Raw genomic sequence first — 57,482 nt, forward strand, 5'->3', positions numbered from 1 at the left:
GATGACTGAACCTGTCAATGAGCACGGCGACGAGGATTGCGAGCCCCGTCACGGATCCCTGCCAGAAACTGTTGATGCCGATGAGATTGACCCCGTTCTGAATGATCGTGATCATCAGGGCGCCGAGCACGGCACCGATGGCGGACCCTGATCCGCCAGAGAGGCTAGCCCCGCCGATGACGACGGCGGCGATCGCCTGAAGCATGAGGGACGCTCCCGCCGTCGCCTCCGCATTGAGAATGTAGCTGACGGTCAAGAGGCCGGCGAAGGACGCCATCGTGCCCGAAATTACATAGGCCGCGAAGCGCGTGCGCTTGACCGGAATACCGAGCAGATAGGCGGCCATGGGTGAGCTACCGACCGAATAGAACCAGCGTCCGGCCGTCACCTTGCGCAGCACGAATTCCAGCGCCACGGTGAAAATCAGACAGAACAGGATGAAGTTCGGCAGGCCCGGTATGAATTCACCGCTGTTGAACAGCCAGTAGTCTGGCGAGTTCACGCCGAGCGAGCGGCCGTTGGTCACGATGAAGGCCAGTGATGCCGCAACCGCATAGGTGATCAGGGTGACGACGAAGGGCGCAAGCCCCACCAGCGTGATCAGTGCCCCGTTTATCGATCCGAACACAATCCCGACACCCAGCCCGGCAAGACTTGCGCTGATATCACTGAACCCGTTCGCCATGGCGAGAGCCGTCACCATGCCCGTCAGCGAGAAGATGGAGCCCACAGACAGATCGATGCCGCCGGTGATGATGACGATCAACACGCCAAGCGACATGATGACAAGGGGAGCCGAGGCCTGGAGGATATTGGCAAAATTGCCGGAAGACAGGGCAGCCGGCACGAAGAAGCCGACGCCGACAAGCAGAACGACACAGGCAATGGCGATGGCGAGTTCCGACCGGTAGACGGACAGGAGTGAAGGCGACTTCGGCGGCGGCGCCGTTTTGTCATTCGAGGTCATGGATGTTGCTTTCGTCGTCATGCGGCCATTCCCGTCAGGTCAGCCAGTGCGTCTTCGTTGAACTGATCCTGTGGGAGCAGTCCTTTGGCGCGGCCTTCCGTGTCGAAGGCGAGGATTTCGTCGCAGAGCTCGAGCAGCTCGACATTTTCGGTCGACCACCACACGACGATGGTGCCCTGCCCGGCCATGTTGCGGATGAGCTCGTAGATTTCGCGTTTGGTGCCGATGTCGACGCCCCGGGTCGGCTCTTCGAAGACCACCATCTTCAGAGGCATACCGAGCCAGCGCGCGACGAGCAGCTTCTGCTGGTTGCCCCCGGAGAGCGTCGACGGCAGATCCCAGATCGAGCCTGCCTTGAGCTTCAGCGCCTTGACGAGACCGAGGCACTCGTCACGCTCGGAGCCGCGGACCAGATGGCGACCTTCGCGCACCCGTCGGGATGCCAGCACGTTGTCGACGATCGGCAGTTGGGAAAGCACGCCCTTGAGACGTCGATCACCGGACACGTGGCCGATTCCCAGTTGCACCGCCTGACGCGGCGATGTGGGTCGCTTCGGCCAATCCTTAGCGTCGACCTCCCAATCTGCATTGGCGGCTGTTCCGTTCAGCACTGCAATCAAGCGCGACGGCCCGGCAGGTGCACCGGCAAGACCAAGGATCTGGCCCTTCAGGACGGGGACGGAGGTCTCGGGTCCGCGCAAGACGACACCGCCTCCCGCTTGGTCGAGCACCCGCTTGTCGCGCTCGACGCTGCGCTCTGTCGGTTGCCCCATCTGATGAATGATCTCGTTGTCACTCAAGTGGGTCAACGGCAGAGCATCGATGACGGTCATGCCGTCGCGAATGATCGTGCAGACATCGCAGAGCTGCCGGATCTCCTTCATGCGATGCGACACGAAGACGATGCCAATATTCTTCTCAGTCGCCAGCCGCCGCAGGACAACGAATAGTCGCTCGGTTTCGCCTGCCGTAAGATTGGCGGTCGGCTCGTCCAGAAGTAGGACTTCGGCGCCCGTGGAGAGAGCCCGCGCGATTTCCACGATCTGCCCCTCGTGCATCGAGAGTTCCGACGCCTTGCGATGCAGGGCGTGATGGGCGAGATGGGGGTCGATCAGACAAAGGGCTTCATGCGCCCGGGCAGCTTGCGACCGGTTGCGCACCAGTGTTGCCGCCGATGCGGCGTGGACAAGCGCGATATTCTCGGCGACGGTCAGGTCGGGAAGAAGGGCGAGCTCCTGGTGCACCACCGCGATTTTCGGAATGCCGCCCCTCGGTGATGCCAGCACAACGTCGCCATCGTCCTTGCGCACGGCACCCGTGATGATCCGGATCATCGTGCTCTTGCCAGCACCATTACCACCCAGAAGAGCGTGAATCTCGCCCGGGAGTACGGTAAAGTTGACGCCGCGGAGCACCTTCGTGGCCCCGAAACCCTTCATCAAATTTCGAACCGAGATCAGCGCCGTCTTATTGCTGTCCATCGTCACCCATCCCCACGACACGAGCATCGACGTAGGGGAGCAACGGCAACAGACCGTATTTTTTATCTAGCATCCAGTAGTCCTCCCAAAAGTGAAATCTAGTGAGAGGCTGAACCTTCAGATAGTTATTAAAGTTAAAGGGGTATTAAGCAGAGCTAAATACCTAGGGAGGATGGAATAAAGTAACCTTTAGCCTTAGAGCCAGACACGGCGGCCGGGAACCCGCGTTGAAAAGTAGCGAGGCGGTAGGCGACGGATACCCCGCCGCCTCACCTCAATACATCATCCCCCCGTGACGCTTTTCATGACGGATCGCTGCATCGAGCGAGGTGTCAGGCGATTTGAAAACACAATGATGTTGTTCATGAACCCTGGGAGGACGGATGCTTTTCCTTTCGCCAGCGCCCGCAGACCGGTTTCAGCGGTCGGACGCGCCTTCATCGTCAGAAAACGTAGCACTGGTGACACCGGCGCGCTGGCGGCTGCATCAAATCCAGTTTCTGTGTGGCCGGGGCAAAGACAGGTAACAGTGACGCCGCGAGGGCGCAGCTCGTGGTGAAGTGCTTCTCCGAAGGAAAGAACGTAAGCCTTGGTAGCGGCATAAGCGGCAAACCCAGGAACAGGTTGGAAGGATAGAATGCTTGCAATGAGGAGAATCTGTCCATCTCCGCGGGCTGCCATGTCCTGCCCAAAGATAAAGCTGAGTTCTGTTACCGCCGTGATATTGAGCTGTATCATATCGGTCGTGCGCTCCAAGGTGGTGTCCAGAAAGTCCCCATGCAGCCCATAGCCCGCGTTGTTCACCAGGATATCGATCTGCAGCGACTTGTCGTCCAGACTGTTTTTCAACTGAGCGGCAGCGCCAGGGACTGCGAGATCGATTGGTTCAACAACGACCTCTACTCCGTATTTCTGGCGAAGCTCAGCAGCGAGCTTTTCCATCGGCTCCCTTCGCCGGGCTGCGAGCACCAGATTGATCTTCTGTGCTGCCAGAAGGTCGGCATATTCGAGGCCCATGCCACTGGATGCACCGGTGATCAGCGCGCGCCTTGCGGCGCCGGAATGCGATTTCCCTGCGAATGTCTTTGAGGTTTGAGCGTGAGTAACGTTTTGCATTGAATTATCCTTTAGATCGCTTCGTGACGTGGCGTGTCGGCGAAAGCGAAGCTCCCCGAGCACGCCCCTTGAGTTCGAACTTTCATCGGAGTAGGACCTTGAGGATCCGTTCGGCCAGTATTCCGTATGGGGGCTGGAGCAGTTTCACGATGTTCCACCGCCCCTGCTCATAGATGCCCTTGGCATGGCTCAGTCGCCTGAAGCCCCCGATGCCGTGATAGGCGCCGATGCCGCTTTCGCCGACACCGCCGAATGGCAGGTCATCCTGCGCCACGTGCATAATCGTGCCGTTGATCGTGACGTTGCCCGATGTGGTGCGGTCGAGCACCTCTCGCCGTTCCGCAGAGTCTCCACCGAAGTAATAAAGTGCGAGCGGTCGGGGACGGGCGTTTACATAGTCGATCGCTTCACCGATTTTACGATAGGGAAAAACCGGCAGGATCGGACCGAATATCTCCTGGTGGGCGATCTTCATTTCGTCGGTGACGCCCAGCACAACCGTCGGCGCGAGCGTATGCGGACGGCGGGCGGCGTCGCCCGGCTGGTGGCCGACCTCGATAATCTGCGCGCCATGGGCTCGGGCATCCTCGATCAAGTCGATAAGAGTCCCATACTGCCGGTCGTTGACAATCGAGGTATAGTCCTCGCTGGTCGGACCGCCGGGATAGGCCGCCTTTACCAGCCTGTCGAAACTCGCGACAAACGTATCGACTTCGGACTCATGGACCATCGCATAGTCAGGTGCGATGCAGGTCTGCCCGCCACTGAGGAGCTTCCCCCAAACGATGTCTGACACAAAACGATCCTGAACACCGCCCTTGGCGACGATTGCCGGGGACTTCCCGCCAAGCTCCAGGGTTACGGGTACGAGATTGTCGCTCGCCGCCTTCATCACCGCGCGCCCTACGGCGGTACTGCCGGTGAAAACGAGGTGATCAAAGGCAAGTGAAGAAAAGGCCGGACCGTCGCCCTCGACGAGCGCCACCTGTTCCTCAGTAAAGATTTCTCCGAGCATCGAAGCGATGAGGGCATTGGTGGCAGGCGTCACATTCGACGGCTTGAGCATGACGCGGTTTCCCGCAGCAACCGCGGTAATCAACGGCATCAGAGACAGCTGAACGGGATAGTTCCATGGCGAGATGACACCAACCACTCCAAGCGGCTGATAGTCGATCCGGGCGCGCCCAAACTGCATGTGAAGGGCAACATGACGTCGCTCAGGCTTCATGAAGCGGCGCAGGTTCTTGTGGAGATAGTCAATGCCGCCGACGACCCCGTAGATCTCCATGATGGCTGTCTCCTGTCGGGCCCGGTGACCGAAGTCGGACGAGATCGCCGCCTCGAACATTTGCCGCCGGCTGATCAGGGCACTCTTGAGTTTGGCGAGAGAGGCACGCCGCTCGGCAAGCGATGTTGCACCGTCGCGCAAAAATGCGGTTCGCTGGGCAGCGAGGATGCGGCCCATACGCTCGGCGTCTGTAATTTTTTCTATGGCGTTCATGGCACACCCCGATGTAGACAAAGGAAACATTGAGATCTATATAGGTCGCAATGTTACCACTGTCAACAATGTAGTCACGAGAAACTTAAGGCCATGACGGACGTTCAAAACCGCCCCTATCACCACGGTGATCTCCGCCGCACGATCATTGAAACGGGACTAGACATCCTTCGCGATGAAAAGAACTGGCAGTTTACGCTGCGAGAGGTCGCCCGTCGGGCTGGCGTCAGCCACGCCGCGCCCTACAAACACTTTCCGGACAAAGCTGCTCTGCTCGTCGAACTCGCCATGATTGGATTCGATCGACTACGCGAGGCACTAGCGGGAGCGAAACCCGAAGCCCCCCAATCTCTGTTCGAAGAAATCATGCCAATATCCCTGGCATATGTCGCCTTTGGCACCGATAACCCGGCCCTGTATCGCCTGATGTTCAGCGCGGAGGAGGGACGCTCCGTGGGAATGCATCTCGATCAAAGAGCGCTTGCGGTATTCGACATAGTGTTGGACATGCTCAGTCGCGGTCAGGACGCCGGGACCATTCGCAAGCGGCCAGTCAGGGGGCAGGCGACCGCCGCATGGGCGCTTATTCACGGCATCACCTTGCTGGCGATCGATGGAATTCTGGTGCCGGAAAAGGTCGGATCGGCGCCGCTAGACGCAGCCATCGCCACCTTGGTGGAAGGGCTGGCAATCCCGCAACCGATATAGCTGCGAGTTACAAGGCGCGGCAAGCTATCTGCGGCGGCTCAGCCTGATCTCCAAAATCAGTTTAGCGCCGGTCGGCTTCCCGCTCGCTGGGCTGATCTCTCCCACGCTTTTGGTTGTTGGCAGCCGTAAGTCTTGGTTTGTTTCCAGGCGGGACCTGCTTTCGATGGTGTCGCAGCACAGGCAACCACGCCGCATCATCGGTTCGTTAGTGACACTCAGTGATCAGCGAACGCAGTTGACCGATACGAATTTGCGTCATCCTGATCAGACCTCTAAATAACTCAAACTCAGGTTACTTACCTCAAACGGATCGATGGTGCGGCGAAGAGGAAAAAGGAGTTTCTTCCTTTGCTGCTTCCTGAATTGCCAATCGCCGCGAGAAAAAGAACCCGAATCATGCGGATTCCCGTTAAAGAGCGAAATTTTCCACCGACAGATTTTCGTCTGATCTCCCTGATGTTCTCCTCACTGATGGGGGCGCATTCAGAGCGCGTTGGAACGCTTCTCTTTCCTCGCCGCAGGCCACGTAATTCTGCAGACGCCTGCTCTGCTTCAGAATGTCCGAATCCTTCAGTGGTCGCAGAACGCTAACCATCATCAGATCGCCAACGCTGAAGTCTTCGCCTTCAAGCCATGTCTTCTCGCCAAGGACCAGGGCGAGTTGTTGAAGCCTCTGCTCAAGATACCCGACACTGCCTGAAGCGACGCATGGCTCGATTGTGTTAACGGCGGCAAACATCCACATGATGGACCGGGAGCGGGCTTCTGGCCCCCCTGGAAGCAGGCCGGCAAAACGCTGTGCTATGTGAAGTACAATGGCGCCCGATTCGAAGAGGGTCAAATCCCCCTCTTGATAAACCGGCATCTGACCGAACGGTTGCAGTTGCATATAGTCGGGGCGACGCATTTCAGAGAAGGTAACATACCTCAAACTATACGGCTGACCGACCTCCTCAAGCGCCCATCTGACGCGTGTGTCGCGGTGGTACCCCCTGCCACCATCAGGAGGATGCCTGAATACTGATACTACAGGGTTCATTGCGGTTTCCTTCTCATCATGACTGCGACGAGACCCGAGTGGGGGCTTGCCCCCCAACGCCGTGCCTGCCTCTAGGGATATATCTCCCGCAGGGGTTCCTGCGGGAGATACCTTGTCTATTCGGCGGCCAATGCGTGCTGAAGTCTGGGGACGTCCGCGCCGGTCGTCGAAGATCCTTCCGCTTTTGGCGGCTTGATGCGAAACCATGCTGCATAGAGTGCAGGCAGGAAGAGCAGGATGATAAACGTCCCGACTGCCGTTCCGCCGATCAGCGTGTAGGCCATCGAACCCCAGAAAACCGAATGCGTCAGGGGAATGAAGGCGAGGACTGCGGCAAGCGCCGTGAGGATGACGGGCCTTGTTCTTTGAACCGTTGCTTCGATCACCGCATGATAGTCATCCAGACCTGCCGCCTTGTTCTCCTTGATCTGCTCGGTCAGGATCAGCGTGTTGCGCATGAGGATGCCCGCCAGACCGATGAGACCCAGGATCGCGTTGAAGCCGAAGGGCTGATTGAAGAGGATGAGCGTCGGCACCACGCCTGCGAGACCGAGCGGGGCTGTCAGCATCACCATCGTCATCGTCGATAGGCTGCGTACCTGAAGGATAATGACGATCAGGGTTGCAGCTATCATGAGCGGGAACACCTTTACCAAGGCCGTATTGGCCTTAAGTGACTCCTCGATATTGCCGCCCATCTCGATGCTATAGCTCGCCGGAAGTGACGCAATGAGAGGTTCGAACGCTTTCATAACCTGCTGGGCGACTTCTGGCGGTTGGGTCGCCTCGTTGATGTCGGACCTCACGGTTACCACAGGCGTTCGGTCACGGCGCTTGAGGATCGGCTCTTCGAAGCGCACCTCCGTGTGGCCGATCTGGTCGAGCGGGATTGTCCGACCCTCTCTCGTGACAAGCGAAAAGTCGGCGAGCCTTGCTGGGTCGAGGCGGATTTCACCCGCGCTTCTGGCCACGACAGGAACATTTCGGATGTTCTCACGGACTTGCGTAACCGGCACACCACTCAGCAGGAGCTGTATTTGCTGGGCAGCCTCGGCACTGGACATGCCAATAAGGTTCAGGCGATCCTGGTCAGGAACGAACCTGACAACAGGTGTGCGGTTACCCCAGTCGCGGTTGGCGTTTCTGACGTCAGGTACCGAAGTCATGAGAGCAAGGGCCTGCTCGGAGATTTTGTACAGCTCTTCGGCGTCCGGCCCCTTGATCCGGAATTCCACAGGAAACGGCGTGTAGGGGCCGAAGACGAGTTGCGTCACACGAACGAATGCTTCGGGCGCCAGCCCTTGCGCAACGGCTTCCCGCAGACGCAGTTTCAGCACCTCGCGCTCATGGGCGTCGGGCGTCAGAACAACGATCTTTGCAAAGGCCGGATCGGGCAGCTCAGGCGCCATTGCAAAGAAGAATCGGGGCGCACCTTGACCGATGTAGCTGGTCGCGATCTTCGTTTCGGGCTGCTGCTTCAGCCAGTCTTCAAGCTTCTTGACCGTGGCTGTCGTCGTTTCGATGCTCGTGCCTTCAGGCATGCGGACTTCGACAAGAACCTCAGGGCGGTCAGAGGTCGGGAAGAACTGCTGCTTCAGCGCACCCATTCCGACAACGGAAAGTGCCATAACGACGCCAACGACAGCGCAGGTCAGGAATTTGTGCTTGACGGTGAATTCGATCGCGCCGCGCAGCCGCCTGTAGTTCGGCGTATCGTAAATCGCATGATGGCCGCCTGCCACAGGCTTGATATAGGGGAGCAGCTTAATGCCGAGATAGGGGGTGAAGATCACCGCGACGAACCAGGATACGATCAGAGCAAAACCGACGATCCAGAAGATATTGCCGGCATATTCACCCGCTGCGGAGGCGGCAAAACCGACCGGCATCAGGCCGATAATGGTCACAAGCGTGCCCGATAGCATAGGCGCCGCAGTGTGGCTCCAGGCATAGGCAGCCGCCCCGATTCGGTCCATGCCCTCTTCCATCTTCACAACCATGACTTCGATGGCGATGATCGCGTCATCCACCAGAAGACCGAGCGCCAGGATCAACGCGCCAAGCGTGATGCGGTCGAAGAAGCGTCCACTCTCCAGCATGATAATGAAGACGACGGCAAGCGTCAGCGGCACGGCGAGTGCAACGACAATGCCCACCCGCCAGCCAAGTGCAATAAGGCTGACGAACAGCACGACGCCCAGAGCCATAGCAAATTTCATCATGAACTCGCCAACGGCCGCATCAATATTGACAGCCTGATCACTCACCTTCGTCAGCGTAATGCCAAGTGGCAGCGATTGCGTGATTTGGCTGGAGCGTTGTTCCAGGGCTTTGCCGAGCTCGAGACCGTTCCAGCCTTGCTGCATGACAACACCGAGCATGATGGTCGGTTCGCCATTGTGGCGAATGAGGTAAGTTGACGGCTCCTGATAGCCGCGACGAACCTCTGCAATGTCCGAAAGTTTTAGCGCGCGCCCCGAGGCGACAATAGGCGTATCGGCGATAGACTGTATGCTGTCATACGCGCCGTCGAAACGGATGAAAACTTGGGGACCCTGCGTGTCGATAGAACCTGCCGGCGTTACCGTGTTACGCCGTTGAAGCGCTGCGGCAACATCCTGCGGAGAGATGCCAAGTGTCGCAAGTTTCTCGTATGAAAACTCGGCGAATATCTGCTCTTGCTGCTCACCCAGAATGTTGATTTTCTTTACGCCTGGCACATGAAGCATGTCCTGCCTGATCTTTTCCGCTTCCCGGACGAGATCGCGCATTGGCATGCCCTGCGCCTTGAGAGCGTAAAGGCCGAAGCTGACGTCAGAATATTCGTCGTTCACGAATGGCCCCAGAACACCCTGCGGCAGGTTTCTGGCTTCATCGCCGAGCTTCTTGCGCGCCTGATAAAATTCTTCGGCGACGGCGCTTGGTGGCGTATTGTCCTTGAGCGTAACGGTAAGATAGGCAAAGCCGGGACGCGTCGTTGTCTCGACACGGTCGTACCATGCCAATTCCTGAATGCGTTTCTCCAGCGGCTCGGCAACGAGATCCTGCATCTCGCGTGCGGTTGCGCCCGGCCAGACAGTCGTGACCGTCAATGTCTTGATGGTAAAGGAGGGGTCTTCCGCGCGGCCTAACTTGACGAAGGCATACGCACCGGCGAGCGACAAGAGAACGATGAAGAAGAGCGTGACGGCACGTTCACGAACGGCCAGAGCGGACAGATTGAAGTTCATCAGTTTGCTGCCTTTTCTGTCTCAAGGCTGGTGCGAACCGACGCTCCATCCTTCAGAAGATGCGCGCCGAGGGCAACAACTGCCTCTCCGGGCTTAACGTTCGTAACGACCACATTCTCTTCGCTCAGCCGTTCGACCTTCACATCACGAAACGTCACGGCAGATGTTTGCTGATCAATGATCCACACGCCTGTGCGCGTACCGTCGTCCAGAAGGGCACCGATCGGCAGTTCGGCGTGGTTCTGTGCATCTCTGTTCTCGATTTCTATAGTGACGGTCGCCCCCAGTGGAGCATTGGCCGCAGCCCCTTCAAGCACCCATCGCGTTTCATAGGTGCGGGTCTGTTGATCGGCAGAATCGGAGATTTGGCGTAAGGTGGCATTTTCCGTGTTGCTTCTGCCATAGATGGACGCAGAAGCTTGCGCACCGATTTCAGGACGCATGGTTTCAGGAAGCCAGACGATGGCTTCGCGAGGACCGGATTTCGCGAGCCGCACTACCGGTTGCCCGGCCGTCACAACCTGGCCGGGTTCACCAAGCGTCTCGACAATCGTTCCGTCTGCATCGGCAACGAGAACTGCATATTTCGCTTCGTTTTCTGCTACATTTGCGTCCGCCTGTGCGGCAGCCAACTGTGCCGTCGCCGTATCCAACAGGGCCTTCGATCGTTCATATTGCTGCGTCGAAGCGGCAGAGGTCTTCACCAGCACGGCGAAGCGTTTCTCATCGGCTTTCGCTTGTACAAATGTCGCCTGTGCTGCAATGACAGCGTTCCGCTTGGCGGTCAGAGCAAGGCGAAGATCGGTCTCGTCAAGCCTCATCAATGGCTGTCCAGCGCTTACCTGCTCCCCGACGTCGACAAAACGTTCAACGATCTTGCCGGGGACACGAAAGCCGAGGTTGCTCTGGACCCGGGCACCAACGGTTCCGGTAAAGCTGCTGCTCGAATTGGCAGGCAGTCTGGCCGTCGCAAGGTTGACAAGTGGCGCCAATGTCCGGGGATCGGCACCCTTTGCCTCGGGTGCCTGCGTCGGAAGCAGCAGTGCTGCGGCTCCGCCTGCGGCCAGCGCCAGCACTGCTGCTGCAGTGACAACAAGTTTCCGTTTCATTTCATCGCCCCTTCTTGACGGCCATTCCAAAAATATTAGATTGCAACCTAACTCTTAAAATAATATAGATGTCAAATGAAATCTAAAATGAGGTCCATATGAGAGTGAGCCGCGCACAGGCAGAAGAAAACAGGGAACGGGTGATCACTGTCGCCAGCCGATTATTTCGAGAGCACGGGTTCGATGGGATCGGCCTGAAAGACCTGATGAAGGGTGCAGGCCTCACCCAGGGTGGATTCTACAAGCAGTTCGCATCGAAGGACGATCTTGCTGCACTGGCTTCGCGGCGCGCGCTTGAGAGTGCGACCCGCCGGTGGTCTGCTGCCGCAGCAGATACGTCAGACCCACTAGAGGCAGTCATCAGGTTCTACCTCTCGAAAGATCATAGCGGCGAGAAGGCAGAAGGATGCCCGCTTGTCGCTCTCGGTTCCGACGCTGCCCGTCAAACTGCCGAAGTTCGGCGCCCGTTTGAGGATGGCATCCGAGCACATTTCGAGGTGCTCGAAGAAATGATCGGCGAGAGCGACGGAACGGCGGTCGCCGACAAGGCCATGGCAATATTGTCCATGATGGTCGGTGCAGTAATGTTGTCCAGGATCATCGAGGATAAAGAATTGTCATCCGGTGTTCTTGATTCAGCCGCAAGTGAAGTCCGGCGCATAGCTGGCCGCGATGTCAGCGCCTAACGGACAGCTTCTTGGTACTGGGCGGCGGTAGGTGCATTTAGCCTAGCCTCAGTCGCCCAAGTATCTGAAAAATAGCGAGAACCGCGTGTCCCACGTTAACGACCGGTTATTCGGTAGGACGCCGGAGGCATGCCTATTTCTAGGATTAAACACAGGTAGAAAACAGATGCGCCGTATCGTTGTAACAGGAATGGGAGCCATCAGCCCCCTGGGAGCAAACGTCGATATCTCCTGGTCGCGACTTCTTGCAGGCCAAAGCGGCATTCGACGACTGGATGACGACGTGGTCGGGGATCTGCCGTCGAAAATTGGAGGCTTGGTCCCTTCTCTGGCTGACGACCCCGAAGGAGGATTTGATCCTGACAGGACCCTGCCCTCGAAGGATCAACGGAAGGTCGACCGCTTCATCATCTTTGCACTGGCAGCGGCTGAAGAGGCGTTGGCGCAGGCACATTGGAAGCCGGCATCGAATGAAGATCGGCTAAGAACCGCGACCATTATCGCGTCCGGTATCGGCGGCTTTCCAGCAATCACCGACGCGGTACGCACCGTCGACCACCGCGGTGTCCGCCGCCTTTCACCATTCACAATTCCGTCTTTCCTCGTCAATCTCGCAGCGGGACAAGTCTCGATCCGCCATGGTTTCAAAGGTCCGCTTGGAGCGCCCGTGACGGCATGTGCCGCTGGGGTTCAGGCGATCGGCGATGCCGCAAGACTGATCAGGTCCAATGAAGCCGACATTGCGGTTTGTGGTGGCACTGAGGCCTGTATGAACATTGTCAGCCTTGGCGGTTTCGCGGCGGCAAGGTCACTATCAACGGGCTTTAACGAGACGCCGGCCAAGGCATCACGTCCCTTCGATACGTTGCGCGACGGCTTCGTCATGGGTGAGGGCGCGGGCATACTCGTTATAGAAGCCCTTAGTCATGCTCTCGCTCGCGGTGCGACCCCGATTGCAGAACTCGTCGGGTACGGCACGACAGCCGATGCTCATCACATCACCTCCGGTCCCGAAGACGGAAGCGGCGCGCGCAGGGCAATGGAAATTGCCATCGCGCAAGCGGGCATTGCCCCTTCTGCGATTGGTCATCTGAACGCGCATGCGACCTCTACACCGGTTGGCGATCTCGGAGAAATCAAGGCTATCAAAAGTGTATTTGGCCAAAGAAAGTCGGTGGCTGTCAGCGGAACCAAGTCTGCGACGGGGCACCTGCTCGGCGCGGCCGGCGGGCTGGAAGCCATCTTCACGATTTTGGCGCTCAAAAACCAGATCGCGCCGCCGTCACTGAACCTGAACACGCCGGATCCGGAAGCGGACGGGATCGATTTTGTCGCAAACGAAGCGCGATCCCTGGACGCTGAATATGCCATATCCAACGGTTTCGGTTTTGGCGGCGTCAATGCCAGCGTTCTTTTCCGACGCTGGGCAAAGACAAGCAACCGCGGGATATCCTCCTTGCGCTAACGCTCGTCGCCACATCCAAAACTCCATGAACCCGAGACCAGCTACCGAGCGTCAAAGAACACAACAATTTGGTCGACAATTGCCTCCAAAGGCTTGGCTACATCAACGGTGATGGCGTCTTCCTCCACGCCGGGCGGCTCCAGCGTGGCGAACTGGCTTTCGATCAGGTCCGTCGGCATGAAATGGCCGGTGCGGGCCGCCATGCGGGTGGCGATCAGGTCCTTTGTGCCAGAAAGGTGCACGAAGACGACCAGCGCACCCTTCCTCGCCCGGATACGGTCGCGATAGCTCCGCTTGAGCGACGGACAGCCGACGATCAAGGTGCTTTCCGCCTCGGCCAGCCGCGAGCCGATCTCGCCGAGCCAGGGCCAGCGGTCCTCGTCGGTCAACGGCTCGCCGCGGCTCACCTTCTCGATATTGGCCTACGGGTGCAGGTCGTCGCCATCGAGATAGATAGCACCGAGGCGCGCGGCCAACGCCGCGCCGACCGCCGACTTGCCGCAGCCGGCGACGCCCGTCAGCAGGATGCGCCGAGGTACATCAGAGCGAGGCTGTGATACCACCGTCGACATAGAGCACGTGTCCGTTGACGAAGGAGGAGGCGTTGGAGGCAAGGAAGATGCAGGCGCCCACCAGTTCCTCCACCTTGCCCCAGCGGCCCGCCGGTGTGCGTTTCTCCAGCCAGGCGGAAAAGGCCGGATCGGCAACCAGCGCGGCATTCAGCGGCGTGTCGAAATAGCCTGGCGCAATGGCATTGCATTGCAGCCCGTATTTCGCCCAGTCGGTCGCCATGCCTTTGGTCAGGTTGCCCACGGCGCCCTTTGTGGCGGTATAGGGGGCTATGCCGGGACGGGCGAGAGCGGTCTGCACGCTGGCGATGTTGATGATCTTGCCGGCACCGCGCCCGATCATGTGGCGGGCGACCGCCTGGCCCACATTAAAGACGGTGGAGATATTGGTCTTCAGCAGTCGCTCGAAAGCGTCGGCCGGAAAGTCCTCCAGCGGCGTGCGGTGCTGCATGCCGGCATTGTTGACCAGGATGTCGATCGCACCGACCTCCGCCTCGCAGGCATCGACCGCACGGCGCACGGCCTCGTGATCGGTCGCATCGAAAGCAAGGGTGTGTTTTGCCCCAATCTCCCTTGCGGCTAGGGCCAGCTTGGCCTCGTCGCGGCCGTTGAGGACAACCTCGGCGCCGGCGGCAGCGAGGCCGCGTGCGAGCGCGAGCCCGATGCCCTGGGAGGAGCCGGTGACGAGGGCGCGCTTGCCGGTGAGATCGAAGAGTTGGATGCTCATGGTCTGCTGGTCTCTTTGTTTGCAGTGGCGGCCTGAAGACCGCGTCGGTCTCTTCCTACTATTGCTCTCAGGAAAATGCGATCTGCGTCTTCATGGACTGCCCCTTGTCCGAGGCGATCTCGAATGCCTTGAGGGCATCGGAGAGCGGCAGCATGTGGGTGATCAGCGGCTTCACATCGATCAGGCCGCCTTGCATCAGCGCCACCGCCGTGGCGAATTCCTCATGGAAACGGAAGGAGCCCCGCAGGTCCAGTTCCTTTGCCGTGATCGCCATCATCGGCAGGCTCATATCGCCTCCGAGGCCGAGCTGCACGATCGTGCCGCGCGACCTGAGCGCCTGAATGCCGGCGGCCAGGGCCGCTTGTGCGCCAGAGCATTCGTACAGGACGTCGAATGTACCCTTGTTCTGGCTGAAGGGAACAAGTCCGTCGCGATCTTCCGAAAGATCGATCGTCCGATCCGCGCCGACCGCGCGGGCAAAGCCCAGCGCTCGGTCGGACAGATCGGCCGCAACGATTTCTGATGCACCCGCCCGCCTTGCGGCGAGGATGGATAGCGTGCCGATCGGACCGCAGCCGGTGATCAGCACGCGCTTGCCGAGCATCTCTCCAGCGCGACGGGTGGCATGCAGCGTCACCGACAGCGGTTCGGCCATCGCAGCCTCCCCCGCCGAAAGACCCTCAGCCTTCACGCACTGGCTGGCCTTGGCGACGAGCCGCTCACGAAAGGCGCCCTGGATATGCGGAAAGGGCATGGCCGACCCGTAGAAACGCATGTTGAAGCAATGGTTCGGCAGGCCCTTCAGGCAGTAGTCACAGGCTCCGCAGGGCCGCGAAGGCGATACGGCGACGAGATCGCCAACCGCGAGGCCGGATACGCCTTCGCCAAGCACGGCGACATGGCCAGATACCTCATGCCCCAGGATCATCGGTTCCTTCAGCCGCACCGTGCCGAAGCCGCCATGGTTGTAGTAATGCAGGTCCGATCCGCAGATACCGCCGACGGCGAGGCGGATTTCCACCTCGCCCGGCCCCGGCGCTTCAACGGCGTTATCCTCGATACGCAGGTCCTTGGCGGAATGAATGACGATCGATTTCATGGCTTTCCTCACAGAACCGGCGTCGGCAATGGCCGACCGTCGAAATGGGCCGACAGGTTGTCGAAGACCAGCGCGCCCATGGCCTTGCGGGTTTCCACTGTGCCGGAGGCCATGTGCGGCTGCAGCAGCACGTTGTCGAGCGCCAGGAACCGCGGGTCGAGATTGGGTTCCCCCTCGAAGACATCGAGGGCGGCAGAGCCGAGTGTCCGATTTTCCAGCGCATCGAGCAGCGCCTTTTCGTCGATATTGGAAGAGCGCGAGATGTTGATCAGCATGCCCTCGGGACCGAGCGCCTCGATGACCTTGCTGCCGACGATGTGGCGCGTGTCGGCTGATGCGGCCAAGGTCACGAACAGGAAATCCGAGCGGCCGGCGAGTGCGACGGGATCGGCGACGAAGGTCCAGTCCTTCGCATAGTCCTTCGGGCCTACATCGCTATAGGCGATTTCCATGTCGAAGCCGGCCAGGCGCTTGGCGACCTCGAAGCCGATCCGGCCAAGGCCGAGAATGCCGGCGCGCTTGCAATGCACGCGCGACTGCAGCGGATAAAGGCCTTTCCTCGCCCAGTCACCGCTCCTGACCCAGCCCTCGCCGCCGATCATGCCGCGCGCCTGTGCCAGCATCATTGCGACCCCCAGGTCTGCCACATCCTTGGTTAGGACATCGGGCGTGTTGGTGACGCGAATGCCGCGTTCTCGGGCGGCGGCCAGGTCCACCGCGTCGAAGCCGACGCCATAGACCGAAATGATCTCCAGCTTCGGCAGAGCCTCGATCATCGACCGGTTGGCGCCAAGTTCGCCGCGGGTCGCGATGCCGCGAATCCTGGCACCATGCTCGGCCAGAAACGCCGCCCTATCGGCAGCTAAGAAATAGCGGTGCATGGTGAAGGTGGCGTTCAGGCGCTCCTCGTCCCAGGCGGGATAGGGGCCGACCTGAAGAATTTCGATCCTGCTCACGGTGTTTTCTCCCAATTTGTCTTGTTGCCGGCAGCAGCCGGAAATCAGCCTTCGCACAGTTTGGACAGCGCGGTGAATTCGGCACCTTCGGCCGCGAGCGACCGGCGGATTTCTCGCGCCAGTGCGACGGCCCCCGGCGTATCCGAATGCACCAGGATGGAGCGCGCATGCATGTCGATGACCTGACCGTCGACCGCCTCGACCGTGCCCTCGCGAAGAAGGCGCAGAATGCGCGCCATGACGGCGCTCTCGTCCTTGATGACGGCTCCCGGCAGGGAGCGCGGTGCCAGCTGGCGATCGGCGGTATAGGCCCGGTCGGCGAGAAACAGGCGATGGCATTTCATACCCATGCCCATCGCTTCCTTTTCCAGCGCCGAGCCGGGCAGGACGAGAAAGTGGATATCCGGATCGAAAGAAAAGGTCGCCCTGACCAGAATTTCGGCAATAGCGGGATCGGCCGATGCCTTGTTGCCCAACGCTCCATGGGGATTGAGATGGGTGATGCGGTGTCCGGCGGCCTCGGCGATCGCATGCAACGCTCCGAGCTGGTAGAGGATGTGCATTTCCAGTTCCCTGGCATCCATGACCATGGGACGGCGCCCAAAACCCATGCGGTCGGGATAGCTGACATGGGCGCCCAGGTCGACGCCATGCTCAAGCGCCAGCCGCACTGTGCGGTCCATGATGACGGGATCGCCGGCGTGGTAACCGCAGGCGACATTGGCCGACGTGATGAGCGGCATCAGCGCCGCGTCGTCGGCAATCGTGTAGGGCCCGAAACCCTCGCCGAGGTCCGCATTGATATCGATCCGCATTCCCGCACCTCCCCTGTTGTCAGCCATGCGCTACGAATTCGAAAACAGGCGTGCCGTAACCGACGATATCGCCTTCTTCCCGCAGCCTCCTGCCGAGCGAGCCCGGCTTTTCCGCGACGACAGCGGTGATGGCCTGGCCGGAGACGAGATAAGCGACGGCCTGTCCTGCCCCCATGGTGAGACCTTCGGCCGCGACATCTTCCGGCCGGCCGGGATGGGCGAAGACAAGGCGCCCCATGGACGCGGTCGAGATCGTCTCTGGCTCAGCAACAGCCGGCGCCGGGGCCGCGCTCAAGGGCACGGCGGAGGCGGGGTCGAGCCGCATCGAAATACTCGCCCGGCCATCGGTATAGGACAAATGCGACAAGCCGGCAGCGATCATGCGGGCAAGGAGGTCATCGAGGTCGGCCACCGTCAGGCTCATGCGACACCCCATGCTGTTGCCAGGCGGCGCTGGCGACCTACGTCAGCTGCCAGTTGGGCAAGATATGTCTCCGTCTCGTCATGCGCATCGGCTGCGCATGCCGTGTCGCATTCCACGAAACGCAGCGCATCACCCGGCCGGGCCTGGGCAATCCGCCAAAGGTCCGCATCGATGACCACCCCGATCTTCGGATAACCACCCATGGTGGCGGCATCGGCCAGCTGGATGATCGGCTGTCCGCCGGCTGGCACCTGGATGACGCCGGGCACTACCCCATGCGACCTGAGTTCGCGCGGCCGCGTCAGCGCTAGCTCGGGACCTTCGAGCCGGTAGCCGGCACGGTTGCTCTGCACGGTCACCTTCCAGTCTGCCGACCAGAAGGCGGCACGGGAGGCGTCGTCGTAGTCCGCGTACTCGGCCGCCGGGATGACGCGCACCGCAGTTGTGCTATCGCCTGCCGCCGCAAGCGCCACAGCGGGCGGCACCGTCCCGACCCCTGCATGAGGAAGCCTGACGTCATTACCCACGGCGGCTATGCGATCACCCTTTGCCAGCGCCCGGCCCTCGATGCCCCCGAAGGTCTCGCGCAACTGCGTGCTGCGCGAGTCAAGCACTTCCGGTACGTCGATGCCACCGGCAACACAGAGATAGACGCGGCATCCGGAACGCGGCGCATTGAGCGTGAGCACATCCTCCGCCTTTGCGCGGGTGGCCCAAAAGGGCGGCAACGGCCGGTCGCCGAGCATGGCGCCGCAATCTGCCCCCGTCAGTGAAAAATTCATATCGACATTGAAGCGCAGGCGCAGCGGCAGGATCGGGATCTCAAGCCCGGCGGCGCCACGGTCATTACCCAGCAACAGGTTGCCAATGGCGAGCGCCAGCCTGTCCATCGCCCCGGACCGGCAGACGCCATAGCGATAGAAGCCGCTGCGGCCGAGATCCTGGATAGTGACCAGCGAAGGCGTGGAAAGGATCTCGATCATGCGATGACGCGCTCCGCCTTGAACCGAATGACATCGCCGGGCTTCAGCAGAGCCGGCGGCAGCCGTTTAGGGTCGAAAAAGCTGATCTCGGCTCGGCCGATCGTGTGCCAGCCGCTCGGACCGGCCGAGGCCGAAACGCCGGTCTGCATGCCGGCAAGCGAGAGGGACCCGCCGGGAATACTAACCAGCGGCACCTTGCGACGGGGCATGAACAGACGCGCATCGAGACCGCCAAGATAGCAATAGCCGGCATGGCTGCCGACGGCATAGACCGTGTAATCTGGCTCGGTGTGGATCCGTACGACCTCGGCGACGGACAAGCCCGTGCCTTCCGCCACGTCGTGCAGATGGGGACCACCCTCGCCGCCGTAGACGATGGGCAATTCCAGCACGGTCGGCTCCACATGCTTTTCGTCGCCGGTATCCCAGGCGCCACGGAGCAGCGTTTCGAAGAGGCCGATATCTCGGGGCGGCCGGGCCAGGATCAGCATCAGGTTGGTCATGCCGGGCACCGCCTCGACGACCATGTCCCAGGTTGCGGCGGCATCCGCCAGCGCCCAGATGCGCCTCTGATGCTGGATATCGAATGCGCCCGGCGCTTCGAATAGGATGGCGCTGGATCCAAGCGGTGTGATACGCGGCTCTTCCAGGCTGGCGGCGGAAGCGCTCATGCGATGCCCCTCTTCTCCAGCAGCTTTTCCAGATGGTGAATGTCGACGCCCCCCGCGACAAAACCCGGATCGCACAGCAGTTCCGCATGCAGCGGCGCGTTGCAGGCGGGTCCGGCGATGACAAGCTCCGACAGGGCAAGCCGCATGCGCGCTAGGGCCTCTGCCCGCGTCGCGCCATGCACGATCAGCTTGGCGATCATGGAATCGTAACTCGACGGGATGACGTAGCCGCGCGTCACATGGGTATCGACCCGCACACCAGGCCCGCCGGGCAGCACCAGATCTTCAATAAGGCCCGGCCGCGGCGCGAAGGTGAAAGGATCCTCCGCATTGATCCGGCATTCTAGTGCATGGCCCGAGATGCCGATATCCCGCTGCCGGAGGCCCAGCGGCTCGCCGCCTGCAATGCGCAACTGGGCCGCGACGATGTCGATGCCCGTGACCATTTCCGTGACCGGATGCTCGACCTGGACGCGGGTGTTCATCTCGATGAAATAGAAGGCCCCGTCCTCGAAAAGGAACTCGAAGGTGCCAGCGCCGATATAGCCGATACGCCGGCACGCTTCAGCACTGCGCTCCCCGATCGCGGCAATTGCGGAACGGTCAATATCAGGCGCCGGCGCTTCTTCAATCACCTTCTGGTGCCGGCGCTGCAGCGAGCAGTCGCGGTCGCTGAGCCAAACGGCCTCGCCATGGCTGTCACACAGTACCTGGATTTCGACATGGCGCGGATGTTCCAGGAACTTCTCGATATAGATATCCGGATTGGCGAAGAAGCGCTGTGCTTCTTCCCGCGTGACCTGCACCGCCTTGAACAGTTCCGCCTGCGAACGTACGACCCGCATGCCGCGCCCGCCGCCGCCGCCCGCCGCCTTCAGGATGACGGGGTAACCGATATCGGCAGCGATTCGCGCGGTCTCGGCCTCATCCTCCCCCAGGGCACCGCCGGAGCCCGGCACGCAGGGCACGCCAGCGGCGAGCATCGCCCTCTTCGCGGCGACCTTGTTTCCCATGACGCGGATCGCCTCGGCCGGCGGTCCGATGAAGACGCGCCCGGACGCATGCACCGCTTGGGCGAAATCGACATTTTCAGAGAGGAAGCCGTAGCCGGGGTGGATCGCTTCCGCGCCCGTCAACTCCGCGGCCGTGAGGATCGCCTCGATATTGAGATAGCTTTTGGCTGCGGGTGCCGGGCCGATGCAGATGGCGGCATCTGCGCTCTGCAGATAGGGCGCGTGTCGGTCGGACTCTGAATAGGCGCAGACAGAGCGCAGGCCAAGGGTTCGGCAGGCGCGCTGGATGCGCAACGCGATCTCGCCGCGATTGGCGATCAGGACGCTGGAGAAAGGCAGGGCATGCGGACGTGTCATGATGCGCTGGCCTCGATCACGAAAATCGGCTGCCCCATTGTTACCTCGCCGCCGGCCTTGACCAGGATTTCGGCGATAACGCCGTCGCGCGGCGCTTCCACGGTAGTGAAGACCTTCATCGCCTCTATCAGGCACAGCGTGTCGCCAGCCTGCACGGGACGCCCGGGTTCGACGAAATCGGGTTCGTCGGGCGACGGCGAGAGATGGACGATCCCGAAGATCGGCGCGTCGACTGTCTGCTTGGACGGGGAGACCCGTGGTGGCGCTGCAGCCGCTGGGACCATGTCGCCTGAGGCCTGCGGCGCGGGAGACGGCTGAACGATGCCGGAGCCAGCCTTGACCAGCCGGATATGTTGGTCTCCGTCGGTGAATTCCAGCTCGGCGAGCGGCGAGGCCGCCATCCACTGCATCACGGTCTTGAGTCTTTCGATATCCATCGGAACCTGCGCTTCTGCCGGGCCTGCCGGACAGCGCTCGATGGCACTGCGAGACGAGGCAAGACTGGCAAAAACGCTATCATAACGGTTCGATGATGGGGTCAGACCGGTTTTTAATGATGGGTCCGGCCGCTTGTCCATTGGCCGGGACTATTACGCCAGACCGATTCCGTCTTAGCCCTGCCTTCCCGCCCATCTTATGATTCCCCTGCTCTTTTCACAGCCAGAAGCCGCAAAACCGGCAAGCAGGTGATCCATGTCCGACTTCCAGCCCGCAGCGCGTGTCGAGCGCATCAAGCCTTCTCCGAGCACCGCAGCCGCAGCCCGAGCGAGGGAATTGAAAGCCGAAGGCCGTGATATCGTCGACATGACCGTCGGCGAGCCGGATTTCGATACCCCCGACGCCATCAAGGAAGCGGGCATTGTCGCCATCCGCGCCGGCGACACCAAGTATACGCCGGTCAACGGCACGCTGGCTCTGCGCCGAGCGATCGCCGGCCGGCTGCAGCGCCATACGGGCCACGCCTATCCGCTCGACGCAATCACGGCCGGCGGCGGCGGCAAGCAGATCATCTTCCTGGCGCTGATGGCATCAGTAGACAACCAGGCCGAGGTCATCATTCCCGCGCCCTACTGGGTCTCCTATCCCGATATGGTGCTGGCCAATGAAGGCAAGCCCGTCATCGTCACCTGCCCCGAGGCGGACGGCTTCAAGCTGAAACCGGAAGCCCTCGAGGCAGCGATCACTCCGAGAACCCGGTGGCTGATTCTCAACGCGCCTTCCAATCCGACCGGCGCCACTTATTCCCGCGCGGAACTTGAGGCGCTGGCCGCGGTGCTTCAGCGCCATCCCCATGTCTGGGTTTTGACCGACGAAATCTATGACGAGATCTGGTTCGGCGAAGGCAAGGCCGTCAGCCTGGTCGAGGCCGCCCCCAGCCTTGTTGACCGCATCTTCCTAGTGAACGGCGTATCGAAAAGCTACGCCATGACCGGCTGGCGCATCGGCTATGGAGCCGGCCCCGCCCCGCTGGTAGCGGCGGTCAACAAGCTCCAGTCGCAGATTTCGTCCTGCCCGTCCTCCATCAGCCAGGCAGCGGCCGCGGCCGCACTCGACGGCGACCAGGCTTTCATTATCGACAGCGTCGCGGCCTATCGCCGCCGCCGGGACATCGCGGTCGAACGCCTGAATGCGATCGACGGTATTTCCTGCACGGCTCCGGAAGGTGCATTCTATCTCTTCGTCAACTGCGCCGGCCTGATTGGCAAGACCGCCCCCGACGGGCGAAAGATCACCAACGACTTCGACTTCGTGCTCTACCTGCTCGACTGCGGGGTCGCGGCCATCCAGGGCGCCGCCTATGGCCTTTCACCCTATTTCCGGCTGTCGATCGCCACGTCGGAGGCGCAGATCGAAAAGGCCTGCGCCTTGATCGCCAAGGCCTGCGCAGCCCTGTCCTGAGACGGCCGGAACATCGAACCAATCTTGGGGACCGGATGACCGGTCCCTTTTCACAAGGAGGAAAGCCATGGTCCACGTCCGGACAAAAATCGAACGCGCGTCGCCGGAAAGCGTCGCCGCCCTGTCGCAGCACAGCGTCGCCACCATCCACGAGGCACAGGGACGTCTCGGCGCACTGAGCTCCCGCATAAAGCCTATCGACCGCGCGATGTCCTTCTGTGGCACCGCCTTCACGGTGAAATGCGCGCCACGTGACAACATCATGCTCCAGGTCGCTATCCACTACGCCAAGGCCGGCGACGTGATCGTGGTGTCGGCCGGGGAATATGAGGAGGCCGGGTCCTTCGGCGACGTGCTTGCCAATGCCTGCCTGGCAAAAGGCATCGAGGCGGTTGTGACCGACACGGGCGTCCGCGACACTGCCGACCTAATCAAGCTCGGCCTGCCGGTGTTTTCGCTCAGCGTCTGCGTCAAGGGAACCGTCAAGGAGACGCTTGGCCAGATCAATGCCGATATCGTCGTCGGTGACGAGTTGATTCGTCCGGGCGATGTGGTGCGCGGCGATGCCGATGGCGTCGTCGTCATCCGTCGCGAAGATGCCGCCGCCGTCGCAGTCAAGTCGCAGCAGCGCGAAGAAGCGGAAGCTGGCTACATCGCCGCCTACAAGGCCGGCAATACCGTGATCGAGGTGAGCAATCTCGCCGGGGTGCTCGCCGCCAAGGGCCTGACCACAGACGAGTGAACCTTCACCGTTTCCACCTTGTGGAATGAATAAGGGGCGGGTCATGGACTTGCCCCTTTCGCTTGCCGAATGCGTGGACAACTTTAATTCAGGATCAGGTCCGGGAGGAAGGTTACAACTTCGGGAAATAGCGCCAGGAACACCACGAAACCCATCATGATCAGCAGATAGGGCATGGTCACGCGGGCGATGTAGCCCGTTCCGCGTCCGGTTATGTTCTGGATCACCGCGAAATTGAAGGCCACCGGAGGCGTGATCTGTGCCATCTCGACCACCAACACAATGAAGATGCCGAACCAGACCTTATCGAAACCGGCCTGCTCGACAATCGGCAGGACGACCGGCAGGGTCGTGGCGATCATCGAGAAGCCTTCGAGCGCCGTGCCGAGGATCAGGTAAAGCACCATGAGCGCGATGATCAGGGTGATGGGCGACAATTCCCAGGCCGAGACGGTCGCCGCGACCACATCGGGGATGCCCAGCGTGGCGCTGACATTGCCGAGCACCGTCGCACCGAGAATGATCATGCCCATCACGGAACAGGTCTGCACCGCGCCGAGCGCGATATCGCGCAGGACTTTTGCAGACAGCGCATCCTGTGCCCAGGAGAGAGCGAAGGCACCGAGCACGCCGAGGGCCGCCGCCTCCGTCGGCGTGGCTAACCCGCCATACATTGACCCTAGCACACACAGGATCAGGAACAGGGCCGGCCACAGCTCCTTCAACGCGCCGATTCGCTGTGAAAGCGGCATATGACGCAGGGCTCGCTCGCTTTCCGGCACCATGTCCTTGCGAAGGGTCGTGTGGATCATGATCCAGGCACCGAACGTCCCCGCCAGCAGGATACCGGGAATGAACCCCGCCGTGAACAGCCGCAGGACAGATTCTTCCGCCAGCACGCCGTAAATGATCATAACCGTCGAGGGTGGAATGAGAAATCCGAGCGTGCCGGCCCCGGCCAGACTGCCGATGGCGATATCCGGCGAGTAGCCGCGACGCAGCAATTCGGTCAGCGTCATGCGGCCGACCACCTGCGTGGTCGCCGCAGACGAACCTGAAATGGCGGCGAAAATCGAGCATCCGATGATATTCACATGCAGGAGCCGGCCCGGCAGCAGTCCGGCCCAGGGCGCGAGCCCGGCAAACAATGCCTTGGAGAGCTTTGTACGGAACAGGAACTCGCCCATCAGGACGAAGAGCGGGAGCGCGACGAGATCTGGCGTCGTCAAGATGTTGAATGCATATTGCGGCAACAGCCGACCCATCGGCGCCGTCATGAAGAGAAAGCCGAGGCCGAGCGCCGTCGCCAGGAGCGCGATACCGATCCATCCGCCGATGGCCAGGAATCCGAACAGAAATCCGAACAGGCTTCCCATAACAGCAGTCATGTCAAAATTCTCCATCTGGCCGCGCCTGGAAAGGCTGCGGCATGGGGCCTATCCTTCGATGGCGGTGGCAGCACCGAGATCCGGACGGTCGACGGCATGGCCGGCCAGGCATGTCAGCGTCCGCGCGACCATTTGCGCGGCAAGAATGATGGCGCCCAGCGCCAGAACCGCCTGCGGTATCCAAAGCGGTGTCAGGCTGTCCTGCGACACCTCGCCGAAGCGGTAGGTCCTGAGCGTGAATTCTACCAGCGTATAGGCCATGAAGGCTGAAACGGCGGAGCCCAGCGCACTGGAAATGCCTTCCAGCACTCGGGCATATCGGCCATGGCCTGCACGCATCAGCATCTCGACCCTGATCTGCAGGCCGGCCCGAAGGGTCATGCCGGCACCCAGTAGGAAGGAGGCGCCCATCAGATAGGCGCTGTATTCCCAACCCACGTGAATGCTATTTGGCATGGTGGGAATGATCTTCGACAGCAAGGCAACTGCAATCTCAGCCAAGACAAGGAAGGTCAAGGCGACGATGCATGCGGCCGCGAGCAGGGCGCCGGCAACGGAGAGGTGATCGGCCGCGCGTTGAAGCGCGACCACCAGTCCATTTTCGCGCCCCGTCCCGCTTGCGGGAGCTGGCGTCTGTGCCATCTCAGTTCGCCTTGACCGAGGCCTTGTACTGCTCGACGAGAGGAGCCGCATCCGGAACTCGCTCGATGAATGCCTTCTGCAGAGCCTCGGCCCGTTCGACCATGGTTGCGCGCATCTCCGGGGAAATATCGGCGAGCTTCATGCCCTGGTCGGACATGATCTTGATGCTGTCAAGGTCGCCCTGGCGGGAGATGCCCCAGAATTCCGGCTCCAGATCACGGGCAGCCTTCTCGATCGCCGCCTGCTGGTCGTCCGGAATCTTGTTCCAAATGTCGAGGTTGATCGTCACCATGTTCGAACCCCAGGTGTGGTTCGTCGGGTAGATGTAGTCCAGGAACTCCCAGAACTTGCCGTCGACTCCCGAGGTGGCGGAGGTGGCGACGCCCGCAACGCGGCCGGACGCCAGGGCCGGGATGAGTTCACCCCAGGGCATCGCCACGCCGGCCATGCCGAGTGCATTGACGATATCGACCGTGTTCTTGTCGGCGCCGCGGACCGGAATGCCCTTGAACCCCTCGATATTGTCGACCGCGACCTTCAGATAGACGTACTGAGCCGGCGACGGCACCATGTAGAGGATCTTCTGGTTGTTCTGTTCGGCGATCTTCTCGAAAACCGGGCGAATGATCGCGTGGTATTTCTTCAACTCCTCCATTGAGCTGACGAGAAAAGGAATTCCCTCAGCGCCGAACAGCGGATTGACGCCGACCTGCTGGGAGATGTTGATGTCCGCCATCTCGACGAGCCCATCCCGCACGGCCGTGAGCTGGTCCGGCCCTTTGAAGCCGAGCGAACCGCCCGGCTTCACCGAAATGACGATCTCACCCTTGGTGGCTTCCTTGACAACATCGGCGAAGCGGATCGCGTTCTTCACCATGAAATTGCCTTCCGGCAGCACATCGGAGAGATTGATCTGCATCTCCGCCATGGATGGAAGGGCCGACGATAGGAGCAGGGCCGCGGCTGCGACCGAGCGAATGAACTGACGTTTGCTGACGGACATTTTTATGTTCCTTTCCCCTTTTTGTAAGTCGTTTGCCTCCCGGCTGGTGTTCAGTCGCCGGACCGCCTTTCAAAGTTTAGACCACCTGGGACCTGGAAGGTCGGCAGGATCTCGATATGGCCGATGTTCACATGCCGCGGAGCATCGATCGCAAAGGCGATGGCATCGGAAATGTCTTCCGGCTTGAGGGATTCGTAGCCGTCGTAGAACTGACGCTGCGCCTCCTCCATGTCGCCGAGCAGACGCCCGAAAATTTCCGTTTCCACCCGGCCGGGGCAGATCTCGGTGACCCTGACGCGCTTGCCGTAGGCATCGACTCGAAGCTGCCGCGACAATTGGTGCACGGCCGCCTTGGTCGCGTGATAGATGGTGTTGCCGCCAAAATTGTAGACCGCGGCGATCGAACTGATGTTGACGATATGCCCGAGGTCACGTTCGACCATGCCCGGCATCAGCAGGCGCACGAGGTGCAGCACCGCCTGGATGTTGACCTCGATCTGTTCATCGATCGCGAACTCATCTGCCGTCAAGATGTTGCCGGTGCGCGAAACACCTGCATTGTTGACGAGGATGTCAATCTTCAGGCCCCCGACCGCCGATGTCAGAGCCTTGGTGTCCGAAACATCGACCACGTGCGGGATGCAGCCGCACTTCGCCGCCAGCGCATTCAGCCGCTGCGCATTGCGCGCCAGCGCATGGACTTCCAGCCCCTCGCGCCGCAGGCGCTCCACGATAACGGCGCCCATACCGGTCGACGCGCCGGTTACCAGTGCGGTGTTATAATCCGAGAATGCCATCCGTGGTTCGTCCTTCGCATCTGTTGCTGACGATCACGCTAACCCTGTCTCCCGACGCTGCAAAAGATCACTTGCATATGGGGTGATCGGCATTTGTTATAGTTCCGCCAAAACAGAAGCTTGGCATAGGCGGCGACAGCGTTGATTGCTACACTGCAAGCAGGTTTTGGAGGAAGCTGCCCGTTGGATACACGCCGGCTACAGGCATTCGTAAAGATCGTCGATATCGGCAGCCTGACGCGGGCTTCCGCCATCCTGCATATTGCGCAGCCGGCACTGAGTCAGCAGATCATCTCGCTGGAAAGCCAGTTCGGGAAGAAGCTGCTGATCCGCTCGAAACAGGGCGTCGTGCCGACGGAGGCCGGGCGCGCGCTTTACCGTCACGCCCAGATGATCCTACGCCAGATAGACCAGGCCCAGGCGGATATCAGCGCCTCGGGTAATGTGGTCGCCGGACGCGTGTCCGTCGGCCTCGCACCCTTCAGCACGGCGTCGGTGCTGGCGTTGCCCCTGTTGCAGACCGTTCGTGCCCGCTATCCGAACATCCTCCTGCACATCAACGAGAATTTCGGTGGCGTCATCAGCGAGATGATCATGACGGGAAAGCTCGACGTCGCCTTCATCTACGATGCGGGCCCGATCCGCGGTGTGACCTTCGAGCCGTTGCTTAACGAGAACCTGTTCGCAGTGGCCCCCTCTAGCCATGTCGAGCGTATAGACGGCAAGGACGAAATCACGGTGGAGCAGCTCGCAGAGCTCGACCTCATGCTTCCGACCGCGATACATACGGTCCGCAAGGTCGTCGATACGACGTTTAGACGGGTGGGCCTCGCGCCTAAACTGATTGCCGAAATCGAATCTCTCTCCACGATGGCTCGCGCTATTAGTGCCGGCATAGGCTCGACGATTCTACCGTGGTCTGCGGCGAATGCGGTGCGCGACTCCGACGAACAGGTCGCCGTACTCAGGATCGTTAAGCCGTCGATGAACGTGAAGATATCGCTCTGCGTTTCAGACCAGTTCCCGCTGTCTGAGCCCGCGCTCGCGGTCAACGACATCCTCACCGAGCTTGCGCATTCCTTTGCTGCGAGCGACGATGTCTACGGGGTACAGAAAGCCTGATCAGCGCATTGACGATGTCGGCGCAATATCTAGGCAAGGATCGCCCGGGCGCTGTCGGCATCGGTGATCAGTATGTTGGCAAGGCCGCTTTGCGCTACCGCGTGAAGAATCTTGTGCTTATGTGCGCCGCCGGAAGCGACAATGCGGCAGCCGATGCGACGGAAGTCATCCAGTTCCGGTGAGAGCACCTGCCGATTCAGCAGGTGGTCGATTTCCTGCCCCGAGGCGTTGAGATACCGGCCCATCAGATCGCCCACCGCGCCGGCCTTCTGGAGAATTTCCTCGCTCATCCCTTCGGGCAGGCCATAGCGCACCTGCAGCGATTGCTGCGATACGTCGCCGACGCTCAAATAGGCCACGTCCACGTCGCAGATCTGCCTGAAAGTCCTCTGAAAGACCGTCTGAGATATGATGGCCTCGCGGGATTCGGGGCTTTCCGCATAAATCGGCGCGGCGAAATAGCGGCATTGGGCGCTGATCGCCTGGGCGAAGCCGCGAACGATCTCGAATGTGTTGATTTCGGAGCCGTGGGTAAGACCGCCCATCATCGAGCGCACCTTGATCTGCGGCTCGTTGAGCGACGGCATGTGCTGGATCGTCTCGCGGAGCGTCGAGCCCCAGCCGATGCCGATGGACGCCGGCTTCTGCGTCTGGATCAGTCGGCCGAGGAAGCCCGCGGCGCCCCGTCCGAGCACCGAATGCAGGAGAGCCGTCTCATTCGGGGTCGGAACCACGACCGCGTCCCTGAGCGCAAAACGCTTGCGCAGCTTCACCTCCAGTTCGACGCTTTCGGAGAGCGCGGAATCGAAACTGATCCGTACAACGCCGGTTTCCAAGGCTTCCGACAGGATTTCGTTTACCCGCCGCCGGGTGATGTTCATCCGCTCGGCGATCTGCTGCTGGGTAAGCCCCTCTACGTGGTAGAGCCATGCAGCCCGCACCATCAACTCACGATGTTCCATATCCCACCACCCGCTTGCACAAACGTCACAACGATGTAACATATGTAACATAACCCTGCATGTCATGGCTAACCCAGACGGATGGAGATGGCCAGAACCGAAACAAGACGGGTCATGAAAAAAGACCCGATAGAAGGATCCGAGACATGGCTTCGACATATATGAAATCGGTTGCCAGCCTGCTTGCCGCCGGTGCGTTGCTGATGGGCGCGGCCGGTGCTTCCGCGGCGGAACGCGTGAAGATCGAATGGTGGTATGCCATCTCCGGCAAGCTTGGCGAAACGGTGCAGCAACTGATCTCCGACTTCAACAAGTCGCAGGACAAGTATGAGGTCGTCGGCACGTTCAAGGGCAACTACGAGGAGACGATGGCGGCCATGGTTGCCGCCTACCGCGTCAATCAGCAGCCGGCTATCCTTCAGTCGGCGGAGCGCGGTTTCATGACCATGCTGAAATCCGGCGCCATTATCCCGGCGGACGAATTGATGGCCAAGCAGGGCTATAAGATCGACTGGAGCGATTTCGTAAAGCCGGTGGCAGGTTTTTACATCGTCAACGGCAAGCCGGCGGCGCTGCCTTTCAATTCCTCGACGCCGATCCTCTGGTACAATGCCGATGCCTTCAAGGCTGCTGGCTTCGACGCGCCCGCCGATACTTGGCAGGGGCTTGAAAAGCAGCTCTATGCGCTGAAGGAAAAGAAGGTCACCGACTGCCCCATGGCATTGCCGGGCGACTTCCAGTGGAGCCTGATCGAGAATTATTCGGCCATCAACGATCAGCCGTTCGGAACCAAGGCCAATGGCTACGGCGGCCTCGACACCGAATTCGTCTACAACAGGACTTCCGTCGTCGGGCAGGTCGCGCGGCTGAAGAAGTGGATCGATGACGGCGTGCTGAAGATCGCCGGTCAAGGCGTGGCGCCGATCAGCCTCTATACCTCGGGCACCTGCGCATCGATCATCAATTCCACGGCCAGCCATTCGGCCGTCGAGGCAGATGCCAAGTTCAAGTGGAGCGCCGCGGTCATGCCGCATGAGGAAGGCGTCCAGCCGAAGAACAGCACGATCGGCGGCGCCGCGCTTTGGGCGATCAAGGGCAAGCCGGAAGAGGTTCAGGCAGGCGTTGCCGCTTTCTTCAACTATGTCGCTCAACCCGACGTGCAGGAATGGTGGAGCAAGGCGACCGGTTATGTGCCGGTCACCAACGCCGCCTATGCGAAGATGAAGCTGGAAGGTTATTTCAAGGATCATCCGACCCGTGAGGTTGCTATCGAGCAGCTCTCCCGCGGCGAACCGACCGACAATTCCCGTGGCTTCCGCTTCGGCAACCACAATCAGTCGACCGCGATCTTGCTTGAGGAAATGCAGGCCGTATGGACCGGCAAGAAGGCACCGCAGGAAGCGCTCGACAGCTCCGTCAAGCGCGGCAACGAAATCCTGCGCCAGTACGAGAAGCTCCATGCCGGCAAGTAGTGCCATGAGGTTGAGCGAGGGCGCGGCGACGCGCCTTCGTTTCCCGCTGCGGCTCAAGCTGGGCTCGCTGCTCAGTTCGTCGGAAACCGGGTTGAAGGCCTCGCATTTCCGGCGCCCGTGGTTGGCAGCGGGCCTTCTGGCCCCGCAGCTTCTCATCCTGCTCTTTTTCTTCTTCATCCCCACCTGGAAGGCGTTGTCACTCGCTTTCGTGCAGGTGGATCCCTTCGGGGCGACGATGATCTTCGTCGGCCTTGATAATTTCACCACGCTGTTTTCGAGCCCGGAATACCGCGACAGCGCGGTGCTGACCTTGTGGTTCACCACGGTCCAATGTTTCGTGACGCTCTTTGTCGCCTGCCTTTTCGCCTTTGCCACCGATCAGGTGATGCGCGGCCGGGCGATCTACAAAGGCGTCATCCTCTTCCCCTATGCCATCGCACCGGCGATTTCCGGGGTGCTCTGGGCGTTTCTCTTCAACCCGACCGTCGGGCCGCTGGCGCAGATGTTGGACGAGCTCGGATATGCCTGGGATCCGAACCGCCGCCCGTCCGACGCGCTTCTTCTGGTTTCGGTGGCGGCAATTTGGAAGCATGTCTGTTACGACTACATCTTCCTCGTCGCGGCCTTTCTCGCGGTGCCCGCCTCCGTTATCGAGGCCGGCGCGATTGACGGCGCAGGGCCTGTTCGGCGTTTCCTGACAATCACGCTGCCGATGGCCGCACCGACGATCTTCTTCCTGATCGTGATGAATTTCGTTTACGGCCTCTTCGAGACCTTCGGTATCATCGACGTCATCACCCATGGCGGCCCGGCCGGCAGCACCAACACGCTCGTCTACAAGGTCTACCAGGACGGATTCCGCCAGCTCGATCTCGGCTCTTCCGCCGCCCAATCTGTGGTGCTGATGGCGATCGCCGTCCTCTTCACGGTCTTGCAGTTCCGCGCCGTCGAGCGCAAAGTCAACTATCAGGTGTGACCATGGTCGAACGGCATATCTGGCTTTCCCTGTTCTGCCATGTGGTGCTGCTGATCGGCGCCGCGGCCGTCTGCCTGCCGCTCTACTTCGCCTTTGTTGCCGGCTCGCTCACAGTCGGTGAGGTGCAGCAGGTCCCGTTCCCGCTGGTACCGGGCGATCATTTCGTCGAAAACACGGTTACTGCGTGGATGGAGGGCGATTTCGGGCGACTCTACCTCAATTCGATTATCGTCACGGTTGGCATCGTCGTTGGCAAGCTTGCTGTTTCGGTCATTGCCGGTTTTGCGGTCACCTATTTCCGCTTTCCCTTCCGTATGACGGCTTTCTGGCTGATCTTCATCTCGCTGATGCTGCCGGTCGAAGTGCGTATCATCCCGACCTATGAGGCTGTGGCGGATGCCGGAGGGCCGCTTCGGTCCTTCTTCGGAGCGATCGGCTTGACCGGGTTCCTCGCAAGTACCACCGGCTATCAACTCGATGCCGCCCTGCAGTGGAACATGATCAACAGCTATGGCGGCCTCATACTACCCCTGATCGCGTCGGCCTCCGCGACCTTTTTGTTTCGCCAGTTCTTCCTGACCGTGCCGGACGAGCTTTGCGAGGCGGCCAAGCTCGATGGCGCAGGTCCGTTGAAGTTCTTCCGCGACGTGCTGCTGCCGCTGTCCAGCTCCAATATCGCGGCGCTGTCGATCATCCTCTTTCTCTATGGCTGGAACCAGTATTTGTGGCCCCTGCTCTTCACCACCGAAAAGGAGATGTACACTGCGATGATCGGACTGAAGGACCTGATCCCGGTGGCTGATGCCCAGCCCGCCTGGCACTTGGCAATGGCGGCCTCCTTCTTCGTCATGGCGCCCCCTGCGCTCGTCATTCTCCTGATGCAGCGGTGGTTCACCAGGGGCCTGGTGGATTCCAGCAAATGAGGTATTTCCAATGACCACTCCGATCATCGTCGGCCATCGCGGCGCCCGCAATCTCTGGGCAGAGAACAGTCTCTCGGGCTTCCGCAATCTCATCGGGCTTGAGGTCGAATCCGTGGAGTTCGATGTGCATCTCAGCGCTGCCGGCGAACTTCTGGTCATCCATGACGCGACGCTCGACCGCACGACGGAGCGGTCCGGCCGTGTGGCTGATCTTGCCGCCGGCGAATATCGCTCGGTCATCCTCAAAGGTACCGATGAATGCATACCGACCCTTGAGGAGGTGCTGGAAACCTACGCGCCCACCGGCCTCGAACTGCACGTCGAACTGAAGGCGGATTCCGGCGGCAAGCCTTACGACGGTCTTGAAGCCAAGGTGACTGCGGAGCTGGACCGCTTCGACCTAGCAGACCGTGCGTTCCTGACGAGCTTCAACGGTGATGTCCTGAAGAAAGTCGGTGAGGTGGCACCGCATATCCGCCGGCTTTCTTCGCTCAATCATAAGTCCGTCGAGGTTCGAGGCCTGAGACGGTCGGTCGAGTTCATGCTGCAGGTGTCCGACGTGCTTGCCGTCGAGAAGGCGCTGCTCTCCGAGGAATGGGACCTGCTGTCAGCCTTGATACCGGCCGAAAAGTTGGGCGTCTGGGTGCCGAACGAGCCGGATGATCTGTCGTTTTGGCTGAGGCAGCCGATCCGCCAGATCACCACCGATCGACCGGACCTGGCCGTCAGGGTGCGAGAAGGACTGTTCGATGCCGCGCATTGATCGGCGAAGCCTCCTGGCATGCGGACTTGCGGCCGCGGCCATCTGGCGGCCGCTCGGGCGTGCGCGTGCGGCAAGTTTTAAGGCCGATCCGTTTTCTCTGGGCGTCGCCTCCGGCTCGCCGCGGGCGAACAGCGTCGTCATCTGGACGCGACTGATCCTGGAAGATGCGTCTGCGATCATTTCCGCCGATCCTTTTGCCCCTGCTCCGAAGCGGGTGGTGGAACCTATGGACATCGAGTGGATGGTCGCCGAGGACGAGGCGTTCTCAAAAACGCTCCAGTCCGGTCTTTTCCGTGCCATACCGGAATTCGCGCATTCGGTGCATGTGGAAGTAAAGGGCCTTGAGCCCGGCCGCTGGTATTTCTACCGCTTCCGCTCCGGCAATGCGACAAGTCCGGTCGGGCGCACCCGAACTGCGCCGGAAGGCGGAGACGCTTTCCGTTTCGCTTTCGCTTCCTGCCAGCAATACGAGCAGGGTTTCTACAGCGCCTACGGTGAGATGGTCAGGAGCGACCTTGATCTCGTCGTGCACCTCGGCGACTACATCTACGAACGCAGCTACGGTAACGAGCTTGTCCGCCAGCATGGAACCGGCGTACCTTCACTTCTCTACGAATTCCGTGATCGCTACGCGCTATACAAGTCGGACCCGCAATTGCAGGCAGCGCACGCCGCTTTCCCTTGGCTTGCCATCTGGGACGATCACGAGGTCAGCAATAATTATGCGAGCGATCGCGCGCCGGATGCTCCGAACCCGGCGGAATTCCTCGACCGCCGCCGTGCTGCTTATCAGGCCTGGTTCGAACACATGCCGGTCCCGCCGGCTCTGGCTGCCGGCTTCGAGGCGCTGCGCATTTATGACCACTACCGCTTTGGTAATCTGCTCGGCGTGAGCCTGCTCGACACGCGGCAATACCGCTCGCCGCAGCTCCGGGGCGCCGCCGGCAACGATCGGGCGAAGCGGACCATGCTGGGGCCGGCCCAGGAACAATGGCTGGCGGAAAGGCTTGGCATGTCGCAGGCGAAATGGAATATCATCGCTCAGCAGACGCTGCTTTCGGAACGCGACACAAAGGTCGGGCCGGAGACCGGTTATAATCTTGACGGCTGGGACGGTTATCGCGCCGCGCGGGGCCGATTGCTGAGCGCCGTACAGTCCTCGGCGGCCTCGAACCCGATCGTCATCGGCGGCGATCTGCATGCCTTCTATGCCGCCGATATAAAGCGGGACTTCGCGGATGAAAAGGCGCGTCCGATCGCCAGCGAATTCGTCTGCGGCTCGATCACCTCGGATGCTCCGTCAGATGCAAGCCTGGCGACAGCTCTCGCCGAGAACCCGCATCTCAAGTTTACATCCGGCAAGCATGGTTATGCGATCATGCATCTCAGCGAGCGGTCTGCGGAGGTGGATTTCATCGGCATTGCCGACCGCAAGCAGCAAAATTCACCTGCTGCCGTTTTCCAGCGCTTCGCCGTCACTGACGGTACTGCCGGCGTCAATCGGCTTTGACGCCTCATTGGAATTGGACTTTTATGCAGATAGATCTTCTGATTTTCGATTGTGACGGCGTGCTGATCAACAGCGAGCCGATCGCCAGCCGTACGCTTGCCAAGGCTCTCCAGGATGCCGGCGCGGCGATAACCGCCGAAGAGGTTCTGGTCCGGTTCACCGGCAATTCCGCCACCGCTATCCGCCGCATCTGCACGGAAGAGCTCGGCATCGGCGATCTGGATCCGGTCTTCGACGCCTGGCATCTCGATATCTATCCGGAATTCGCCCGCTCGCTGGAACCGATGCCCGGCATGGAAAAGCTGGTGCGGTCGTTGCCGCACCGAAAATGCGTTGCCTCGAACAGTTCGACGGAGCGGCTGTCGAAGAGTCTCGGCCTGTTGGATCTCTGGCACGCCTTCGCCCCGTCCGTCTTTAGCGCCGATATGGTAGCGCGACCGAAACCAGCGCCGGATCTCTTCCATCTCTGTGCTGAAACCGTCGGGGTCGATCCCGCGCATTGCGTGGTGATCGATGACAGCGCCCATGGCATAATGGGGGCGAGGGCGGCTGGCATGACGGCGATCGGTTTTGTCGACCCGGCCGACCCGCGTCCAGACCGCGCGCTGGTCCTCAGGCAAGCGGGTGCCGCTTTCGTGGCAACTGGCGCCGGCGAACTCGCAGAAGCGCTCATCCGCCTCGAAGCTTCACAGCCAATGGAAGTCTGAGCTGCCTATCCTTGCGGGGTGATGTCATGTTGTTTGACTGAAGCCGGGCGAATGGCTTGCCGTTGAACTCAGGCAGCTGTGCCAGTTACGGCCCTCCACTGCGCCATTGCGCGGATTCGATGAATGTGGGTGGCGAGGGCGGTGTCCTTATAGTGGGACGGGACAAAGTGATTTCTGATTGCCGAAAAGACCGCGGTGAATCGTTGCAATCCGCCGGAGGCTCGGAAGCCTGCATCATCCGTTCTCGCTTTCGCAGCGGCAGGTGTGAATTTTCCGCGCGATTGTTCAGGCCTTTATGCGATCGATGTTCGACAGAAGGCATCACATCCCGCTTTGCCGCTCCATATGAGCGCAGCTTGTCGCTGATGATCCGCTTCGGCGTGAGGCCTTGCTTCTTCAGCAGCCTGACCAGCAATCGCTTGGCAGCCTTCGTGTCGCGACGAGCCTGCACGATTTCGTCGAGAATATATCCGTCCTGATCGACGGCTCGCCAAAGCCAGTGTTTCCGGCCGCCAATGGAGATATTCGACCGGCTCCTTGCCCTCGCGGCGGCGCAGATAAGGATGGACCATATCGCCCTGGATCGGTCCCGGCCGAACGATCGCCACCTGAATCACGAAATCGTAGTAGGTGCGCGGCTTCAAACGGGGCAGCATGGCCATCTGAGCCCGGCTCTCGATCTGAAAGGTGCCGCGCGTGAGGTACCGGCCCAGCTCTTTGTCCTCGAAATCGCGAAAATATTCGTTCGCGAGGTGAATTGCAGGCATTCTCCTGAAGCCATCGTCCTTGTTTTTCATCCATTGGCGCAACAAAGGTCGATATCGTTCGACCAGACCAAGATAGCGACATAACGCTTTGAGTGCGTACTCCGCGTAGACGTTGTTCTCCTCACCCTGCAGATAGGCTTCCAACAGTGGTGCGTCGCTAGCGCCGCCACAAAGCCCGACGATATGTCGCGTCCTCGGAGAATGTTCCGGGCGAGTTCGACCTCTTCTGGTGAAATAGGCCCTGGCTCCAGGCCATTGGCACGATTTGCAATGTTTGCGACGCTAATGCTGTTCATGGACGTTTCGTGATCGGTGGCAGTAGTTTATCTAACTCCAGTACCGTTGGCGAGCAACGACGACTTCGGGCCGAGAGGCGTTAAGGCGCTGATGTGCCAACAGGAGATATCAGGGACGGCGAGGGAAATGTTCTCGCGAGCTATTGGAAAGTCGACATGCCTAAAGAACCGGTAAGAGAGAAGATGCACTTGAAGATCAACTTTCACGGAGCGGCAATGAGCTAGATAGGAGAATTGCCTTACTTGATCCGAATTGAGACTTCTTTGGAGCCTACTTCTCACTTGAAAACGTTGACGTTCAGCGGTTCCCAAGGGAGGGGTGGACGACGATCAGCGGCGATGAATACCTTCGCCAGCTAGACTCAGAGGAACAAGCGTCTGCTGAGGGCCGACGTTCGCTTTCCGTTTCGCACCAATAGGAGCCGAACAGGGCTACATATCCGCCGGGCGTCCTGGGATGAATGAAATCGCCACCTTCTTCGCCCTGATGAAGCCGTCCAAGCCGTAACAAGGTGTCAATTCGATCTCGACGTCGGTCCCATCTTCCTGCAGGCTGAAATAGCTTGATCTGCCTCGGTCGGTCGCGCGTTGCAGGACGAGGCCCGCGATCACATTCTGGCCGCTGAAGCCGTCGAGCTGAAGGTCCATGATGCCTTCGAGTGAAAAGGTTACGACCGCGTGCTTGTCCAGCACAATGTGTCCGTCTGGACCGACCTCATTGGTCATGATCCAGCCATGCACCTTCAATTCGCTGGCCCCGGTTCTATGGAGGGATAGACTGAGGATTTCGCTGTCGTGAAAGGTCGGAACCTCGCCGAACCATCTTAAAAGCTCATCGCCTCCAATCACATCCGAATAATTCATCTAACAAGCTTCCCCGTGTCACAGCGCTTCACCTATCAAACGGAAGCGTGCGTCGAAAGGTCGGACGACACTGCCCCGAGCCGCGTGCGCAGGTGTGTCAAAGCGGACTTCCTTGTGTCGCAAACTTTCTCTATTTCTTCCGCCATCTTTTTACACAGCCGCCAAGGGCACTGCCAATGGGATGGGACGCACTCAGACAATGGGGCGAAGACGCAGTTCGCATTGAACCACTGACTGGTGGAGTTGCCAATGACGTGTGGACCGTTCGTGTGCACGGGCAGATCGCGGTCGGTCGTCTTGGTTCAAGGACCGACGCTGATCTTGCGTGGGAAACCCACCTCCTCCAACACCTCAACCGTAAAGGCATGACCGTTCCGGTACCGGTTCCGGCGACTGGCGGCTGCCTGTTCGTGGACGGTCTAGTAGTGATGAAGTACGTCGAGGGCGGACCGCCCGAAACGATGTCAGACTGGCGTCGCGTCGCCGATGCACTCCGTGAACTGCATCGGTTGACCCAGGGCTGGCCGCAGCGGCCTGGCTGGAGATCATCGACCGACCTCCTCGGTGCTGAAACCGGAACCAGGATCAATCTTGCTGCGATGCCGCCCGAGGGCGTTATTCGATGTCGAGCAGCGTGGGCGCGGCTAATCGGGCGTGAGACATGCGTTGTTCACGGCAATCCGAACAACCCTGCCAACGTCCGCATGACCGCAGATCGGGTCGCGTTGATCGACTGGGACGAGTCACATGTCGACGTGCCCGACCTTGACCTGGTACTGCCCGGCAACGCTGCTGATCTCGACGACGGCACACATGACATCGCAGAGCAGGCGTCGGCCGCATGGGAAGCCGCCGTCTGCTGGCAGGACGAGTACGCAGTGAAGCGGCTTGCCGAAGTTCGAGCGGTCTGAGCAGTTCTGCGGATCGACAGAAGTGTCTATGCCGGAACCTCCGAGGGCCATATTGCGCCAACCCACCAGTCATTGCCACTCCCCCCGAGCCCGATTATTCTTGCTGCGGATAATGTTGTCGGGAGACGCGCGTGAAAACAGCTATCATCTTCGACTGCGAGTTCCTTTGCATCAAAGGCTCTCAGAGTCGTTTCTGGTGTGCAGCTGTCGACCCCGACCCTGTGATTGCTCAAATCGGAGCAGTTAAAATCGGCCTCGAAGAAGATTTCCCGATACTTGAGACTTTCAAAGCTTACGTGACGCCGCGCGACAGGCATGGCGCTCGATATGCAATCGACCCCTACTTCACAGACCTCACGGGCATCACCGTGGAACAAATTACGCGAGATGGCAGACCTCTGCAGACAGCGCTGGACGATCTTGACCGCTTTTCTGATGGTGCAACCTTCTGGTCATGGGGGAAAGACGAGCTGAACATGATCGCAATCAGCTGCTACGTCGAAGGCATTAAGCCACCGATTCCCGCGCCCCGGTTTGATAACGCCGTGAAGCTTCTGGTTGCTGCTGGGATGCCTGTCGAGGATTTGGCGCGAACGCCCAGCAACAAGCTTGCCGATTATTACGGCGTTGAGCATCCGGACTTACAGGCGCACGATGCGTTGGACGATGCACGCTCTGTCGCTTACACGCTCCAACATCTTCTTACGACCGCAAAGCTACAGCCCTCTGCCTTTGGCAGCTAAGGCCGTCTTCCGCTTCGTACCAATTGCAGTCATTGTGGCGTCTCAATTTCCCTTGTATCGACGCAGATAGCGACAGTTTGATCCTGAGCTTCCTGTAGTTGATGTCGCTGACGACACTACCTCAGCTCGCTCGAAAGGAATCGTTATGCTCAACCCGGTCATGAACGATACAAAGTGGGACGAACTCCGTTTGGCGATGTATGCGCTTGATCCAACTCCGGCGTGGAGTACGCTTTCGACAAATGGCTACAGATACGGCCCTGATTCGAGTGGCTTCATCATTTTTCGCATTGGCGGTTACAAGGACATTGTCCACGTCGACATTCACGTCGAAACATCGGATCAGCGCGATCTTGTTCGGTCTGCACTGAAGAAAATCCATGTGCCAGGTGAGGAAACAGCAGACCGCTTTCGTGTGTTCGGCTACCTCGAGAATGCTCACGTTGCAGACTACGTTTGACGTCCAGACTGACCAGGTATCCTGCCCTAGCCGATGGAGGATTGCACCACTGCGGCACCGAACGTATCCGCTTTGGGGCGAGAGCAGCCGTCACTTACCTGGGCCGAACTCTCCCTAAATGATCCAGCACCTTTACGCTTTTGCCGAGGCTCCCCGAGAAATGATCGGTGGCAGATCGGCCTTGATGATCTTCTGTCGTAACACTAACCACCCTGAATGCTCCCTGCCCCGAGAACCGAGCGGTCAATTTGCGAAAGTCTTTAATTTTAATCCCGTGGCGATCACAGAGAGGGCAATACCAATCCATATTCCTTGATAGCACATGCAAATTTATGACTAACTGTTCCGCCCGATGTTTCTGACATCCAGTTGAAGAAGAGCAGGAACGACGGATGCTCTATATTGGCTCGACAGACAGCAATGAGACCGCGAAAGTACGCCGTGCCATCGCGGAACGCGGCTTGTCTTCCCATATGAATGATACGAAGTGGCGAGCACTTTGCACGGCCGTAGCCGAGGAATTTCCCTTTCCACCGCCTTATCAGGGGAAGTGCGTTCTTTCAGATATGGCCCATCTGAGAGCGGCGGTGGAAAAGTCGGCCACGATAGCGGCGGCATAGTGCTGCTGCGGGCGGAGTAAAATCCGGCCACCTATTTCCTTTCTGCAATGATCGCAGGAGGGACGGGGGATCTACACCGTGGAACTTTATTTGAGGGTTCGCCTGGCTGTTTCCGAAGGGATGACGCAGCGACAGGCAGCAAAGCATTTCAACGTATCGCGCGACAGCGTTGCCAAGATGCTGTCGTATTCGACACCGCCCGGCTATCAGCGACGTTCGCCGATCCGGCGTCCGAAGCTGGATGCATTCGTTTCGACGATCGAGCAGTGGCTGGAAGCTGACATGGTGATGCCGCGCAAGCAGCGGCATACTGCCAAACGGGTGGTCGACCGGCTTCGTGACGAGTGCGAGTTCACCGGCGGCTACACGATCATCAAGGATTACATGCGCGAGCGGGATCAGCGCCGACAGGAGGTATTCGTGCCACTGTCGCATCCGGCCGGCCATGCGCAGGCCGACTTCGGTGAGGCGACGGTGGTAATCGGCGGCGTCGAGCAAAAGGCCCGCTTCTTCGTGCTCGATCTGCCGCATAGCGACGGCTGCTATGTACGGGCCTATCCGGCGGCGGTGGCCGAGGCCTGGGTGGATGGCCACATCCATGCGTTTGCCTTTTTCGGAGCCGTGCCGCAGTCGATCGTCTATGACAACGACCGTTGCCTGGTGGCCAAGATCCTGCCGGACGGCACACGCAAGCGGGCGACGTTGTTCAGCGGCTTCCTGTCCCACTACCTGATCCGGGATCGCTACGGCCGTCCCGGCAAAGGCAACGACAAGGGGAATGTCGAGGGTCTCGTCGGCTATGCCCGACGTAATTTTATGGTGCCGATCCCGCAGTTTCCGACATGGGACGCCTTCAACGCTTTTCTGGAAGAGCAGTGCCGCAAACGCCAGCGCGACAAGCTGCGCGGTGAGAGCGAGACGATCGGCGAACGATTGCAGCGGGATTTGGCGGCCATGCGCCCCTTGCCCGCGTCGCCGTTTGATGCCTGCGACCAGGCCAGCGCTGTTGTGACGGCCCAGTCGCTCGTCCGCTATAAGGCGAACGACTATTCCGTGCCTGTAGCCTACGGCCATCAAGACGTCTGGGTCCGGGGCTATGTCGATCAGGTGGTGATCGGTTGCCGCGGCGAGGTCATTGCCCGTTATCCGCGGTGCTGGGAGCGGGAGGACGTCGTCTTCGATCCCGTTCATTACCTGCCGCTGATCGAGCAGAAGATCAACTCCCTGGATCAGGCTGCCCCTCTCCAGGGTTGGGACCTGCCGGAGGAATTCGCGACGCTGCGCCGGCTGATGGAAGGCCGCATGGCCAAGCATGGGCGGCGGGAATATGTGCAGGTTCTCCGTCTTCTGGAAAGCTTCGAATTGGCAGATCTGCATGCGGCGGGGAAGCAGGCCCTTCAGCTCGGCGCAATCGGCTTCGACGCCGTCAAGCATCTAATCCTGTGCCGGGTCGAGCGCCGGCCGCCGCGACTCTATCTGTCGATCTACCCGTACCTCACCTGCCGTCGTTGGGTCACATATCCCGCGAGTTCTTCGAACCCGAGAAGCGCGTGAAGCAGAAGAAGGTCGGCTCCCCGATCCCAACGCACCTGAATTTACATTCAGCTTTCCGGGAACCAAAGCCGACAACACCGTCGTCCACTTCAATCCTTCGGCTATGAAAGCCGAAAGCCTCTCAAAGTGAAGGCTGGCGCGGGATAATGCTTCCGAGCTGTGCGTGTCGTTCAGGTGCCCTCGATCAGGATCAATGACGCCATTTGGCAACGCGTAGAGATGCGCCAGGAGAACTGGCGAGCGGGCTAGAGCAGAGTTTTGTTGCCGCTCCGCCGGATGGCCTCAGTCTGCACACGTACCGAGGATTGGTGTCATCAGCCGCACGTGAGTATCGATGCGCTCGAGAACCTTCGCCGGAACAACTTTCCGATCCGGCAGTGACCACCACAGCTGATTGACGAGCTCAACCGTGTCGACCACCGCCCCGAGAACTGCGGCTTCCGGCAGGCGTGCGCGGTTGGAGAAGGCTTTCCACCGCTGTACGTTCAGCGCCTTGAAGTGGCGCTCGCCGGCAAGCGACAGAGCCATGGCATCCGCGGGGATGTAAGGGACCGTCGAGAGCACGTCATAGACAGGCGCGAGTTGCGGTTTGTCGCCTGTCTCGCGATAGATCAATGACCAGTTCTTCAGGTGCATGTCGCCATTGCCGGTTATGGCAGCCAGAGCCAGCCGGCGGACGAACTCGAGAGCAGCGGTGGACGAAACGGCAACGTTCAAGGCTGCAGCGATATCATGATAGGCGGCACCTTCGTACTTCCGCGAAGGATAGACGCCGAACACCTGGGCGAAATCCTCGATATGGATCCGCTCACCGTTTGCGCCACGGTCGAAGCGTTTGACAAGCAGGACTTTTCCAGCCGACAGCGTCTCGAATTCCTTCGGTATACCCTCGAACTCCGATTGCTCGACCAGTTCACGTTCGGGAACCTCCATGCCGATCGCTTCAGCCAATGAGAGGTTGGCATATTCATTTTCCGACACGCCGGGAAATGAGGTCGATGGAAACTTGGCGATGTAGGATCCCTGGTCGTCGCCGAGCGGCAGCGTCAATCCACCGCCCTTGCCCGTGTTCTTGATCACCGAAAGCTTCATCTGAACACCGGCAAGCGAGAACCGGGCTTTCGGTTTGGAAGCAGGCAGGTTGTCGAGACGCATAACCGTTCCGTCGCTCGGCACGACGCGGACCGCACCTGGCAGATCCGACCCGAGCGCAACAAGCAGGTCGAAATCGTTTCCTGCGCGAACACTCCCCGCATGGTGTTTTTCCATCGCCTCGCGCAGCTTGTCTTCGGGGAGCAGATTGGCAAAGAATGCCGGCAACGCACGGGCTACGGGTTTCGGGTCCTTGCGCAATCCGCCAGTGGCTGCGCGAAAAGACAGACTGAGCACCGGAAAGCCGCCCGTTTCACGATAGCTCTCCGCGAAGCTGAAGGCGTTGAAGTCGCCGGGCGTTCTGACGATCGTGCCGACCTTCACGTCGTTCAACAGCACGTCGAGCGACGAGATGGATTTCGGATCGGATGAAGCTTCAGACATTCTCATCCTCATCTGGGTGAGCCATGAATGCCGGCAGATCGTCGAGATCATCCTGAGGCCGCAGCAGCGCGCCAACGGCCGGCACCATGGCTTGCGGTATGAGCATCAATTCAAGCCCGAGAGCGCGGGCGATATTGATCAGTGTCGTCGTGCGCGCAGAACTGCTTCCGGCTTCTATCTCTCTATAGCGGGGACGCGATATACCCGCCATGTCGGCAACCTGCTCTTGGGTCAATTGCCGGACTTTACGCGTAGCCTTCAGCAACTGCCCGATCTCCAGCAACGATTCTGACTCAGACCGTGCCATCTACCTATCCCACCATTCTCCGTGGAGTAAGGCAAAGCTATCTCAAACATTCCAGGATCGGTCAACCAAAAAGATATAAATACGCATCATAATCTAAAAATTGATCCGTTTATATGTCATTTACGCTGTTTTCTGAATGGTAGTGCCACAGCCGGCGGGTCTGCCCACCATACATGCCTTTTTTAAAAGCATGCTCCTATTCCCGCTCGCCCTCGGTACTGGTGCCGGAGAGAAACGGAATGAGCATGCCCAAACACGATCTTTCATCACGTCATTTTCAGCGAAAAATTTCGGAATTCTGCGAAGTGCGTATTGCACCGATATCCTCAAAGCGGGTTCTAGAGAATGTCCGCTCCTATCTGATCAGCCTGATCATTTACCGCAAACGGCCACCGATCCTGAACGGCCATCGATTGGATCGCGATTGGAGACGCCTGCGGGATCGAAGCCGACATGACAGCCGAGCTGAAGAAACAACTGCGGCCGGCCTTGGACGCGATCATCCGCTGGCTGAAGGCGCCCCCCGTCAGCGAAGACATTGCGCCGACAAAGTTGCCTGTCCGCGCATGCAAAGCTGAGGCGGTCAAAAAGAAAGCGCCATAAACGGTCATAGCCGGTCTCCTTTACAGTGTGGCTTCGCAAAACCACTGTGAGACCTTAGGCCTGGCTATGACAACCTGCTTCGCCTGATAAGGGCTATGCAACTGGTCAAAGCCTCATTCAGCGCAAACTTCCGAAGGTGTTACGGCGCTGAATATGTCATTTCAACCCTCACCGAATGCCGAGAGCCAGGGAATCGCATTGAACTACATCCAGCCCGGCAAGCCTCAGCAGAACGCCTATGTCGAGCGCTACCATTGAACGGTCCGGCATGAATGGCTTGATCTGTATATTTTTGACAGCATAACGGAGGTGCAGCAGATCGCCACGGAGTGGCTTTGGACATACAACCACGAACGACGCAACATGGGAATTGGCGGCATCACACCCGCTCAGAAACTGAAAATGGTCGCGTGAATTCTATCGCTGAACCCCGTTAAAACGGGGAGGATTACCGCACCACCGAGTTATCAAATTGAAAGACGTGGGCGCTAACGCCTCATTCGGAAATATCAACGGCCTAGCTTCCCTACGCGATCTTTTTGAAGATTTTATCCAGACGGTTGAGGGTTTCGTCAATGTCTTTTGCCGTGTGGGCGATTGTGAAGCCGTAATGAGCCGGTGACACAGGGCCGGCGGTATCATGAAACCAGAGCCTATTGTTCACGCACTCGGTCACGAATTTCTTGTAGGTCGCCCTGTCTTGTAATGCAGCGACCTTGCGGAAGTCGAAGTCGTCTTGCGGATTTTCGACGCCGAAGTAGATACCAAAGCGGGCGCCGACGCCCCGCACGTGACCGGCAATCTTATGCTTGGACAGAAGGTCATCGATGCCGGTGAACAACTTCCCTCCAATAGCCTCGATGCGATCGTAGAAACCGTCTTCGCTGGCCATGGTCAGGCAGGCGATGCTCGCCAGCACTGGCATGAGCGCACCGCTATACGTGCCGCTGACTGCGGCATTCCCGGTCGGATTGACGTGCTGCATGATTTCTTTTGTGCCGCCGACAGCCGCGATGGACAGGCCACCCCCAATTGCTTTCGCCATGGCGGTCATGTCAGGCAGGATGCCGTAATACTTCTGAGCGCTGCCCGGACGCATCCGCAATCCGCTGACGACCTCGTCGAAGATCAGGACGATATTCTCTCGCGTACAAATCTCCCGCACGGCGCGAAGATATTCCCCACGCGCCTCAAGGCATCCGCAATTATAGCTGATAGGCTCAAGGATGACGCATGCGAGCTCATCTCTGTACTTCCTGATTGCGTGCTCAACCGCCTCGACGTCATTGAAGATGACGTTGACGACACCATCCTTGGCGTGGATCGGAAACCCTTCGGAATCCGCGTTCGTCTCGACCTCACCGCGCCCGTCAACATTGCTCACCATATTATGGTTGAACCAGATGCTTTCGTACATGCCGTGAAAATGGCCCTCGAACCGCAGCACTTTGTCGCGACCGGTATGGGCGCGGGCCAACCGGATTGCGGACTGTGTTGCTTCCGCGCCGGTGTTCAGCAACCGGAACCGTTCACAGCTAGGGAAAAAGTGCTGAAGCAACCGGGCGAGTTGCGTGTGGTATTCCGTGTCGAAATTCATGAAGAAACCTGCATCCAGGGCCTTGCCAATGGCCTCGCGGATACGCGGGTTGTTATGTCCAAATAGGGCGGCGCCCGCCCCAGTATGGAAATCGATGAACTCGTTTCCATCAGCGTCCCAAAATCTGCTGCCATCAGCGCGAGTGATGTAGAGCGGCTGGCCCAGCGGCGCGTTATAACGTTGCCCTGCAGAAGCACCACCAATGAAATATTTGCTGGCTTCGGCGTGAATTTCAGAGAGTTTTGTCATTGGAATGGTTCTCCGTTTGCGGCGATCTGTCTGCAACTGCGGCGCCCTTGCTCTGGTCGAGCTGTGTTTCGATTTCGTCGTTCCCGGAGCGACATCAATTTCTCCGAAAGACAGTGGTTGTGGTCGGTCGGTTCCGATTTCAAAGACTGGCGGTTATGCCGCCATCGACGTAGAGCGTGTGGCCATTGATGAACGAAGAGGCTGGGCTGGATAGGAAGACCGCGGCGCCGACAAGTTCGTCCACCTCTCCCCACCTGCCGGCGGGCGTGCGTTTCTGAAGCCATTCCGAGAATTCTTCACTCTTGACGAGAGCTTTATTGAGCGGCGTCTTGAAGTAACCCGGCGCGATCGCATTGATCTGCAGTCCGTATTTTGCCCAGTCCGTGCACATCCCCCTGGTAAGATTACGGATGGCTCCTTTCGTCGCGGTATAGGGAGCAATTCCAGGACGGGCGAGCTCGCTCTGAACGGATGCGATATTGATGATCTTTCCCTGGCGGCGAGAGATCATGCCCCCCGCGACAGCCCTGCTCACGTAAAACGCACTGGATACGTTTGTCCTAAGCAGCTCTTCCCATTTTTCAACCGGAAAGTCTTCCAGGGGTGAGCGAAACTGCATCCCGGCATTGTTGATAAGAATGTCCACCGATCCGACGGATGCCTCAATCTCAGCAATACCGGATGCGCTCGATTGTGCGTCCGTGACGTCGAACGAACAGACCTCGCAAAGAAGGTTCTCGGTCCGTAACTGGTTTTGGGCGGCTGCGAGTTTCTCGGTGCTCCGTCCGTTGAGGATAATCTTGGCGCCATTCTGGGCCAGCCCTCTTGCGAGCGCCAACCCGATGCCCTGACTAGAACCGGTCACCAGCGCGGTCTTGCCGCTGAGGTCGAAAATGGATTGCTGCATGAAGCTAACTCACTTGCTTTGCATTGGATCGATCGCCAGGCCAGGCCACCTTGACCGAGTCGGTCCGTTTGAGATGCCGTTATTCATAGGCGATGGGGGTTGCGTGCCAGCCCTGCTTGCGCTTTTCCCAGAAGGTGTCTTTGAGAAGGGTCGAGATCGGACCCGGCCGGCCATTTCCGAGAATGCGGCTGCCGAGCTTGCTGATCGGCATGATGCCGCCGGCTGTTGTAGAGCAGAAGATTTCGTCCGCGTTTTCGAACTCGTCACGCGTGATGTCCCGTAGCTCGCATTCGAGCCTCAGCATCTGACAAAGCTCGATCACCGATTTGCGGGTAATTCCTTCGAGCGCGCCGGAACGCGGCGTGACAACCTTGCCATCGAACACTGCAAAAACGTTATAACCTGGACCTTCCGTGACATGGCCATAGCGATCGAGGAGAATGGCAGTTTCGGCGCCTTGTTCATGTGCCTCGAAGTTGCCGCGGGTGAGGTCACCCCAGTGGAAATTCTTGATCGTGGGATCGAAGGATTCAGGTGCAATCCGCTCGGGAGTGCCGATGATCGCGTGAACCCCACGCTCTTGTTGCTCCGGCGTGAAAACCCAGACCCAGGGCAAGACGTGGCAAATAAGATAGCTGCGGCCATAGGCAGGGTGAAGGGGCACGCCACGGGGCGGGCGAGAGCGAAGGCAGTCCATCGCGACATATGCTTCGCGATAACCCGAGCGCGTGACGATCTCGGTTAGGATTTCCTTGATCTGATCGTCGCTTTCCTCCGGCTTCATGCGGAGCTTTTCCATGGAAGCGCGAAAGCGCTTCACGTGATCGTCCAGACGGAAGAATGCGCCATAGTAGACCCCGACGACGTCATAGGTGACGTCGGAACGGCGATATCCCCATTCCGTTACCGGGATCTTGGCATCCTCGAGCGGCATATATTGACCGTCGACATAGGCAGCACCGCTGCTCCAGTCCAAATCCGACATGGAGATTCCCTCCCTTATTTGCCTCTGATAGGTTCGCTTCGACGCTGGCGCCACTCGGCCCGGCCAAGGGGCGCCAGCTGGGTCTCGGTCGATCAGCTTGCCGCTGCGAGCTGCTTGACGTTGCCGCGCAGCTTTTCCGTTCCGGCGGCGTCGAGTGCTAGATCATCCGTGGCGCGTGAGCCCACGACGGCAACGCCATAGACGGCACGGGCGCGCTCGATGCTGATCCAGCCTTCGGCCAGATCGTGGATGACGCGGGCTGGATCGCGCTCAGTCGGCATGCCGTAGCCGCCGCCACTTGCCGAATGCGAGATGATCTTTTCGCCCGCCTTGAGCGTGATGCCATGGCAAGGCGGGAGCTCGACAACGCTGCCGTCAGTCTTGCGCATGGCCGCTCGGCAGGTCCCACCAGAGCCACCACCACGCGCGCCCGCAGCCGGCGTGATCGTCCCGTCAGCCGCATAGAGAACGGTCAGTTCACCACCACCCCATGGGCCATACTCGCTGTAAATGGATGGCGCGCCACGATAGGTGCCAGCCCCTTCGCTATCTTCCATCAGATGCCGGTCGTCGATCAGGATCGGATGGTGGAGTTCGTCGACCTCGACGCTGTCGATACGGCACATGCCGGCATTGCCCGCATGGATGATCGACAGGAAGCCGTCAGTGACCGGCGTACCGGCACCACCGCTGACGCCGATATGGACCTGGTTGATGAACGGCTCGTCATTATTATGGGGATCGCGCCCGGAAATGACGCCCATGCCTGGCGGCTGGATCGGACCCGTGGCCGCCTGACCAAAACCAGCCGACAGTTCGGCAATGGCGCGCTGGACCGGGTTGGTCACGTGGTCGGCCAGATTAGTCGTCGCAACAGAGCAGGATGCCGGATGGCGCGGAATGCCGACGCAGCAATTTTCTCTGAGCTTCACCTCGATACGACGGAAGCTACCGGAATTCGGGATCACATGATGATCCAGAAGCGCGTTGAAGATACCGATCATAGCAGCGCTCTTCGACGTCGCTTCGGTCAGGTTGAGACCGCAGGGCTGGCAATCGGGATTGTCGGTCAGATCGACCATGATGCGGGCATTTTCCGCATCGATTTCGACCTCCACCTTGACCGGAATGCCGTCCGGCAGGCCAAGGAACGGATCATGCGCCGAATGCAGTGTGATCTTGCCCGTCGTCAGCTTCGAGATGGCCTGGATCATCTTCTGCTCGGAATAGTCGAACCAGCGCGATGCATAGCCTTCCAGCATATCCCAGCCGAGTTCTTCGCCGAGCGCCAACAATTCACGTTCACCGATACGGACAGAACCGAGTGTCGCCAGGAAGTCGCCCCACCATTGATCCGGTACGCGGATGCGGGCCTCGCACATGCGCACGATGTCCTGGTTTGTTTTGTAATCTTCCTGGATCTTGGTCGCCGAGAAGATCAGCGCACCTTCCTCGTAGACGTCCTTGACGTCGGCGAGATAGGTGGAGGGACGTGAGTTACCGCAATCAGCCTGATGGGCCTTTGCAAGCACGAAGAAGCGCAACACGCCCGCGTCATCGACGACCGGTACGATCATGCAGTGATCGGCGGCGTGAGAATTGCCTTCATAGGGGCTGTTGTGCAGGAAGCAGTCGCCCCGCTTCATGACGGGATGGTGCTTCAGCACAGCCTGGCACATCAAGTCCGGGCCGATCAGTGTGTGGTTCGGTAAGCTTTCTGCAGCCGAAAGCATCTGGCAATCGGCCGTTAACACAACGCACGAAAAATCGTGCGCCGTATTGAGAATGCCGGAGCGTGCTGTCCGGAAGATGGTGTTCTGCATTTTGCGGGCAATCGTCTCCATGCGGCTGGAGATCATCGCCATCTGCACGCCGTCGGGAGCGTTTTTCGAAGGAGAGCTGATCATGGGTAATTCCTGGTTAGAATGTTATGCGTAAGCCGCCGCCGGCGGTGCGTTCGGCTACGGTCTGCGGATCGATGACAACCGTAGTGAATGAGGATTCGACGATCGACGGACCGGGAGCCGGATTGCCCGGAACCATCGCTTCGAAGCGGTGAACCGGGACCTCGATCCAGCCGGTATCGCTGAAATAGACCGGCCGCGATGCCTTCCCGCCGGTGAATTCACCTTCGCGTGGTAGCGATCCTGAGGTCGCTTCCTTGAGCTTGCAGCTGACCTTCGCCCGCCAGGTGACGAACTCGACTTCCGATTCCGGATCGGAGATTTCGAAAATGCGCTGGTGCATCTGGTGGAATGCCGATTTCAGTGCCTGCAGGTCGCTGTCGGAGGAAATGCGGCTGGAAGGCAAGGGCACGTCAATCTCCCAGATCTGGTGCGGATAGCGAGCTTCGACCGAGAATTCGATCCTGTGCTCGATCGCATTCGCGCCGGGACCGGCTGCAAAGCTCTGGCAATGGGCTTCCAACTCGGCGAGGACCGCATTGACCTTCTCACCGTCGAATTTTCCGCTGGTAGTGAAGTTCAACTGTGCGTAGTTGGAGGAAAGCTCCGACATCAAGGCCCCGGCAGCGCTCATCACCGCGCCGGCTTCCGGGATCAGAACGCCCGCGCACTGCAGGCGCTTGCCGATGGCGACAGCATTGAGTCCAGCCGCGCCGCCGCCGCCGACCAGAAGCGCAGATGCCGGATCGATACCCTGGTTGACGGTTATCTCCTCGACCGCACCGACCATTTTTTCGGTCGAGAGCTTGAGAACCGAAGCCGCCGCTTCCTCGACGCTGATGCTAAGAGGATCTGCAACCTTGGTCCGTAGCGCCTCGGTCGCTCCTGCTCGGTCGAGAACCATCGCGCCGCCGAGGAAGAAGTCGGGATCGATATAGCCAAGAATGATGGCGCAATCGGTGACCGTCGGCTCAGTGCCGCCGCGGCGATAGGCGACCGGGCCAGGCGTCGAGCCCGCGCTTTGGGGACCAAGCTGCAGGATCCCGCCGTCATCAACCCAGGCAATCGATCCGCCGCCGGCGCCAATGCTCTTGATGTCGACCGAGGGGAAACCAGTCATATGACCGCGTGTCGCCTGACCGATCCAGGTTTCCCGGCTCCAAGGAATACGGCCGTCGCGCACAAGGCTGACGTCAAACGTGGTGCCACCGGTGTCGGCGACGATGGCGATCGATTTGCCGAAGTCACGGTCTGCATAGTAGCGACCGGCTACCGGTGCCATTGCCGGACCGGAATTGATCGAGTGGATCGGCGCACGGGCGACGGCCTCCGCATCCATGATACCACCGCTGGAGGTGACCATCAGAGTGCGCCCGTCGAAACCGGCCTCCTTTAGACGGTTCGTGAGGCTGTCGAGATAACGGAACATCAACGGCTTCAGCGAGGCATCTATAACCGTTGCAGATGCGCGGCGATATTCGCGCAGCGTTGGATTGAGCTGATGCGAGAGGGTGAAAGGGACATCCGGAAGGTGCTGCTTGATTAGCTCGCCGATGCGCAGCTCGTGGACGGAATTGGTCACCGACCAGAGAAGACAAACTCCAATCGCCTCGATCTTCAGATCTTTTAGGCGCTTCAGCGTTTCAATGAAGTCGACCTCATCGAGTTCAGAGACGACATTGCCGCGGGCATCGATTCGCTCGTTGACCTCGAATGTATAGCGGCGCGGAACATAAGGTTCGGGATACGCGACAGTGAAGTTGAAAGGCTCGATACGACCGCCTTCACGGATCACCAGAATGTCCCGGTGCCCCTTCGTCGTGATGAACGCCGTCTTGGCCGTTTTCTGGGTGATGATCGCGTTGATGGCGCGGGTCGTGCCATGAACGAACATGGAAGCGCGCTTGAGGAAGGCGCTTCGGTTAAGGTTGTAGTGATCCGCCGCGAGCTGCAAGGCGACGAGCACGCCGCGAACCGGATCATCCGGGGTGGTAGACGCCTTGAACAGTCGGATCGTCTCGCCGTCTTCCACGACCAGATCGGTGAATGTGCCGCCGGTGTCGCAAGCAAGCCGGAGTCCCGTGCTCAAGCCCTTGGCGGGGGAACTGATATCCATCAAGCAAAGCCTTCTCTTTAAGGCGCGGCGATGTGCCGGCCAGTTGCTCAAAATCATGGGGAGGTTTGGATGTTTGTTGCGACCTGCTGTTACCGCACGCTTAGCTGGACGGTTCTCCGCATGTCTCCCTCAGAGTGAGTTCGGGCAGGAAAAGTGTGTCGGAACCTCCCCCGACAGCCCCTGCCAAAGGGTTTACGATCCGATCGACGGCCGCCACGCCCATCGCCTCAATGGGTTGGCGCACCGTCGTCAATGCCGGGTAGGACAGTTGACTGACCCAGACATCGTCTATTCCCACCAAGGAGAGGTCGCCAGGTACGGATAGCCCAGCCTGTCTGAAGCTCGCGAGGAGACCGAGAGCAATCATGTCATTGAAAGCCACAACCGCAGTTGGCCGAGGGCGGAGTTTCAACACCTCCGGTGCTGCACTTCTACCAACTTCCAGCATCTCGGCGTCGGCGATATCGCGCGCTCCGTGATCTGCATCGAGCTCTACGAGCAAATCGCTCTGAAGGCCTCTGTTTGCCATCGCGGCCTTGAAACCAGCCAGACGTTTGCGACGACTGTACGTGATCATTGGATCCGTGACGTAAGCAATGCGGCGATGCCCAAGCTCATAGAGGTGGTCCACGGCCAGATCGATCGCCACTTCATGATTGAAGTTGATCGTATCGAGACGCGGCAGGCGAAGATCGAGCCGATCCGCGTCTATAGCGACGACGGAGAAATCGCTTTGCGGCCCGTAAAAGCCTTTTCGGGTGCTGAGCGGCGCAATGGTGATCAGATCGCTGACACCCAACCCGACCAAGTTTTCGAGGAAGCGCTTTTCCACTGCATTGTCGCGCATCGTATTGCAGAGATGGACAGCGTAGCCCGCCTTGACCGCAGCCTGCTCGATTGCGAAAACCAGCTGGCCGTTGAATGGATTGACGATACTTGGAACAACGAGCGCTATTCCCTTGGTCTTGCCGGTCTTCAACTGCCGTGCCGCTTGATTTGGCTTGAAGCCGAGCCGTCCCACGGCATCCGCGATCCGTGCTCTTGTTTCGGGACCCAGCCGCTCCAACCTACCGTTCATGTAGTTGGAGACGCTCGTATTGGAGACGCCAGCAGCCTTCGCCACATCCTGAATCGTCGCGCGATCGGCTGCAACATCTACGGATGTCGTCCCCTGAGATCGCCGTTCGCTTCGCTTCGGCCGCGTGGTTTCCATATGTTTATCATCCATGATCAGCTCGTTCAGACTATCGGAACGACAAGGATATCATCGAAATAGGGATGCGACAGAGGACATGTTCGTCCACTCCGACGAGCGCCTCCAAAGTAGGTGTAACGATACATCTAAAAAGCTCCTTGTCAAACCGTTTTTTTTGCAGCGACGCCGGCAATATGTGCTGAATCGGCGCTCAAACGAAGGAAATAGCGACATTTCTTCAAAAATTTGCGAACGCGCCGATTGACAGAAATCCGAAGTTTAGTTTATCGTTTTACCTATCGGACGCGGCGACTGCCATTTTGGGAGAATGGCGGGCGCTCTGTTCGAAAAACATCGCAAACCTCAAGTGATCTCGGCTGAAGCCGAGCATCAGCGATGCAAAAACCTCCCCCACATGATCCAAGCCGAGGCGGTCTGTCGATTGCCGCGATCAGGTACATGTGCGCCCCGCGAGCGCTAGCCCGTAGAGCTCCGGCATAAAGCAAAAGCGGGCAAAGAATGATCACACAACCACCGGAGCAGGAACATGAAGAAATTCGCACTCGCAGCAGTATTTGCAGCAACCATCGCGGCATCCGCGCATGCTGAAACCACGATCGGTTTCAGCATGCAGCGCTTCGATGACAACTTCCTCGCAATTCTTCGTAGCGGCCTGGAAGCCCGCGCGAAGGAGCTGGGTAACGTCAAGCTGCTGATCGAAGACGCGCAAGGCGATGTTTCCAAGCAGCAGAGCCAGATCGACAACTTCATCGCCAGCAAGGTCGACGGAATTATTGTCATTCCCGTCGAAGCAGACGCTGGTGTGACGATCTCTAAGACCGTCGACAAGGCGGGCATCCCGATGGTCTTCGCAAACAACCAGCCGAGCAACGTTGATGATCTGCCGGCGAAGCAAGTATTCGTAGGCTCCGATCAGATCGAGGCCGGCACTCTTCAGGCCACTGCGGTCTGCAAGGCACTAGGCGGCGAAGGCAGTGCCGTCATCCTGATGGGTGAGTTGGGCACACTTGTCGCTCGCGGTCGTACCGAAGCTGTTCACAATGTCTTCAAGACGGACGAGTGCAAGGGCATCAAGATCGTCGAGGAACAGACAGCTGCCTGGCAGAGAACCAATGCTCTCGACCTGGTTACCAACTGGTTGACAGCCGGCACGCAGTTCGATGCCGTCATCGCCAACAACGACGAGATGGCCCTCGGCGCAATCCAGGCACTAAAAGCATCCGGCAGCTCCACAAATGTGGTTGTCGCGGGGATCGACGCCACGCAGGACGCACTCGTTGCCATGAAAGCTGGCGATATGGCTGTGACCGTGCAGCAGGATCCAGCAGTTCAGGGCAAGGATGCGCTCGATGCAATACTCAAGGTCGTGAAGGGAGAGCCGACCGAAAAGAAGATCTACTCGAAGCTGACGCTGGTGACAAAGGACAACCTGGCCGAGTTCCTCAAGTAAAGCTCACAATTGTGCGCGCGGCGGCACGTCGCGCGCAATTTACGTTGGAAGGAATTGTCATGAGCGACGCCACATTGACCGATCCTGCAGCCGAACAAGGCTTGCTTCTCAGTGCGTTGGGCATTCGGAAAGAGTTTCCAGGCGTGGTTGCGCTTGACGGCGCGCAATTCAATCTCCGGAAAGGCAGCGTCCACGCCTTGATGGGCGAAAATGGCGCAGGCAAGTCTACGTTGATGAAGATCCTTGCGGGAATTTATCAGCCGGACGCAGGGTCGCTACACTTCAAGGGAAAAGAGATTACGCTCTCGACGCCGCTGGATGCGCTCGAAAAGGGTATCGCCATGATCCATCAGGAATTGAACCTGATGGCCTCTATGACTGTAGCGGAGAACATTTGGATACGCCGAGAGCCCCGCAATGCGCTCGGGCTCATCGACCACAAGAAGATGAACCGCATCACCGATAACCTTCTGCAGCGCCTCAGGATCAACGTCCGGGCGGATGCAGAAGTCAGAACACTGTCGGTGGCCAGCCGGCAAATGGTCGAGATCGCCAAGGCTGTCTCCTATGATTCCGACGTCTTGATCATGGATGAACCGACTTCGGCCCTGACGGACCGGGAGGTAAGCCATCTCTTCGAAATCATCAGCGGATTGCGGACCGAGGGCAAAGGCATCGTCTATATTTCGCACAAAATGAACGAGATCCTGGAGATCTCTGACGAAATTTCCATCTACCGTGACGGTCGATACATATCGACGCGTCCAGCCAGCACCATCAGTCGTGACGAAATCATCCGGCGGATGGTGGGCCGAGAAGTCTCCCAGATGTTCCCCAAAGAGGTGGTTGAACTGGGGATGTCCTTCTATCAGTGAAAGATCTCGAACTCGAAGGTGTTTTCTCAAACGTCTCATTCGACTTGCGCGCTGGCGAGATACTCGGGATGGCTGGGCTCCTAGGGTCTGGGCGTTCGAACCTTGCGGAAGCGCTCTTCGGTGTCACGCCCCCGACATCTGGCGAAATTCGCATCGATGGACAGAGGGTGGAAATCAAAAAGCCAAGCGATGCGATCGGGCATGGCATGGCCTTCCTCACGGAGGATCGCAAGGAAACAGGCTGTCTTCTCGCGCTCAACATTCTCGAAAACATGCAGATTGCAGCCCTGCAAACCCGCTACACTCGCTCTGGCTTCGTTCAGGGAGCCTCTGTCGCCGTGGATTGCGCCGAGATGGCCCGCAAGCTGCGCATCAAGATGGCCAACCTCAACGTCAGCATCCAGAATCTGTCGGGCGGCAACCAGCAGAAGGTGCTGATTGGACGGTGGCTGCTTACCGGACCAAGGATTCTCATTCTCGACGAGCCCACCAAGGGCATTGACGTTGGCGCCAAGGCGGAAATCCACGGCCTCGTTTCCAGTCTCGCCAAATCCGGCGCGGCAGTCATTCTGATCTCTTCCGAACTTCCCGAAGTCTTGGGGATGAGCGATCGCGTCCTGGTTATGCATGAAGGAAAAGTCACGGGCATCCTGCCGCGAAGCGATGCGACCCAGGTCGCCGTGATGGAACTGGCATCCCGTTGAGCAGAACCAATAAGGGAACAAATTCTATGGAAAAGAACCTCGTTGAAAAATATGGCATTGTGCGCTCCCCTGCTGCGCAGGGATGGAAGCCACCGCAGGAGTTCAATATCTTCCTCGTACTCGTTGGGATCGCCCTGATCTATGAGGCGCTGGGCTGGATCTTCATCGGTCAGAGCTTTCTTGGAAACACGCAGAGGCTGACGATCACGATCCTACAGGTTTCTGTCGTCGGCATCATTGCTATTGGCGTCACTCAGGTCATCATCACCAGCGGTATCGATCTCTCAGCAGGCTCCGTTGTCGCCATGACCGCAATGATCGCTGCGAGTTTAGCGCAGTCCTCGGAATGGGCACGGGCTCTATATCCCGGCTTCACGGACATGCCGGCAATCGTGCCGATCGGCGTCGGCATCATCCTCGGAGCGATAGCGGGATTCATCAACGGCGCACTTATTGCCCACGCTCGCATCCCCCCATTCATTGCCACGCTCGGTATGATGGTTGCAGCACGCGGCATCTCCAAATGGTACACGAAGGGCCAGCCGATTTCTGGTCTGACGGACCAGTTCACCTTTATCGGCTCCGGTGCCTGGCCGGTGGTCGTGTTCATCGCGGTCGCGATCATCTTCCATGTCGTCCTCAGGTACACACGATACGGCAAGTTTACCTACGCTATCGGCGCGAACATGCAGGCTGCGCGGGTGTCCGGCATTAATGTGGAAGCTCACCTCGTCAAGGTTTATGCGATCGCCGGTATGCTCGCAGGGCTCGCTGGAATCGTTACCGCGGCGCGTGCCCAGACAGCGCAATCGGGTATGGGCGTCAACTACGAGCTTGACGCAATCGCTGCAGCGGTTATCGGCGGAACCTCGCTCGCCGGCGGGATCGGAAGGATCACCGGCACAGTCATCGGCGTCATCATCTTGGGCGTAATGTCCTCCGGCTTCACGTTCCTTCGCATCGACGCCTACTACCAGGAGATCGTCAAGGGCATCA

The 57,482-nt window shown here is 59.5% G+C and carries 48 protein-coding genes and 6 pseudogenes (2 of these 54 running past the window's edge); 21 read left to right on the forward strand and 33 right to left on the reverse strand.

From position 1 onward, the window contains the following. From EDE05_RS16985 to EDE05_RS17000, 4 genes are all read right to left on the reverse strand, one after another. Nucleotides 1-967, reverse strand: the 5' portion of a protein-coding gene (locus EDE05_RS16985; RefSeq protein WP_105374714.1) for an ABC transporter permease. 5 nt of this gene lie to the left of the window's left edge; the window shows 967 of its 972 coding nt (coding positions 1-967); its start codon is at nucleotides 965-967; the stop codon falls past the left edge of the window. A gap of 17 nt (nucleotides 968-984) precedes the next feature. After that, nucleotides 985-2,448 carry a sugar ABC transporter ATP-binding protein gene (locus tag EDE05_RS16990; protein ID WP_105374684.1) on the reverse strand — a complete coding sequence of 488 codons (1,464 nt, stop codon included), beginning with the start codon at nucleotides 2,446-2,448 and terminating at the stop codon, nucleotides 985-987. Between the two features lie 282 nt (nucleotides 2,449-2,730). After that, a complete protein-coding gene (locus EDE05_RS16995; protein ID WP_105374685.1) occupies nucleotides 2,731-3,564 on the reverse strand; it encodes an SDR family oxidoreductase in 834 nt (277 codons plus the stop codon). An 82-nt stretch (nucleotides 3,565-3,646) separates the two neighbouring features. Continuing rightward, nucleotides 3,647-5,065 (reverse strand): coniferyl aldehyde dehydrogenase, encoded by a 1,419-nt coding sequence (locus EDE05_RS17000; RefSeq protein ID WP_134101982.1) that lies wholly within the window; start codon nucleotides 5,063-5,065, stop codon nucleotides 3,647-3,649. Nucleotides 5,066-5,158: 93 nt separating this feature from the next. On the opposite strand from EDE05_RS17000, the gene EDE05_RS17005 reads away from it, so the two are divergent. Further along, nucleotides 5,159-5,773 carry a TetR/AcrR family transcriptional regulator gene (locus tag EDE05_RS17005; protein WP_105374687.1) on the forward strand — a complete coding sequence of 205 codons (615 nt, stop codon included), beginning with the start codon at nucleotides 5,159-5,161 and terminating at the stop codon, nucleotides 5,771-5,773. 409 nt (nucleotides 5,774-6,182) lie between these two features. On the opposite strand, the gene EDE05_RS17010 is transcribed toward EDE05_RS17005, so the two are convergent. The 3 genes from EDE05_RS17010 to EDE05_RS17020 all read right to left on the reverse strand — a co-directional run bounded on the left by EDE05_RS17010 (nucleotide 6,183) and on the right by EDE05_RS17020 (nucleotide 11,151). After that, nucleotides 6,183-6,812, reverse strand: coding sequence for a glutathione S-transferase family protein (locus EDE05_RS17010; protein WP_105374688.1), 630 nt, complete (start codon nucleotides 6,810-6,812; stop codon nucleotides 6,183-6,185). A 116-nt stretch (nucleotides 6,813-6,928) separates the two neighbouring features. After that, the gene (locus tag EDE05_RS17015; protein ID WP_105374689.1) at nucleotides 6,929-10,042 is read right to left on the reverse strand and encodes an efflux RND transporter permease subunit; all 3,114 of its coding nucleotides are present in this window, start codon (nucleotides 10,040-10,042) and stop codon (nucleotides 6,929-6,931) included. Then, on the reverse strand, nucleotides 10,042-11,151 hold the full coding sequence (locus tag EDE05_RS17020) for an efflux RND transporter periplasmic adaptor subunit (RefSeq protein ID WP_105374690.1): 1,110 nt from the start codon (nucleotides 11,149-11,151) through the stop codon (nucleotides 10,042-10,044). Before EDE05_RS17020 ends, EDE05_RS17015 begins: the two co-directional genes overlap by 1 nt. Nucleotides 11,152-11,249: 98 nt before the next feature. Between EDE05_RS17020 and EDE05_RS17025 the strand changes: the two genes are divergently transcribed. After that, a complete protein-coding gene (locus EDE05_RS17025) occupies nucleotides 11,250-11,837 on the forward strand; it encodes a TetR/AcrR family transcriptional regulator (RefSeq protein WP_105374691.1) in 588 nt (195 codons plus the stop codon). Between the two features lie 166 nt (nucleotides 11,838-12,003). Continuing rightward, nucleotides 12,004-13,302: a beta-ketoacyl-ACP synthase II gene (fabF, locus tag EDE05_RS17030; RefSeq protein ID WP_105374692.1), complete on the forward strand. Its 1,299-nt coding sequence runs from the start codon at nucleotides 12,004-12,006 to the stop codon at nucleotides 13,300-13,302. Nucleotides 13,303-13,343: 41 nt separating this feature from the next. Here fabF and EDE05_RS17035 read toward each other — a convergent pair. The 10 genes and pseudogenes from EDE05_RS17035 to EDE05_RS17080 form a co-directional block, all read right to left on the reverse strand. Beyond that, nucleotides 13,344-13,874: pseudogene (locus EDE05_RS17035) on the reverse strand (gluconokinase). Continuing rightward, the gene (locus tag EDE05_RS17040) at nucleotides 13,843-14,598 is read right to left on the reverse strand and encodes an SDR family oxidoreductase (RefSeq protein WP_105374693.1); all 756 of its coding nucleotides are present in this window, start codon (nucleotides 14,596-14,598) and stop codon (nucleotides 13,843-13,845) included. The pseudogene EDE05_RS17035 and the gene EDE05_RS17040 overlap by 32 nt, the downstream one beginning before the upstream one ends. Nucleotides 14,599-14,665: 67 nt before the next feature. Beyond that, nucleotides 14,666-15,697 (reverse strand): L-idonate 5-dehydrogenase, encoded by a 1,032-nt coding sequence (locus tag EDE05_RS17045; RefSeq protein ID WP_112796838.1) that lies wholly within the window; start codon nucleotides 15,695-15,697, stop codon nucleotides 14,666-14,668. Nucleotides 15,698-15,705: 8 nt separating this feature from the next. Beyond that, nucleotides 15,706-16,653, reverse strand: a complete 948-nt coding sequence (locus EDE05_RS17050) for a 2-hydroxyacid dehydrogenase (RefSeq protein ID WP_112796836.1) — start codon at nucleotides 16,651-16,653, stop codon at nucleotides 15,706-15,708. 44 nt (nucleotides 16,654-16,697) lie between these two features. Then, nucleotides 16,698-17,468, reverse strand: a complete 771-nt coding sequence (locus tag EDE05_RS17055; RefSeq protein ID WP_134101985.1) for a 5-oxoprolinase subunit PxpA — start codon at nucleotides 17,466-17,468, stop codon at nucleotides 16,698-16,700. A gap of 19 nt (nucleotides 17,469-17,487) precedes the next feature. Beyond that, nucleotides 17,488-17,892, reverse strand: coding sequence for a hypothetical protein (locus EDE05_RS17060; RefSeq protein ID WP_134101988.1), 405 nt, complete (start codon nucleotides 17,890-17,892; stop codon nucleotides 17,488-17,490). After that, nucleotides 17,889-18,875, reverse strand: a complete 987-nt coding sequence (locus EDE05_RS17065) for a biotin-dependent carboxyltransferase family protein (RefSeq protein ID WP_112796830.1) — start codon at nucleotides 18,873-18,875, stop codon at nucleotides 17,889-17,891. The genes EDE05_RS17060 and EDE05_RS17065 overlap by 4 nt, the downstream gene beginning before the upstream one ends. After that, nucleotides 18,872-19,546, reverse strand: coding sequence for a 5-oxoprolinase subunit PxpB (gene pxpB, locus EDE05_RS17070; protein WP_112796828.1), 675 nt, complete (start codon nucleotides 19,544-19,546; stop codon nucleotides 18,872-18,874). The genes EDE05_RS17065 and pxpB overlap by 4 nt, the downstream gene beginning before the upstream one ends. Next, on the reverse strand, nucleotides 19,543-20,916 hold the full coding sequence (gene accC, locus EDE05_RS17075) for an acetyl-CoA carboxylase biotin carboxylase subunit (RefSeq protein ID WP_134101991.1): 1,374 nt from the start codon (nucleotides 20,914-20,916) through the stop codon (nucleotides 19,543-19,545). Before accC ends, pxpB begins: the two co-directional genes overlap by 4 nt. After that, a complete protein-coding gene (locus EDE05_RS17080; protein WP_157949112.1) occupies nucleotides 20,913-21,353 on the reverse strand; it encodes a biotin/lipoyl-containing protein in 441 nt (146 codons plus the stop codon). The genes accC and EDE05_RS17080 overlap by 4 nt, the downstream gene beginning before the upstream one ends. 256 nt (nucleotides 21,354-21,609) lie before the next feature. On the opposite strand from EDE05_RS17080, the gene EDE05_RS17085 reads away from it, so the two are divergent. Together EDE05_RS17085 and EDE05_RS17090 are read left to right on the forward strand one after the other, a co-directional pair. Continuing rightward, a complete protein-coding gene (locus EDE05_RS17085; protein ID WP_134101994.1) occupies nucleotides 21,610-22,815 on the forward strand; it encodes an aspartate transaminase in 1,206 nt (401 codons plus the stop codon). 67 nt (nucleotides 22,816-22,882) lie between these two features. Further along, entirely contained in the window at nucleotides 22,883-23,557 is a 675-nt protein-coding gene (locus tag EDE05_RS17090) for a 4-carboxy-4-hydroxy-2-oxoadipate aldolase/oxaloacetate decarboxylase (RefSeq protein ID WP_134101997.1), read from the forward strand. 83 nt (nucleotides 23,558-23,640) lie between these two features. Here EDE05_RS17090 and EDE05_RS17095 read toward each other — a convergent pair whose 3' ends face one another. The 4 genes from EDE05_RS17095 to EDE05_RS17110 are packed head-to-tail and all read right to left on the reverse strand — an operon-like array spanning nucleotide 23,641 to nucleotide 27,387. Further along, entirely contained in the window at nucleotides 23,641-24,945 is a 1,305-nt protein-coding gene (locus EDE05_RS17095) for a TRAP transporter large permease subunit (protein WP_105374704.1), read from the reverse strand. A 48-nt stretch (nucleotides 24,946-24,993) separates the two neighbouring features. Further along, complete coding sequence (locus EDE05_RS17100) at nucleotides 24,994-25,587, reverse strand: TRAP transporter small permease (protein ID WP_105374705.1); 594 nt, start codon at nucleotides 25,585-25,587, stop codon at nucleotides 24,994-24,996. 1 nt (nucleotide 25,588) lies between these two features. Continuing rightward, a complete protein-coding gene (locus tag EDE05_RS17105) occupies nucleotides 25,589-26,590 on the reverse strand; it encodes a TRAP transporter substrate-binding protein (protein WP_105374706.1) in 1,002 nt (333 codons plus the stop codon). A 50-nt stretch (nucleotides 26,591-26,640) separates the two neighbouring features. Next, nucleotides 26,641-27,387, reverse strand: a complete 747-nt coding sequence (locus EDE05_RS17110) for an SDR family oxidoreductase (protein ID WP_105374707.1) — start codon at nucleotides 27,385-27,387, stop codon at nucleotides 26,641-26,643. 183 nt (nucleotides 27,388-27,570) lie between these two features. Between EDE05_RS17110 and nac the strand changes: the two genes are divergently transcribed. Beyond that, nucleotides 27,571-28,509, forward strand: a complete 939-nt coding sequence (nac, locus tag EDE05_RS17115; RefSeq protein ID WP_105374708.1) for a nitrogen assimilation transcriptional regulator NAC — start codon at nucleotides 27,571-27,573, stop codon at nucleotides 28,507-28,509. 29 nt (nucleotides 28,510-28,538) lie between these two features. Here the strand turns inward: nac and EDE05_RS17120 are convergent, their stop codons facing one another. Next, complete coding sequence (locus EDE05_RS17120; RefSeq protein WP_105374709.1) at nucleotides 28,539-29,471, reverse strand: sugar-binding transcriptional regulator; 933 nt, start codon at nucleotides 29,469-29,471, stop codon at nucleotides 28,539-28,541. 161 nt (nucleotides 29,472-29,632) lie between these two features. Here EDE05_RS17120 and EDE05_RS17125 point away from each other — a divergent pair, with 161 nt between their 5' ends. The 6 genes from EDE05_RS17125 to EDE05_RS17150 are packed head-to-tail and all read left to right on the forward strand — an operon-like array spanning nucleotide 29,633 to nucleotide 35,822. Next, complete coding sequence (locus EDE05_RS17125) at nucleotides 29,633-30,943, forward strand: extracellular solute-binding protein (RefSeq protein ID WP_245423016.1); 1,311 nt, start codon at nucleotides 29,633-29,635, stop codon at nucleotides 30,941-30,943. Then, nucleotides 30,930-31,919, forward strand: a complete 990-nt coding sequence (locus EDE05_RS17130; protein ID WP_134102000.1) for an ABC transporter permease subunit — start codon at nucleotides 30,930-30,932, stop codon at nucleotides 31,917-31,919. The genes EDE05_RS17125 and EDE05_RS17130 overlap by 14 nt, the downstream gene beginning before the upstream one ends. A gap of 2 nt (nucleotides 31,920-31,921) precedes the next feature. Then, nucleotides 31,922-32,842, forward strand: a complete 921-nt coding sequence (locus EDE05_RS17135) for an ABC transporter permease subunit (protein ID WP_105374711.1) — start codon at nucleotides 31,922-31,924, stop codon at nucleotides 32,840-32,842. Between the two features lie 10 nt (nucleotides 32,843-32,852). Next, nucleotides 32,853-33,605 (forward strand): glycerophosphodiester phosphodiesterase family protein, encoded by a 753-nt coding sequence (locus tag EDE05_RS17140; RefSeq protein ID WP_134102002.1) that lies wholly within the window; start codon nucleotides 32,853-32,855, stop codon nucleotides 33,603-33,605. Further along, nucleotides 33,592-35,115, forward strand: a complete 1,524-nt coding sequence (locus EDE05_RS17145; protein WP_134102005.1) for an alkaline phosphatase D family protein — start codon at nucleotides 33,592-33,594, stop codon at nucleotides 35,113-35,115. Before EDE05_RS17140 ends, EDE05_RS17145 begins: the two co-directional genes overlap by 14 nt. 23 nt (nucleotides 35,116-35,138) lie before the next feature. Next, the gene (locus EDE05_RS17150; protein ID WP_134102007.1) at nucleotides 35,139-35,822 is read left to right on the forward strand and encodes an HAD-IA family hydrolase; all 684 of its coding nucleotides are present in this window, start codon (nucleotides 35,139-35,141) and stop codon (nucleotides 35,820-35,822) included. A 68-nt stretch (nucleotides 35,823-35,890) separates the two neighbouring features. On the opposite strand, the pseudogene EDE05_RS17155 reads toward EDE05_RS17150, so the two are convergent. From EDE05_RS17155 to EDE05_RS17165, 3 genes and pseudogenes are all read right to left on the reverse strand, one after another. Further along, nucleotides 35,891-36,345, reverse strand: a pseudogene (locus tag EDE05_RS17155) (DDE-type integrase/transposase/recombinase); the annotation flags it as partial. A gap of 49 nt (nucleotides 36,346-36,394) precedes the next feature. Continuing rightward, nucleotides 36,395-36,619 (reverse strand): annotated as a pseudogene (locus tag EDE05_RS27510) (hypothetical protein); the annotation flags it as partial. 698 nt (nucleotides 36,620-37,317) lie between these two features. Then, complete coding sequence (locus EDE05_RS17165) at nucleotides 37,318-37,749, reverse strand: Imm50 family immunity protein (protein ID WP_134102009.1); 432 nt, start codon at nucleotides 37,747-37,749, stop codon at nucleotides 37,318-37,320. A gap of 176 nt (nucleotides 37,750-37,925) precedes the next feature. Between EDE05_RS17165 and EDE05_RS17170 the strand changes: the two genes are divergently transcribed. The 4 genes from EDE05_RS17170 to istA all read left to right on the forward strand — a co-directional run bounded on the left by EDE05_RS17170 (nucleotide 37,926) and on the right by istA (nucleotide 42,037). After that, complete coding sequence (locus tag EDE05_RS17170) at nucleotides 37,926-38,660, forward strand: phosphotransferase (protein ID WP_134102012.1); 735 nt, start codon at nucleotides 37,926-37,928, stop codon at nucleotides 38,658-38,660. A gap of 131 nt (nucleotides 38,661-38,791) precedes the next feature. Continuing rightward, nucleotides 38,792-39,403: a 3'-5' exonuclease gene (locus EDE05_RS17175; protein ID WP_134102015.1), complete on the forward strand. Its 612-nt coding sequence runs from the start codon at nucleotides 38,792-38,794 to the stop codon at nucleotides 39,401-39,403. 145 nt (nucleotides 39,404-39,548) lie between these two features. Then, nucleotides 39,549-39,863 carry a DUF6678 family protein gene (locus tag EDE05_RS17180; RefSeq protein WP_245519928.1) on the forward strand — a complete coding sequence of 105 codons (315 nt, stop codon included), beginning with the start codon at nucleotides 39,549-39,551 and terminating at the stop codon, nucleotides 39,861-39,863. 698 nt (nucleotides 39,864-40,561) lie between these two features. Beyond that, nucleotides 40,562-42,037, forward strand: coding sequence for an IS21 family transposase (gene istA / locus EDE05_RS17185; protein ID WP_134102016.1), 1,476 nt, complete (start codon nucleotides 40,562-40,564; stop codon nucleotides 42,035-42,037). A 282-nt stretch (nucleotides 42,038-42,319) separates the two neighbouring features. On the opposite strand, the gene EDE05_RS17190 is transcribed toward istA, so the two are convergent. Both EDE05_RS17190 and EDE05_RS17195 read right to left on the reverse strand, forming a co-directional pair. Then, entirely contained in the window at nucleotides 42,320-43,573 is a 1,254-nt protein-coding gene (locus EDE05_RS17190; protein ID WP_134102018.1) for a HipA domain-containing protein, read from the reverse strand. Next, complete coding sequence (locus EDE05_RS17195) at nucleotides 43,566-43,880, reverse strand: helix-turn-helix domain-containing protein (RefSeq protein ID WP_112803376.1); 315 nt, start codon at nucleotides 43,878-43,880, stop codon at nucleotides 43,566-43,568. The genes EDE05_RS17190 and EDE05_RS17195 overlap by 8 nt, the downstream gene beginning before the upstream one ends. A gap of 239 nt (nucleotides 43,881-44,119) precedes the next feature. On the opposite strand from EDE05_RS17195, the pseudogene EDE05_RS17200 reads away from it, so the two are divergent. Both EDE05_RS17200 and EDE05_RS17205 read left to right on the forward strand, forming a co-directional pair. After that, nucleotides 44,120-44,417, forward strand: a pseudogene (locus EDE05_RS17200) (hypothetical protein); the annotation flags it as partial. Nucleotides 44,418-44,660: 243 nt separating this feature from the next. Continuing rightward, nucleotides 44,661-44,897: pseudogene (locus tag EDE05_RS17205) on the forward strand (transposase); the annotation flags it as partial. Between the two features lie 112 nt (nucleotides 44,898-45,009). On the opposite strand, the gene EDE05_RS17210 reads toward EDE05_RS17205, so the two are convergent. The 6 genes from EDE05_RS17210 to EDE05_RS17235 all read right to left on the reverse strand — a co-directional run bounded on the left by EDE05_RS17210 (nucleotide 45,010) and on the right by EDE05_RS17235 (nucleotide 53,469). Continuing rightward, the gene (locus tag EDE05_RS17210; protein ID WP_132412699.1) at nucleotides 45,010-46,329 is read right to left on the reverse strand and encodes an aminotransferase class III-fold pyridoxal phosphate-dependent enzyme; all 1,320 of its coding nucleotides are present in this window, start codon (nucleotides 46,327-46,329) and stop codon (nucleotides 45,010-45,012) included. Between the two features lie 139 nt (nucleotides 46,330-46,468). Continuing rightward, nucleotides 46,469-47,236, reverse strand: coding sequence for an SDR family oxidoreductase (locus tag EDE05_RS17215; RefSeq protein WP_112803380.1), 768 nt, complete (start codon nucleotides 47,234-47,236; stop codon nucleotides 46,469-46,471). A 79-nt stretch (nucleotides 47,237-47,315) separates the two neighbouring features. Further along, entirely contained in the window at nucleotides 47,316-48,221 is a 906-nt protein-coding gene (locus tag EDE05_RS17220) for an aminotransferase class IV (protein WP_134102020.1), read from the reverse strand. Nucleotides 48,222-48,313: 92 nt separating this feature from the next. Then, nucleotides 48,314-50,128 carry a hydantoinase B/oxoprolinase family protein gene (locus EDE05_RS17225; protein ID WP_134102023.1) on the reverse strand — a complete coding sequence of 605 codons (1,815 nt, stop codon included), beginning with the start codon at nucleotides 50,126-50,128 and terminating at the stop codon, nucleotides 48,314-48,316. A gap of 13 nt (nucleotides 50,129-50,141) precedes the next feature. Next, entirely contained in the window at nucleotides 50,142-52,241 is a 2,100-nt protein-coding gene (locus EDE05_RS17230; RefSeq protein WP_134102026.1) for a hydantoinase/oxoprolinase family protein, read from the reverse strand. A 100-nt stretch (nucleotides 52,242-52,341) separates the two neighbouring features. Continuing rightward, on the reverse strand, nucleotides 52,342-53,469 hold the full coding sequence (locus EDE05_RS17235) for a LacI family DNA-binding transcriptional regulator (protein WP_112803388.1): 1,128 nt from the start codon (nucleotides 53,467-53,469) through the stop codon (nucleotides 52,342-52,344). Nucleotides 53,470-53,983: 514 nt separating this feature from the next. On the opposite strand from EDE05_RS17235, the gene EDE05_RS17240 reads away from it, so the two are divergent. The 3 genes and pseudogenes from EDE05_RS17240 to EDE05_RS17250 form a co-directional block, all read left to right on the forward strand. Next, a complete protein-coding gene (locus EDE05_RS17240; protein ID WP_134102028.1) occupies nucleotides 53,984-54,907 on the forward strand; it encodes a substrate-binding domain-containing protein in 924 nt (307 codons plus the stop codon). Between the two features lie 59 nt (nucleotides 54,908-54,966). Then, nucleotides 54,967-56,486, forward strand: a pseudogene (locus EDE05_RS17245) (sugar ABC transporter ATP-binding protein). A 26-nt stretch (nucleotides 56,487-56,512) separates the two neighbouring features. Then, on the forward strand, nucleotides 56,513-57,482 hold the 5' portion of the coding sequence (locus EDE05_RS17250; RefSeq protein WP_112803394.1) for an ABC transporter permease. It continues 56 nt past the right edge of the window; the window shows 970 of its 1,026 coding nt (coding positions 1-970); the start codon lies at nucleotides 56,513-56,515; the stop codon falls past the right edge of the window.

Origin of the sequence: Neorhizobium sp. R1-B, assembly GCF_004368875.1 — a bacterium.
Lineage (GTDB): Bacteria > Pseudomonadota > Alphaproteobacteria > Rhizobiales > Rhizobiaceae > Neorhizobium > Neorhizobium huautlense.

Coding starts and splice junctions, on each gene's coding strand:
- EDE05_RS16990 (WP_105374684.1), bottom strand. CDS start 2,448: ATGGACAGCAATAAGACGGCGCTGATCTCGGTTCGAAATTTGATGAAG.
- EDE05_RS17140 (WP_134102002.1), top strand. CDS start 32,853: ATGACCACTCCGATCATCGTCGGCCATCGCGGCGCCCGCAATCTCTGG.
- EDE05_RS17095 (WP_105374704.1), bottom strand. CDS start 24,945: ATGACTGCTGTTATGGGAAGCCTGTTCGGATTTCTGTTCGGATTCCTG.
- EDE05_RS17235 (WP_112803388.1), bottom strand. CDS start 53,469: ATGGATGATAAACATATGGAAACCACGCGGCCGAAGCGAAGCGAACGG.
- EDE05_RS17105 (WP_105374706.1), bottom strand. CDS start 26,590: ATGTCCGTCAGCAAACGTCAGTTCATTCGCTCGGTCGCAGCCGCGGCC.
- EDE05_RS17100 (WP_105374705.1), bottom strand. CDS start 25,587: ATGGCACAGACGCCAGCTCCCGCAAGCGGGACGGGGCGCGAAAATGGA.
- EDE05_RS17055 (WP_134101985.1), bottom strand. CDS start 17,468: ATGCGGATCGATATCAATGCGGACCTCGGCGAGGGTTTCGGGCCCTAC.
- EDE05_RS17215 (WP_112803380.1), bottom strand. CDS start 47,236: ATGCAGCAATCCATTTTCGACCTCAGCGGCAAGACCGCGCTGGTGACC.
- EDE05_RS17065 (WP_112796830.1), bottom strand. CDS start 18,875: ATGATCGAGATCCTTTCCACGCCTTCGCTGGTCACTATCCAGGATCTC.
- EDE05_RS17020 (WP_105374690.1), bottom strand. CDS start 11,151: ATGAAACGGAAACTTGTTGTCACTGCAGCAGCAGTGCTGGCGCTGGCC.
- EDE05_RS16995 (WP_105374685.1), bottom strand. CDS start 3,564: ATGCAAAACGTTACTCACGCTCAAACCTCAAAGACATTCGCAGGGAAA.
- fabF (WP_105374692.1), top strand. CDS start 12,004: ATGCGCCGTATCGTTGTAACAGGAATGGGAGCCATCAGCCCCCTGGGA.
- EDE05_RS17040 (WP_105374693.1), bottom strand. CDS start 14,598: ATGAGCATCCAACTCTTCGATCTCACCGGCAAGCGCGCCCTCGTCACC.
- EDE05_RS17060 (WP_134101988.1), bottom strand. CDS start 17,892: ATGAGCCTGACGGTGGCCGACCTCGATGACCTCCTTGCCCGCATGATC.
- EDE05_RS17125 (WP_245423016.1), top strand. CDS start 29,633: ATGAAATCGGTTGCCAGCCTGCTTGCCGCCGGTGCGTTGCTGATGGGC.
- EDE05_RS17190 (WP_134102018.1), bottom strand. CDS start 43,573: ATGTCTGAAGCTTCATCCGATCCGAAATCCATCTCGTCGCTCGACGTG.
- EDE05_RS17135 (WP_105374711.1), top strand. CDS start 31,922: ATGGTCGAACGGCATATCTGGCTTTCCCTGTTCTGCCATGTGGTGCTG.
- EDE05_RS17240 (WP_134102028.1), top strand. CDS start 53,984: ATGAAGAAATTCGCACTCGCAGCAGTATTTGCAGCAACCATCGCGGCA.
- EDE05_RS17085 (WP_134101994.1), top strand. CDS start 21,610: ATGTCCGACTTCCAGCCCGCAGCGCGTGTCGAGCGCATCAAGCCTTCT.
- EDE05_RS17025 (WP_105374691.1), top strand. CDS start 11,250: ATGAGAGTGAGCCGCGCACAGGCAGAAGAAAACAGGGAACGGGTGATC.
- EDE05_RS17015 (WP_105374689.1), bottom strand. CDS start 10,042: ATGAACTTCAATCTGTCCGCTCTGGCCGTTCGTGAACGTGCCGTCACG.
- EDE05_RS17045 (WP_112796838.1), bottom strand. CDS start 15,697: ATGAAATCGATCGTCATTCATTCCGCCAAGGACCTGCGTATCGAGGAT.
- EDE05_RS17230 (WP_134102026.1), bottom strand. CDS start 52,241: ATGGATATCAGTTCCCCCGCCAAGGGCTTGAGCACGGGACTCCGGCTT.
- EDE05_RS17130 (WP_134102000.1), top strand. CDS start 30,930: ATGCCGGCAAGTAGTGCCATGAGGTTGAGCGAGGGCGCGGCGACGCGC.
- pxpB (WP_112796828.1), bottom strand. CDS start 19,546: ATGAGCGCTTCCGCCGCCAGCCTGGAAGAGCCGCGTATCACACCGCTT.
- EDE05_RS17170 (WP_134102012.1), top strand. CDS start 37,926: ATGGGATGGGACGCACTCAGACAATGGGGCGAAGACGCAGTTCGCATT.
- EDE05_RS17145 (WP_134102005.1), top strand. CDS start 33,592: ATGCCGCGCATTGATCGGCGAAGCCTCCTGGCATGCGGACTTGCGGCC.
- EDE05_RS17000 (WP_134101982.1), bottom strand. CDS start 5,065: ATGAACGCCATAGAAAAAATTACAGACGCCGAGCGTATGGGCCGCATC.
- EDE05_RS17195 (WP_112803376.1), bottom strand. CDS start 43,880: ATGGCACGGTCTGAGTCAGAATCGTTGCTGGAGATCGGGCAGTTGCTG.
- EDE05_RS17005 (WP_105374687.1), top strand. CDS start 5,159: ATGACGGACGTTCAAAACCGCCCCTATCACCACGGTGATCTCCGCCGC.
- EDE05_RS17110 (WP_105374707.1), bottom strand. CDS start 27,387: ATGGCATTCTCGGATTATAACACCGCACTGGTAACCGGCGCGTCGACC.
- EDE05_RS17080 (WP_157949112.1), bottom strand. CDS start 21,353: ATGGATATCGAAAGACTCAAGACCGTGATGCAGTGGATGGCGGCCTCG.
- accC (WP_134101991.1), bottom strand. CDS start 20,916: ATGACACGTCCGCATGCCCTGCCTTTCTCCAGCGTCCTGATCGCCAAT.
- EDE05_RS17120 (WP_105374709.1), bottom strand. CDS start 29,471: ATGGAACATCGTGAGTTGATGGTGCGGGCTGCATGGCTCTACCACGTA.
- EDE05_RS17210 (WP_132412699.1), bottom strand. CDS start 46,329: ATGACAAAACTCTCTGAAATTCACGCCGAAGCCAGCAAATATTTCATT.
- EDE05_RS17090 (WP_134101997.1), top strand. CDS start 22,883: ATGGTCCACGTCCGGACAAAAATCGAACGCGCGTCGCCGGAAAGCGTC.
- EDE05_RS17150 (WP_134102007.1), top strand. CDS start 35,139: ATGCAGATAGATCTTCTGATTTTCGATTGTGACGGCGTGCTGATCAAC.
- EDE05_RS17225 (WP_134102023.1), bottom strand. CDS start 50,128: ATGATCAGCTCTCCTTCGAAAAACGCTCCCGACGGCGTGCAGATGGCG.
- EDE05_RS17180 (WP_245519928.1), top strand. CDS start 39,549: ATGCTCAACCCGGTCATGAACGATACAAAGTGGGACGAACTCCGTTTG.
- EDE05_RS17165 (WP_134102009.1), bottom strand. CDS start 37,749: ATGAATTATTCGGATGTGATTGGAGGCGATGAGCTTTTAAGATGGTTC.
- EDE05_RS17010 (WP_105374688.1), bottom strand. CDS start 6,812: ATGAACCCTGTAGTATCAGTATTCAGGCATCCTCCTGATGGTGGCAGG.
- EDE05_RS17220 (WP_134102020.1), bottom strand. CDS start 48,221: ATGTCGGATTTGGACTGGAGCAGCGGTGCTGCCTATGTCGACGGTCAA.